General features: G+C 63.1%; 40 protein-coding genes and 1 pseudogene. 24 read left to right on the top strand and 17 right to left on the bottom strand.

Annotation, left to right across the window (positions count from 1 at the left end; genetic code table 11):
- Positions 1 to 30 precede the first annotated feature (30 nt).
- A complete protein-coding gene (locus KRX55_RS11375; RefSeq protein WP_218407844.1) occupies positions 31 to 948 on the top strand; it encodes a DUF5926 family protein in 918 nt (305 codons plus the stop codon).
- A gap of 82 nt (positions 949 to 1,030) precedes the next feature.
- On the opposite strand, the gene KRX55_RS11370 is transcribed toward KRX55_RS11375, so the two are convergent.
- The 3 genes from KRX55_RS11370 to KRX55_RS11360 are packed head-to-tail and all read right to left on the bottom strand — an operon-like array spanning position 1,031 to position 4,412.
- Positions 1,031 to 2,392, bottom strand: a complete 1,362-nt coding sequence (locus KRX55_RS11370; protein ID WP_218407843.1) for an LCP family protein — start codon at positions 2,390 to 2,392, stop codon at positions 1,031 to 1,033.
- Between the two features lie 20 nt (positions 2,393 to 2,412).
- Entirely contained in the window at positions 2,413 to 3,174 is a 762-nt protein-coding gene (locus KRX55_RS11365) for a CPBP family intramembrane glutamic endopeptidase (protein ID WP_255567801.1), read from the bottom strand.
- Positions 3,174 to 4,412 (bottom strand): amidase family protein, encoded by a 1,239-nt coding sequence (locus KRX55_RS11360; protein WP_218407842.1) that lies wholly within the window; start codon positions 4,410 to 4,412, stop codon positions 3,174 to 3,176. The genes KRX55_RS11365 and KRX55_RS11360 overlap by 1 nt, the downstream gene beginning before the upstream one ends.
- Before the next feature lie 59 nt (positions 4,413 to 4,471).
- Here KRX55_RS11360 and pheA point away from each other — a divergent pair, with 59 nt between their 5' ends.
- The 5 genes from pheA (at position 4,472) to KRX55_RS11335 (ending at position 13,895) form a co-directional block, all read left to right on the top strand.
- Positions 4,472 to 5,338 (top strand): prephenate dehydratase, encoded by an 867-nt coding sequence (gene pheA / locus KRX55_RS11355; RefSeq protein ID WP_218407841.1) that lies wholly within the window; start codon positions 4,472 to 4,474, stop codon positions 5,336 to 5,338.
- A gap of 221 nt (positions 5,339 to 5,559) precedes the next feature.
- Positions 5,560 to 6,714 carry a non-hydrolyzing UDP-N-acetylglucosamine 2-epimerase gene (wecB, locus tag KRX55_RS11350; protein ID WP_218407840.1) on the top strand — a complete coding sequence of 385 codons (1,155 nt, stop codon included), beginning with the start codon at positions 5,560 to 5,562 and terminating at the stop codon, positions 6,712 to 6,714.
- Positions 6,715 to 6,850: 136 nt separating this feature from the next.
- On the top strand, positions 6,851 to 9,736 hold the full coding sequence (locus KRX55_RS11345; protein WP_218407839.1) for a heparinase II/III domain-containing protein: 2,886 nt from the start codon (positions 6,851 to 6,853) through the stop codon (positions 9,734 to 9,736).
- Positions 9,733 to 11,862 carry a glycosyltransferase family 4 protein gene (locus KRX55_RS11340; RefSeq protein ID WP_218407838.1) on the top strand — a complete coding sequence of 710 codons (2,130 nt, stop codon included), beginning with the start codon at positions 9,733 to 9,735 and terminating at the stop codon, positions 11,860 to 11,862. The genes KRX55_RS11345 and KRX55_RS11340 overlap by 4 nt, the downstream gene beginning before the upstream one ends.
- Before the next feature lie 305 nt (positions 11,863 to 12,167).
- Positions 12,168 to 13,895, top strand: a complete 1,728-nt coding sequence (locus KRX55_RS11335; protein ID WP_218407837.1) for a glycosyltransferase family 4 protein — start codon at positions 12,168 to 12,170, stop codon at positions 13,893 to 13,895.
- Between the two features lie 1,572 nt (positions 13,896 to 15,467).
- Here KRX55_RS11335 and wecC read toward each other — a convergent pair.
- From wecC to KRX55_RS11290, 9 genes are all read right to left on the bottom strand, one after another.
- On the bottom strand, positions 15,468 to 16,739 hold the full coding sequence (gene wecC, locus KRX55_RS11330; protein WP_218407836.1) for a UDP-N-acetyl-D-mannosamine dehydrogenase: 1,272 nt from the start codon (positions 16,737 to 16,739) through the stop codon (positions 15,468 to 15,470).
- A gap of 196 nt (positions 16,740 to 16,935) precedes the next feature.
- On the bottom strand, positions 16,936 to 17,829 hold the full coding sequence (locus KRX55_RS11325) for an ABC transporter ATP-binding protein (protein WP_218407835.1): 894 nt from the start codon (positions 17,827 to 17,829) through the stop codon (positions 16,936 to 16,938).
- Positions 17,816 to 18,715 carry an ABC transporter permease gene (locus KRX55_RS11320; RefSeq protein ID WP_218407834.1) on the bottom strand — a complete coding sequence of 300 codons (900 nt, stop codon included), beginning with the start codon at positions 18,713 to 18,715 and terminating at the stop codon, positions 17,816 to 17,818. Before KRX55_RS11320 ends, KRX55_RS11325 begins: the two co-directional genes overlap by 14 nt.
- Before the next feature lie 152 nt (positions 18,716 to 18,867).
- Positions 18,868 to 20,154 (bottom strand): glycosyltransferase family 4 protein, encoded by a 1,287-nt coding sequence (locus KRX55_RS11315; protein ID WP_218407833.1) that lies wholly within the window; start codon positions 20,152 to 20,154, stop codon positions 18,868 to 18,870.
- Between the two features lie 305 nt (positions 20,155 to 20,459).
- Positions 20,460 to 22,991: an ABC transporter permease gene (locus tag KRX55_RS11310; RefSeq protein ID WP_218407832.1), complete on the bottom strand. Its 2,532-nt coding sequence runs from the start codon at positions 22,989 to 22,991 to the stop codon at positions 20,460 to 20,462.
- Positions 22,988 to 23,803: an ABC transporter ATP-binding protein gene (locus KRX55_RS11305; RefSeq protein ID WP_370625843.1), complete on the bottom strand. Its 816-nt coding sequence runs from the start codon at positions 23,801 to 23,803 to the stop codon at positions 22,988 to 22,990. Before KRX55_RS11305 ends, KRX55_RS11310 begins: the two co-directional genes overlap by 4 nt.
- Before the next feature lie 182 nt (positions 23,804 to 23,985).
- Positions 23,986 to 24,330 carry a metallopeptidase family protein gene (locus KRX55_RS11300; RefSeq protein ID WP_218407831.1) on the bottom strand — a complete coding sequence of 115 codons (345 nt, stop codon included), beginning with the start codon at positions 24,328 to 24,330 and terminating at the stop codon, positions 23,986 to 23,988.
- A gap of 28 nt (positions 24,331 to 24,358) precedes the next feature.
- Entirely contained in the window at positions 24,359 to 25,372 is a 1,014-nt protein-coding gene (locus KRX55_RS11295) for a septum formation family protein (RefSeq protein WP_218407830.1), read from the bottom strand.
- 79 nt (positions 25,373 to 25,451) lie between these two features.
- On the bottom strand, positions 25,452 to 26,219 hold the full coding sequence (locus KRX55_RS11290; RefSeq protein WP_218407829.1) for a GntR family transcriptional regulator: 768 nt from the start codon (positions 26,217 to 26,219) through the stop codon (positions 25,452 to 25,454).
- A 100-nt stretch (positions 26,220 to 26,319) separates the two neighbouring features.
- Here KRX55_RS11290 and serS point away from each other — a divergent pair, with 100 nt between their 5' ends.
- The 4 genes from serS (at position 26,320) to KRX55_RS11270 (ending at position 30,409) form a co-directional block, all read left to right on the top strand.
- Positions 26,320 to 27,579: a serine--tRNA ligase gene (gene serS / locus KRX55_RS11285; protein WP_218407828.1), complete on the top strand. Its 1,260-nt coding sequence runs from the start codon at positions 26,320 to 26,322 to the stop codon at positions 27,577 to 27,579.
- Positions 27,580 to 27,672: 93 nt separating this feature from the next.
- Positions 27,673 to 28,641: a lysophospholipid acyltransferase family protein gene (locus KRX55_RS11280; protein WP_218407827.1), complete on the top strand. Its 969-nt coding sequence runs from the start codon at positions 27,673 to 27,675 to the stop codon at positions 28,639 to 28,641.
- Entirely contained in the window at positions 28,638 to 29,462 is an 825-nt protein-coding gene (locus tag KRX55_RS11275; protein WP_218407826.1) for an HAD family hydrolase, read from the top strand. The genes KRX55_RS11280 and KRX55_RS11275 overlap by 4 nt, the downstream gene beginning before the upstream one ends.
- Before the next feature lie 302 nt (positions 29,463 to 29,764).
- Positions 29,765 to 30,409 (top strand): TetR/AcrR family transcriptional regulator, encoded by a 645-nt coding sequence (locus KRX55_RS11270; RefSeq protein WP_218407825.1) that lies wholly within the window; start codon positions 29,765 to 29,767, stop codon positions 30,407 to 30,409.
- A gap of 103 nt (positions 30,410 to 30,512) precedes the next feature.
- Here KRX55_RS11270 and KRX55_RS11265 read toward each other — a convergent pair whose 3' ends face one another.
- Complete coding sequence (locus KRX55_RS11265; protein ID WP_218407824.1) at positions 30,513 to 32,609, bottom strand: N-acetylmuramoyl-L-alanine amidase; 2,097 nt, start codon at positions 32,607 to 32,609, stop codon at positions 30,513 to 30,515.
- 384 nt (positions 32,610 to 32,993) lie between these two features.
- Here KRX55_RS11265 and glf point away from each other — a divergent pair, with 384 nt between their 5' ends.
- The gene (glf, locus tag KRX55_RS11260) at positions 32,994 to 34,196 is read left to right on the top strand and encodes a UDP-galactopyranose mutase (RefSeq protein WP_218407823.1); all 1,203 of its coding nucleotides are present in this window, start codon (positions 32,994 to 32,996) and stop codon (positions 34,194 to 34,196) included.
- 1 nt (position 34,197) lies between these two features.
- Here glf and KRX55_RS11255 read toward each other — a convergent pair whose 3' ends face one another.
- On the bottom strand, positions 34,198 to 35,604 hold the full coding sequence (locus KRX55_RS11255) for a DUF5129 domain-containing protein (RefSeq protein ID WP_218407822.1): 1,407 nt from the start codon (positions 35,602 to 35,604) through the stop codon (positions 34,198 to 34,200).
- Positions 35,605 to 35,788: 184 nt separating this feature from the next.
- On the opposite strand from KRX55_RS11255, the gene KRX55_RS11250 reads away from it, so the two are divergent.
- The 13 genes and pseudogenes from KRX55_RS11250 (at position 35,789) to KRX55_RS11940 (ending at position 54,598) form a co-directional block, all read left to right on the top strand.
- Positions 35,789 to 37,816, top strand: coding sequence for a glycosyltransferase (locus KRX55_RS11250; RefSeq protein WP_218407821.1), 2,028 nt, complete (start codon positions 35,789 to 35,791; stop codon positions 37,814 to 37,816).
- Entirely contained in the window at positions 37,809 to 38,321 is a 513-nt protein-coding gene (locus KRX55_RS11245) for a phosphatase PAP2 family protein (RefSeq protein WP_218407820.1), read from the top strand. The genes KRX55_RS11250 and KRX55_RS11245 overlap by 8 nt, the downstream gene beginning before the upstream one ends.
- A complete protein-coding gene (locus KRX55_RS11240) occupies positions 38,318 to 39,298 on the top strand; it encodes a decaprenyl-phosphate phosphoribosyltransferase (protein ID WP_218407819.1) in 981 nt (326 codons plus the stop codon). The genes KRX55_RS11245 and KRX55_RS11240 overlap by 4 nt, the downstream gene beginning before the upstream one ends.
- A gap of 156 nt (positions 39,299 to 39,454) precedes the next feature.
- Positions 39,455 to 40,483, top strand: coding sequence for an alpha/beta hydrolase (locus tag KRX55_RS11235; protein ID WP_218407818.1), 1,029 nt, complete (start codon positions 39,455 to 39,457; stop codon positions 40,481 to 40,483).
- Positions 40,484 to 40,951: 468 nt separating this feature from the next.
- Positions 40,952 to 42,940: an alpha/beta hydrolase-fold protein gene (locus KRX55_RS11230; RefSeq protein ID WP_218407817.1), complete on the top strand. Its 1,989-nt coding sequence runs from the start codon at positions 40,952 to 40,954 to the stop codon at positions 42,938 to 42,940.
- A complete protein-coding gene (locus tag KRX55_RS11225) occupies positions 42,940 to 43,494 on the top strand; it encodes a DUF732 domain-containing protein (RefSeq protein ID WP_218407816.1) in 555 nt (184 codons plus the stop codon). Before KRX55_RS11230 ends, KRX55_RS11225 begins: the two co-directional genes overlap by 1 nt.
- 5 nt (positions 43,495 to 43,499) lie before the next feature.
- Positions 43,500 to 44,480 (top strand): cutinase family protein, encoded by a 981-nt coding sequence (locus KRX55_RS11220; RefSeq protein ID WP_218407815.1) that lies wholly within the window; start codon positions 43,500 to 43,502, stop codon positions 44,478 to 44,480.
- Positions 44,481 to 44,589: 109 nt separating this feature from the next.
- Positions 44,590 to 46,434: a FadD32-like long-chain-fatty-acid--AMP ligase gene (locus KRX55_RS11215; protein ID WP_218407875.1), complete on the top strand. Its 1,845-nt coding sequence runs from the start codon at positions 44,590 to 44,592 to the stop codon at positions 46,432 to 46,434.
- A gap of 168 nt (positions 46,435 to 46,602) precedes the next feature.
- Entirely contained in the window at positions 46,603 to 51,435 is a 4,833-nt protein-coding gene (gene pks13, locus KRX55_RS11210) for a polyketide synthase Pks13 (RefSeq protein ID WP_255567800.1), read from the top strand.
- A 24-nt stretch (positions 51,436 to 51,459) separates the two neighbouring features.
- A complete protein-coding gene (locus tag KRX55_RS11205) occupies positions 51,460 to 53,010 on the top strand; it encodes an acyl-CoA carboxylase subunit beta (RefSeq protein WP_218407814.1) in 1,551 nt (516 codons plus the stop codon).
- A gap of 87 nt (positions 53,011 to 53,097) precedes the next feature.
- Positions 53,098 to 53,373 (top strand): hypothetical protein, encoded by a 276-nt coding sequence (locus tag KRX55_RS11200; RefSeq protein WP_218407813.1) that lies wholly within the window; start codon positions 53,098 to 53,100, stop codon positions 53,371 to 53,373.
- 539 nt (positions 53,374 to 53,912) lie between these two features.
- Positions 53,913 to 54,368, top strand: a complete 456-nt coding sequence (locus KRX55_RS11195) for a hypothetical protein (protein ID WP_218407812.1) — start codon at positions 53,913 to 53,915, stop codon at positions 54,366 to 54,368.
- 3 nt (positions 54,369 to 54,371) lie between these two features.
- Positions 54,372 to 54,598 (top strand): annotated as a pseudogene (locus KRX55_RS11940) (helix-turn-helix transcriptional regulator).
- 155 nt (positions 54,599 to 54,753) lie between these two features.
- Here KRX55_RS11940 and KRX55_RS11190 read toward each other — a convergent pair.
- The 3 genes from KRX55_RS11190 to KRX55_RS11180 form a co-directional block, all read right to left on the bottom strand.
- On the bottom strand, positions 54,754 to 55,242 hold the full coding sequence (locus KRX55_RS11190; RefSeq protein WP_218407811.1) for a DUF3054 domain-containing protein: 489 nt from the start codon (positions 55,240 to 55,242) through the stop codon (positions 54,754 to 54,756).
- Positions 55,243 to 55,331: 89 nt separating this feature from the next.
- Positions 55,332 to 56,498, bottom strand: coding sequence for an N-acetylglucosamine-6-phosphate deacetylase (gene nagA, locus KRX55_RS11185; RefSeq protein ID WP_218407810.1), 1,167 nt, complete (start codon positions 56,496 to 56,498; stop codon positions 55,332 to 55,334).
- Between the two features lie 101 nt (positions 56,499 to 56,599).
- Positions 56,600 to 57,436 carry a DeoR/GlpR family DNA-binding transcription regulator gene (locus KRX55_RS11180; protein ID WP_218407809.1) on the bottom strand — a complete coding sequence of 279 codons (837 nt, stop codon included), beginning with the start codon at positions 57,434 to 57,436 and terminating at the stop codon, positions 56,600 to 56,602.
- Positions 57,437 to 57,671: the final 235 nt, after the last annotated feature.

The following is a 57,671-nucleotide window of genomic DNA, read 5'->3' as shown; positions in this document are numbered from 1 at the left end:
GGAGCAGGTCCCTGCGGGTATCTTCAAGGCATGGCCAAAAAGAAGAAGAAGAATGAAAATCTGCCCGAGGGCATGAGCCGCCGCCAGGCGAAGCTCGCCGCCCGCGCCGCCGAACGCGCCGCACTCGACCGGGACCCCCGTCCCTACGACGGTCTCGCCATGGAAGCGGACCTGGTGGCCCTGCAGGAATTCGTTCCCTCCGCTACCGCTGAACTCACGGTGACCGGACTCGATGAGCCCGTCACCCTCTGCACCGTCCTGCCCGGCGCTGTCGCCGCCGTCGTCCGCGAGAACCCGGACGGCGGGACCGAGCGCCTCGTCGCGCTCCAGGTTCAGGCCCACAGTCACAACCCCGGGCGGGACCTCGCCTACGCGATCAACTGGGTGAAGGGCGCGGAGAGCGGACAGACCCTCGAGTCGACCGCCGCGGACGGCAACCAGCCCGACCTCAAGGAACTGATCGATTCCGCCGCCACCCTGACCCCGACCGCACACGACACCTTCGACTGGTGGCTCGCCGAGGGGAGTGCCCTCGATCCGCGCCTCAAGCAGGGCATCGAGCAGGCCAACGCCGCGGTCATGCCCTCCGAGGAGATCACCGCGGACATCGAGGGCACCGTCTGGTGGATCGACCCGGGCGAGAAGGCCCATGTCCGGTGGATCCGCACCGAGAACGAGGACAAGCTCATCTCCGCCCTCGCCCGCATCGCCGCCGCCGGCGAGCTGACCCTCGGCGAGGGAACCAGGTTCGCCGGCGTGTTCCGCACCCACGGTATCGCCGTGCCGGTGTTCGACCTCCCCCGGGAAACGGCCCCGGCCGAGTTCATCTCCCCGCTCGAGGCGCTGGACAAGAAGATCAACCGGGAGCTGGGCAACGACGCCGAGCTCACCGCCGACGAGCGCAAGCAGCTCGACAACATCAAGTCCCGCCAGGTCACCATCCGGTAGCGGTATCCGGGAGACATGAGAGAGGGCCCGGTCACCGTTTCACCGGTGACCGGGCCCTCTCTCCTTCGCTACCCCTGCCGATTCACCGCAGGGAATCGAACAGGGATCGGGCGGCGGCGTCATCCCACAGCACGACATTGCCCACCGCGGTGTCCTGGAAGCCCCCGACCGGGACGGTCTCTGTGACGACACCCGAGCGCATGGCCAGGGCCAGACGGGCCAGGTTCCAGATGTGGTCACCGGTGCCCACCGTGAACGTGCCGCTCGCGCGACCGATCAACGGGCCCAGACGGAACGGGTTGAGCAGCGTCGTCGGATCGGTGGCCTTCTCCATCAGCGCGGAGAGGAACTCCCGCTGGTGGGACACCCGGTCCAGGTCGCCCATCTCGAAGGCTCGGCTACGGACATACCCGAGAGCATCGGGACCATTCAGTTTCTGGCACCCCGCGGGCAGATCGATGTTCGCCAACGGATCGTTGATGGCCTCGGTCACGCACATCTCCACACCGCCCACCGCATCGACCAGACCGGCGAAACCACCGAAGCCGATCTCCGCGTAGTGGTCGATCCGGAGTCCGGTGGCCTGCTCGACGGTCTCCGTGAGCAGCTGCGGGCCACCGAACGTGAATGCCGAGTTGATCTTGTTCATCCCGTATCCCGGGACGTTGACATAGGAGTCACGGGGAATGGAGACGAGCGTCGGCTTCGATCCGCGGCCGTAGTGCAGCAGCATGATCGTGTCCGTGCGCCCCACCCCGATGTCCCCACCCGTGCCGAGGGTGTCGATCTCCTCCTGGGTGAGCCCCTGCCGCGAATCCGAGCCGACCAGCAGCCAGTTCGTGCCCGCGGTGTTCGCCACCTGTTGCGTGGGGGTCGCCTCGACGCGGTTCAGTTTCGCGTCGGCCCACAGGCCGATGACGACGGTCAGGGTGAGCACTATCCCGATAGCGAGCAGGAACGGCGTCATGCACCCCATGCCGCAGCCACGCCCGCGTCGGCGTCGCGGCCGGCGGGAACGCGGCTCCGGGGAGTAGTCCCGCCTGCCGCCTCCGCGCCGCTCCGGGTGCACCGGGGGCTGCTTCGGTGGTGGAACCGGGCTCTCACGACGATAGGCCGGGACCGGCCGGGCCTCCGGGCGGTATTGGATGGGACGCTCCGGGGGCGGCGTCGATCGCGAGTACGGGGGACGTTCCTGCGGTCGTGGCGTGTAGCGGGTCACCCCGGTGTCCCCACGGGGTGACCGGACCGGACGATCCTGAAGTCGTTCGCGGGGGGACCGCTCCCCGTGCGCGTGTCTTCCGGCCTCCGGTCGCGGGCGGGAAGAACCGCCGGGACCGCGTCGCCGGACGGGCCGCCCGAATCTGTCAAGGATGGGCCTGCCCCGACTGTCGCGGGCGATGTCGTCCGGGAGATCACCATGCTGGGACGGGCCTCGAGAATCCATGCAAACCACCCTAGCGGAGACTAGGAGCTGAACAGCCCCACCAACCCCAGTGGCTCAACAAGTGTGCTGTAGCCGACGAAGGCCACCGCATCAATGAGGAAATGCGCCACGATGAGCGGCCACACGCGCCGGGTCCGGGTGTACAACCAGGCGAACACGAGCCCCATCAGAATGTTCCCCAGGCCTGCGGAAAACCCCTGGTAGAGATGGTAACTTCCGCGCAGGAGCGCGGAAGAGGCGATGACCGCAGGTGTGGACCAGCCGAGCTGGCGGAGTCTGGTCATCAGCCAGAGCACCACAACGGTTTCCTCAGCGAATGCGTTGGCGAAGGACCACAGGAGCAGCACGGGAGCCTGCCACCACACCGAATCCAGCGTCGTGGGTATCACCTGCCTGCTGAGCCCCAGGTGCAACGCCGTCAGGTAGAAGACCAGTCCAGGAACGCCGATCAACGCAGCCAAGCCGGCACCCCGCAGCCAGTCACCACCCCGCAGTCCGGGCATCCGCACACCGGATCCGGACAGCAGGAAGATCACCAGCAGACCCCAACCTGTGAGGACGGACGCCGAGCACAGCTGCAGCGCCAGATCCAGCCAGTGCACACCGGCCTTCGGCGCATTCAGGGTGACCTTCTGTGCATTCAACGGTTCCGGTGCCAGGACCGCATCGATCAGCCGGAGCGCCGAGCGCACACCCGCCATGCCGAAGGTGACCAGCAGCACGACACCGATCTCCATGCGGATTCGGGGCGCCGTCATCCGGGCGTCAGGTGTTGGCGTCATCACGGATGCACCTGGGAGGCCACACCGAGCAATTCACCGAAGGACGCACGTACGGACCCGAGATGCATGCCCACGGGAGGGCGGCCGGCCACCGCAACCGGTACGCTCACCGCCGCGCCCCCGGTCATGTTGAACAATGTCGCCCACGGGGTCCAGCGGGTCTGCGCCGCGAAATCCTCCGGCGGTTCCAGCCGGGAGAAATGGCCGATCTCCGGAGGATCGTGAGCCAGCGTCGGCGTCAGGAGAACGTCGATGTCCCACGCGGACAGGATCGTCTGTAGAACGGCATCGAAATCGGCGACGGCCTCCGCGCGCCGGGCCTCGGGCAGTGCGGATCCACGTTCCCGCAGCCACTCGATGATGTCGCTCGCAGGCCCGGGAATGTGAATGGAGCGTGAGGCCAGCACGTCGCCGAAAGCCGCGAAGGGTCGCCCACCGTACGGGCGGGACACCTCCCGGATCCGGTGTCCCAGATCAGACAGACGATCAGCCACCGAGAACACGGACGACACCATCACCGGACTGACCGATCCGTCACCGTGCAGTGGTTCCACCAGCACACCGATCCGCAGGGAGCGTCTCACCGGAGAAACCCCGAACACGAATGCCGCGTCCGCGACCGAGCGGGTTATGAACCCTTGCGCGGTGGGGGAACCACCGGAACTGTTGTGCGGGGGTTTCACTCCCACGGTGCCCGTTGCGGCCGCGGGTACCCGGATCGAGCCTCCGCCGTCAGAGGCGTGGGCGACATCCACAAGACCGAGCGCCACTGCCGCGGCCGCGCCTCCCGAGGAACCGCCCGGTGTCCGCCCCGGCCACAGAGGATTCGCCACAGCAGGCATCCCCACCGGTTCGCAGTACGCTGTCATACCCATCTCGGAGGTCTGGGTCTTGCCCGGAATGATGATGCCCGACATGAGGAGCTGGGCGGCCCATGGGTCCGTTTCGGGGGACGGTTCCGTCCGTGTGACGGAACCGTAGGAACATGGCAACCCGGCGACGGGCATGAGATCCTTGATCGGAAGCATCAGACCATGGAGCCTTCCCCGTCGGTCTGTGGGAACCGAATCGAGGAAACGGGCACGCCGTAGAGCTAGATCAGGATCAACGGAGACGAATCCGTGGGTAGACGCAGCGCGCTCGGTGATGTCGGAGAGGCGCTTCTTCACGGTTTCCGGGAGATCCCCGGAAGCGGCGTGAAGCCGATCTGCGAGCGGGACTAGGGAGCCGTTGACCATGCAGAGCAGGTTACCCCGTGAGGGTGGGCGAATGAGGGTGGGCAGCTACAATGCGGTCTATGAGAACTGTCGTCGCCTATTTGGGGCCCGAGGGAACATTCACCGAGGCAGCGTTGCTGGAGTTTCAACGGCGGGGGAGTTTCGGGCCCGGCGACATCGGAAAACTCCCGGTGGAAAGCCCTCATGAAGCACTGAACGCTGTCCGTTCCGGAGCCGCCGAGTACGCGTGTGTAGCGATTGAAAACTCGGTCGACGGACCCGTCACACACACCTTCGATGCGCTGGCTGACGGCGAAGGTGTACGGATCTTCGCGGAGACCGAGATCGAAATCAGTTTCTCGATCATGGTCCGCCCTGGGACCTCGGCCAGTGACGTACATACCTTCACGACCCATCCGGTCGCTCGACAGCAGGTACGACACTGGACGGACCGTGCTTTTCCCGAAGCGGAATTCATTCCTGCCTCATCGAACGCTGCAGCGGCGAAGGCCGTAGCGGAAGGTCGCGCTGATGCCGCTATAGCGCCCCACCGAGCCGCCGAGATTTTTGGGTTGGACGCGATCGCAGAAAACGTCATCGACGTACCGGGGGCCCGAACGAGATTCGTTTCCGTGGGTCGAACCTCCCGATCTCCGAAATCCACGGGCAATGATCGAACCGCAATTCTGTTCACACTCCGAAATGAGCCGGGATCCTTAGTGAGGGCTCTACGACTATTTTCCTCGAGAAATATAGACTTGACTAGGATCGAGTCAAGACCAACCAGAACTCAACTGGGAGCCTATAGATTCCATGTGGATCTGAAGGGTCATATTGATGATGCCGCTGTAGCGGCGGCATTGAACGATCTTTCTTCCAGAACGACAGATATGAGGTATCTGGGTTCATGGCCCGTTTCGCCTGCTGCGGAATCGCCTGACATCTGATCTGTATATGCTGGCGAATCCCTCAGTGCGGAGCTTTCAAAGATGCTATGAAAAGCTTGGGGGATATTAGCGATCATCACGAGACGAAAGCGGTATCATGATAAATTAGAATCGTTGATTGCACACCCCTTGTGTAATTAACCTAGGCCACCGGGAATCGGGCGTACCCCGAGTCCGTTCCAAGCCCATCTGCCTCACCATTACTAGCTAGGAGTTTAGCTTTGACTATCCCGCAACGATTAAAAGTCGTAACTGTTTACGGAACCAGGCCAGAAGCGATCAAAGTAGCACCTTTGGTTAAGGCGCTCGGAGCCGACAAAGATATTGAGAGCATCACAGTCTCTACGGGCCAACACCGTGAAATGCTTGATCAGGTGAACGGAATGTTTGGGATCACTCCTGACTATGATCTCGGAATTATGCGCCCCGGTCAAGGCCTCAATCAAATTATCGCGAGGGCGATCGAAGGACTCGCACCGGTACTCGAAAAAGAGAAGCCGGATGCGGTTGTTGTCCAAGGGGATACATCGACTGCAATGGCAGCAGCCATTGCAGCTTTCAACGAAAAAATTAAGGTCGTTCACCTTGAAGCAGGCCTGAGAACCGGTAACCTCCACTCGCCCTTTCCCGAAGAGGGAAACCGAAAGATAATTGGGCAAATCTCATCGCTTCACCTGGCTCCAACAGAAACTTCAAAGCAGAATCTGATTGCGGAGAATTGTTGTGAAGATCGCATCATAGTTGTCGGCAATACGGTGATCGATGCTCTACTTGAGGCGGCAACCTGGAACACATCGTTTGAGGACGCTCGGTTAGAGGAGCTATCGAGTACGTCGAATCGCATCGTTATGGTCACAACGCACCGCCGTGAAAATCTAGGTGTTATGAATTCGATCGGTGCTGCCCTTAACGATCTGGCCACAAAATACCCGGATATCGTTTTTGTACTTCCGGCGCACCTCAATCCGAAAGTGAGGCGAGCAATCCTTCCTGAGATTGAAGGTCGGGACAACATTGTCATAACGGATCCACTTCCGTATGACCAATTCACTAAGCTCATGGCTCGGGCAGATATCGTTCTCACTGATTCCGGAGGTGTTCAAGAAGAAGCACCCAGTTTGGGTAAGCCCGTCCTGGTGATGCGTAAAGATACTGAACGACCCGAAGCGATCACCGCGGGTACGGTTAAACTCATTGGAACAGACGAACGAACCATATTTGCTGAAGCCTGCCACCTGATTGATGATTCAGCCGCCTACGAGGAAATGGCTAATGCGGTGAATCCCTATGGTGACGGTAGGGCTGCTCAAAGAAGCGTCGGAGCAATAAAGAACCTGTTTGGTTTTGGGGAAAAGCCGACTGAATTCCAGGCATAGAAACAGTTTTGTGATTCTTGGACACAATCCGAAAAAGCATGTGCCATTATGTTCGAACAGCATAAACTCGCTAGAGATATGAAACATCAGTATGTGAGGCGCGTGATTAAGCCACGATATTGGGAAAGGTGATCATATGGCAATGGTCGGAGTGGACGAAGGGGTTGCTTTCCGTCAACAGATCGGCAAGCATTTTAAAAAGACTAATTCGGATGAACGTCTTTGTAATGAACTCTTAATGGGTCAGTTGACACTGGACCCTCACCCGAGTTGGTCAATGCCTGAAGAACTAACATGGAACGAAGACCCATTTCGTCAACCCAACTGGAGATTTCAATTCCATGCTTTGCGTTGGATTGATCCGCTTCGAAGACGAGCGATTGAGGGTAGTTTCACTGCTGCACACACTTGGCTTAAGATATCCGAAAGTTGGATTGATAGTAAAATCCAAAGCGAAGATAAATATGCTTGGATGGACATGGCCGATGGGCTTCGAGTCATTGAACTTGTGCTTGGCTACCCAATAATACCCGAAGACAAGCGGCAGAAGTACGTGGATGCTATCCGGGTCCACGCTGATCACCTTAGCGATCCCAAATACCGTGCGGATGGAAATCACGCACTCCATCAACTGCAGGGATTGCTTGTCGCTGCTAGTTTTCTCCAAGATGACGCTCTTATCGAAGAATTCGCCGTCCAGATAAGAAACTTGTTCTGGGATGCTTACGATAAAGAAGGAGTAAATAAAGAAGCATCATTGTCCTATCAGGATCTGAATTATAGGTGGTGGCGCGAGGCTATCCAACGAGCAGAACGGGAGCATATTGATCTTTCAGATCTTAACAGCACCCTATTAAAGGGACGATCGATGCTTGTTCACGGGGTTAAGCCCAACGGCTATCTAGAGATGTTGGGTGACACTCCCGACCTCAAAACAATAACAAGAGATGGAAGTGCCGAAACCGATTATGTGCTCACTAAAGGTTCGGAAGGGGTCCCGCCGGCGGAACGTGCAGTAACTTTTGAGGAAGGCTATATCTTCGGGAGAAGCGGTTGGGGTGAATTCCAAAAAGGATTCGAAGACGAAACCTTCTACTCGTTAAGATTCGGCAGCGACCGCGCAATTCACGGCCACCAAGACTCAACTTCTTTTACTCTGTATGGCAGCGGAAAACCATGGCTTGTTGATCCGGGGTTGTATGGCTATATCCCTAGTCGAGAACGGAACTATATGAAATCCCGCCGGGCGCACAACGTCCTGATTGCGGAGGCTAAGGATTTTTTAGACACGAACCCACCTAGTTTAACTACGGACATCAAATCCATCGACTATGACTATTATGTTTTGGAACAGATGCCGTACCAAGGTTTTAAATCAACAAGACGTTTCCTTTATGACCGTAAACGGGACATTTTTGTTATAATTGATAACGTAGACCGGATCGACTCCTCAGAAAAGTTCCCTCGATTCCGGCAACTTTGGCATCTGCACCCGGAGGTCGTGATTGCGGACAGCCGACGTGGTCGAGTCGATTTGGTAAGCGGTGAGAAAACGGCGCATATTCGATGGCTCGACCGAATACAACCTGATGTATTTCAAGGAGACAACAGCATTGTTGAGGGATGGTTCTCCACGGGATACGGCAAGGCGGTCGATACTTCTGTAATAGGTGCGCGGCCTACTAAACGTGGGCTGCTGCAGTGGTGTGCAGTTGTTTCATTTGGTGATCGTGTTTGGGAACCGTTAGACTTTGCGAGTAAAGACGGCATAGACGAACTAAAGATTAGGTTAGGTGATGAGGTAGTCGGACTTGAGTTTTCTGCGCGGGGAGTTAGATCGGTTTCGCCGTACGACAACTCGCAGGGCCGACTCAATCGCGAAAGCGATTCGGAGAATCCAAGACGAGTGGACCCTGAATCAGACTCTGTTCCGCTCGAAGAAGCCGTAGGATACGCTCAACGATATTTTGAGAACCACGGCGAATCTTTGGATGCGGCGTCATACTGCAGTGACTACCTGGGTTCAATCCTTGAAGCTCGCGGTAGTGGCCTGTACCGCGATTTTGGAGTGTCAGCTGCGTACTTAGACTATCTTTCGCTCGTTGCGGGCCGCGCAACTCCGTCTTCGGAACTTGTATCTTCTCGTACGAGATTGCCTCTTGCTGTTTCTACGAATACAGATTTGGAATTAGTATCAAAGGGGGCAACTTCTACGAGATTCGAAAATCTACTCAACGCTCTGGATGATCCGTCTAAATGGAGTAATAATCGCATTATTGGAGTAGCTAGATCGGAAGGATTAGGTGTTCCGTTCTCCTATTTCCACGGGGACCGGGCGACGCTAGTAGTACTGTTTCAAGGCGCAGTCCGGCGAGAGTCTTCAGTGCTTCCATCTGTCTCCGGTGGAAATTTAGCTCGACGCTTGGGATGCCCACTAGTTTCTGTGTCGGATGCTACTTTGGATCTGGATTCAACTTTGACGTTAGGTTGGTATCTGGGTACTCAAAAACTAGATTTGGCGAAGTTTGTAGCAGAAGCGATCGATTCTCTAGCTTGTCGGCTAAGGGTGAAGAAGATCGTCTTCTGTGGTAGCTCCGGTGGGGGGTTCGCCGCGGTCGCTTCCGCAATCGAGAGTGACTTCAATTCGGTCGCGGCGCTCGCAGTTAATCCGCAAACCGATATTTTGAGTTACTATCCAAGGGTAGCTGCTCAGGCTGTTGAGGTGGTTTTCGGGAAGGAGCCTAAAGATCTAGACCCCTGCGAACGAGACCGCATGCGTCTTATCGGGAGAGCAGATAAATGGACAGGAAATTGTGCAATCACAATAGTTCAGAATCGCGGAGATCGGTTTCATGATTCTAACCATTGTCGGCCCTTCGTTCACGATTTGAAGGTTCGGAATCCCTTAATCCCGATTGACGTACACTATGTAGACCAAGGACCTGGCCACATCGCGGCGGATCCTGAGTTGATGGTGCGCCATATTAATCAATTAATCGGAATAGGAAATGAACTTCAATGAGTATTTTCAGTAAATTAAAAATAGTGCTACCCGCCAGTATATCCAAAATAATACCGTCTTTAGGCGTTGCAGAAGGTGATAGATTGCGTCGGACGGCGAACGAGCTTTGGATTGCCGGTGATAAAGATAAAGCGATGGATGTATTGAGTCAGGCGAAAACACGGTATCCCCAAGATTCGCTAATATCGCTGTCCTATGCTTCGAAGCTCCTTCAGACTGGTGATATGTCCGCTGCCCGCGATGCACTACTGGAATGCTTGGTATTGGAGCCTGGAAATACCCGTGCTTATGAACTACTTGAAGAGGCGCAAGCGGTAGAAAAGCTAAGTCAGAAGTTGAAGGATGATCTGACGTTAGGTTTGCTCAGGTCTTATTCGCCCGATGATGAGGATTCATTCCTTAAATTATTCTTCCTGGCACCCAAACGGACCAGCATGGCAGCGGTAAAAGACTTCTTCGACCGCGATGAAAATTTTGGATCAGGTCCAGATCTCGAAGTCGTCAGGTACATGAGGCTGAACTCGGAAGAGCGGCTTAGGGAAACTTCGCAGCTATTAGGTTCGCCAAATCTCATGCCGATGGCTGTCTGCCAGATTGTTCTAGGTGCTAATTCCGCCGCAATACCACTTCTCAAGGACTATGGCGTTGACGAGGTTCCGCCTGCGCTGCTGCGTGTTGCTGCACGCAGGGAGCTCCGACGCCGACGCAGCGGAATGGCAGCGGAGTACCTACGGTTATTTTTGAAGGAAGTTCCCAATGATAGGTGGGCGAAAACTAATTTGGCTCGGCTCGAGAGAAGCCGTGGGGATAGAACGGGATCGAACTATCACACTGGGCCATTCCCGTTCTCTGGACGGGCAGCGGAGAGAAGTTACCAACCTATATTGAATCGTGGATTTTATTTTCTTCACAATTCTCTTCCCTATGATTCCGGCGGATATGCGACGAGATCCCATGGCTTGCTAGCGGCGTTGAACCGATCTGGTTGGGATATTTCAGGGGTGACCCGGTACGGCTATCCGTATGATCGGGCTGGTTTTGATGTTCAAAAAACACCAGTAGTTGGCTGCCAAGTAGACAACGTTACCTACGAGCGGTTTTCGAAAGATGTCGTACTGCCGGTCCGAAAGACCCCGTTGCTGACATTTATCAGCCGCTATGCGGATGCCGCACAAGAGCTAGCGATTGAAAAGCGGCCTCTTATCCTTCATGGTGCTTCAAACCACTGGAATGGCTTGGCTGCAGCTGAGGTCGGCAGGAGGCTCGATATACCTGTGGTATACGAGGTTCGCGGGCTTTGGGAGGTAACGCGAGCTTCGAGGGAACCGGGTTACTCAGAAACCGAGCACTACAAGCAGAGGGCCGCCATCGAAGCTGAAGCCTGTAACGCAGCCGATAGGGTATTAACTATTACAAACGCTCTGAAGTTTGAAATGGTGAAACGTGGCGTCCCGGAAGAAAAGATTTCGGTAGTCCCGAATGGGGTCAACACCAAGCGGTTTAAACCTTTGATACGAGACGAGGAACTCGAAGAACAGATTGGGGTTAATGGAAGAACCGTTATTGGTTACGTAGGGTCTGTTGTAGACTACGAAGGGCTGGAGGACCTCCTCGACGTGGTAGTACGTCTCGCCAAGAAACGGAGTGATTTTATTCTGTTGATTGTTGGCGATGGTGCGGTTTGGCCCCGAATAAAAGCGCGTGTCGAAGCAGAGGGTCTTGAAGAGGTAGTGAAACTAACCGGAAGGGTTCCTCATGAAGATGTGGAGTCCTACTACTCGATCATAGATATTTGTCCCTTTCCTCGAAAACCACTTCCAGTTTGCGAGATGGTCTCGCCATTGAAGCCGTTTGAGGCATTGGCAATGGGTAAGTCGATCCTGTCATCAAATGTCGATGCGTTGAAAGAGATTGTCCAGGATGGTGAAACGGGCCTTTTGTTTGAAAAAGGTAATATCGACTCTTTTGAAGAAAAATTAACGATGGTTCTAGACGACGAAGCGCTAAGACGCCGTTTGAGTTGCAATGGCCTAGCCTGGGTACGGGCTAACCGTGATTGGTCTATCCTGGGTGAACGGGTTGGCGGGATCTATGAGTCTTTGGGAGCCCGGCGAAGCGGCGCTTAGTATTCTGGGCAGATATGTTTAGCGTTCAGGCGATAAGTTGAACTTGAAAAACCAGCCTTCGACTTGTGTTCACGGTAAAATCAAGAACGGAAATATTTAGCCGCGCGGGCTGGTTCGCTTTCCATTAGAAATTTCATGGCCAGCTTCTGGTTCGATCGATCTACGTCGTCTTGTCCATCTTAAATGCCGGTAATAACTGATTTTCGTATTATAAAGATTCGTTTGAAGGAGATTGCCCTGTTTCTAACCGCAGGCCGGGGACTACATTCCTTCTTCGGTATTCTCGGAATGGAAGCTGGGGAGCTATGAAGAAATCACTTTTCCGTCTTCGTTTTTTTATTGAAACTGCCCGGGAGGACCCGATTGGTTTTGGTATTCTAGTGTCGAGGAAGATACCCAATCCTTGGCGCAATAGAATTACAAACGTTGCAGCCCGAGTGTTTCCTTTCTCTGTGGTCCGCGTTATCATTTATATCATTGGTGACCGTCGTGACGATGCCGAGCGGCAATATGGTCGTCTGCGATCGGGTAAACTTCGAGATTTGCTCGGACTATACATTCATGGTGACTTGAGTAAATCCCAGCTGACGTACGTGAGGGCACGAAAAGCTTGGGACATCGGCGACATGGACAACGCGATTCGTCTAATACGCCCTAGTTCACTAACGGCGCGGCGTTGGCGTGCCGTAAAGAATGTTCTTGGTGGGGACTATCGCCCAGAAAACCTCTGTATCCGGACAACGGCAAAGGTCTCCCCTGATTTACTGCAGAGCGTTCGGGACCAAAAGAAATCTTCTACAGGATTACGTGTTCTTCACCTACTTACAAATTCTTTTCCTTACACGCTGTCCGGCTACTCTGTTCGATCGCACGCAGTTCTGAGAAGCCAACGTGAGCTCGGCATTAACTGCCTTGCGGTAACTCGACTTGGGTATCCAGAAAATATTGGCGTACAACCCAAAGATAACTTCGAGGAAGTTGATGGCGTACCGTACTGCCGATTGAGTGGTTTTGAGATACCTCCTTTTGTTGACGAGCGGCTGGCGCTGAATTACCAACTTATTTTAGCCATTGCTCGGGTTTATGAGCCGGATGTTATCCACGTAACTACTAATTACGAGAACGGATTAATTGGGAGATCCGTTGCCAATGCTCTCGGGGTCCCCTGGGTTTATGAAACTCGAGGAGAGATGGAAAAAACCTGGTTAGCACGGTGCTCAGATTCTGACTATGAGCGAGCTGTGGGATCCTCATTTTTTGTCCGGACTAGGAAGCTCGAAACGCAACTCATGTGTGATGCTAGTCGAGTAATAGCGTTGTCGAATGTGCAAAAACAATCGCATATTGAACGAAGTGTTGATTCATCCAAGATCGATGTTATTCATAATTCTGTCGAGAGAGAGACGCTGGCTAAACCCGGATTGACATCGTCGGATGCTAGAAAGCAACTTAACCTAACCGATCGATTTACTATTGGCACTATCACTTCTATCGTCGACTACGAAGGTCTAGAAGTACTGCTGCTTAGTTTGGACAAAATTCGGGATATGAAGCCGGATATGAAGATTCAGGCCGTAATTGTCGGAGATGGTGCAGCTTTGCCAAGTCTCATGGACCTAGCGGAGAAAAGGAATTTACTAGATTTGGTTTCATTTGTCGGTAAAGTTCCCCCTTCGGAAGTCTTGCGTTGGTACGACGCGATTGATGTTTTTTGTATTCCGCGTAAGGACGTAGATGTCGCTCGAGCCGTGACACCTCTAAAGCCGTTGCAAGCGATGGCTCGGTGTCGTCCTGTAGTAGTTTCGGATCTACCGGCATTGACAGAGATTACCACCGATAGGGGGGCTGGGATAGCAGTGAAAGCTGGGGACCCGCACGCATTGGCCGATGCCATTATACGGCTTTTTGAGAGTCCTGAGCTCTACGAATCGCTTGCGGAACGGGCATTTTCATTTGCCGAAGATACAACGTGGGAAAGCGCTGGCTCGGATTATAGTAAGATCTACCAGTTGCTTGTAAATCAATCTCGATAAAAGGCCATACATTCGAAACTAGAGATTTGACACCATAAGGATTGTCCGGTTTGAGAGAGCGTCTTGGGCGCGGAGCCCTGGTGGTCGCCGGGGTGAGATAGCCGGTTTCCGGGGGTGAAGATGTAGATTTCTTTACGCCTGTGCCCAACACCACGGGGACCTGCCGTGAACGCTACTGCCAGCCTGCTCGCTGAGACCATGTTCCGTACCGTGGAATTTCGGGTGACGATCGCCGTTGACGGGATCGAGGACACCGCACGCACCTGTTTCAGTGCCCGGTTCACCATTGGCCCGGCATACCCGGAGCACAAGGTCGCGGGCCGGTCGCTTGATCACCCCGGTTGCACGGTCATTGATTCGCTGATTGTCAGACACACTGATTGTCAGACACTCTATCGGGCCGCCCGTGCGGTTACCCCGGCCGACTTGGGGCAACTGCAGCTGCGGCACGGGGATGTTCCGATAACAGTCACCGCTTCCGGACGAACCCAGGGCCACGATTACCTACGGTGCACGGTTAGGGTCCTGCAAAGGTTCGGTGGTCGACCGCGTCAGCGTGTTCCGCGGTCGTCGCAGAATTCGGTATTGGTGGGGCCCTGGTCAACGCCGTGCGGGCACTGGCCTATGACGGTGTGTGTCACCTTGAAGGGGGGGCGGGTGCCTGGCGTCGATGAGCACACGTTCGCGGGGACGGGCGCAGTGTGTTTGTCACCGATTTGGTGGACCTTCATACCGGTGGTCGACGGGAAGGTGGCCGAGCTGTCTGCTGGAGAGATGGTCCAGGTCCACTGCGCGAAGTTCCCGTCCGACTGATTGGGTGCTCGTGACCGGCAGAAGCGGGACCGAGTCAAGGTCGTGGCCTAGGACGGGTCCGCCGGCTACCACCCTGCGGACATCGCGGGCGGTGCTAGTCGGCACGTTCGGTGATGGACCCATTCCAGGTCGTGAACCTCGCCGCCGAGAAACCGAAGCTGTGCCGCCCACGAATCCAGCACCACGCCTGCAGGCACCACAGCCGGACCGGGGATCTGCTGTACGGGATTTGACGCATGATTGTGACCGGTACTGGGTTGTGCACCGAGCGGCGATGAACCCGTCTCGACACTGTATTCACCGCTTATGACTCCCGTGTCGGGGTGGAGGTGATCTACCGCGTCTCCCACGACCTACCGACACCTAAGCCGGTCGTCGGCGCCGGGACGGCAGGATCGCCATGGACAAGGTGCTCCGCTCGATCCATCGCGGTGTGTCCGACGCTCTTGGCCGAACCTGCCCAACCAAGACGATCACTGTGGACACGACGCCGCGAGATCTCGGCCTGTTTCGATACTGGCGCCAGAAACAGCCCTCGTCGAAGCGGTCAACGCACGCCTCGAACACCTCCGTGGCATCGCCCTGGGCTTTCCTAAACCCAAATACATCCTGCGCTGATTCTCCGACTCCGGCTGATTCCCCAACCAGATCAACGCCATCGAAAAACCGGAAAGGCCCGCTATTAGTGGGATGCCGACGGAGTCGACTGGGGCACAACCCGTAACAATAAGGTGGTGCCCCAATCAGGGACACCTGCGGCTATTTCTTACGAAACAACCCGCGTGTGTCGACCACGGTTTTTCCGGCTAATGCAGTCGGAGAAATTTCTTTAAACTGAGTGTGATCGACGAGTACCGCAATGACGTCAGCGAGCTCAATTGCTGAGGCTTGTTCGGTCATGGTCACGTTTGGACGTTCTGCTAGACTATCTGGCAACTTATCGACGAATGGCTCCACGACAAGTAATTCATGGCTACCCAGTTCCTGGGACAAATTCGCCGTAATCTCTACAGCGGGCGATTCTCGCAGGTCGTCGATATCGGCCTTAAACGCTAAGCCTAGAATTGCCACCTTGGACTGGGGACCGGCTTCCTCTGCTGCGGACTTGAGTGATTCAACGACGTATGCCGGCTTTCCACTGTTTATCTCGCGGGCTGTACGAATCAGCTTTGCCTCTTCAGGTACGGCAGATACGATGAACCAAGGGTCTACCGCAATGCAGTGTCCACCCACGCCCGGGCCCGGGTTCAAGATATTCACGCGAGGATGATGGTTCGCAAGATCAATCAGTTCCCAAACGTCAATGCCCAGCCGGTCTGATATAAGTGATAACTCGTTCGCGAAGGCAATGTTAACATCTCGGAAAGAATTCTCGGTTAGCTTGGCCATTTCGGCGGTGGTAGCGTCTGTTAAGAGGAGCTCGCCGTTACAGAAAGAGCTGTAAACTTCTCGAGTCAGTTCGTTGGCTTCGCCATTCAGGCCGCCAATGACCCTATCATTCTCCGCCATCTCACGAACGATTTGTCCCGGTAGGACCCGTTCTGGACAATGTGCAAAGTACACGGAGTTCGGAAGGCCAGGCTTACTGGTTAGGTCGCTACGCAATTTCAGGATCTGGTCAGCCATGCGCTGTGTAGTTCCGGGGGGCGAAGTTGATTCGAGAATTACCAGGCCGCCTCCTTCAAGCTTCTCTGCGATTCCGGTCGCTGCTGCCATAATGAAGCTGTCATCGACCTCATAGTGTTCTTTGAATGGGGTAGGCACTGCCACGATGTATACATTCGCGGTTGGTGTAGTCGTTTGAGCTTTGAGGGAACCGTTCGAAACAACTTCTTTAAGAAGAGCCTCAAAGTCGGGTTCAAAGAACGGTACGTCACCGTTGTTTATCTTATTAACAAAGCTTTCTTTGATGTCAACGCCGACCACTTCGTATCCAGCCTTCGCGATGAATACCGCGGTCGGCAGCCCAATGTAGCCAAGCCCTACGACGCACACCCTCTTAGGGGAACCGGTTGAAGCTGAAGAAATCATAGCTGGCCTTTCGTGAAAACGGCGGGATTGTGTTGGGGCATGGAGATCGCCCCCGTGAAGGTCAACGTAATTCTACTGCTTTGGTGTAAGGATTTCAACATTTTTGCGAATTTACCCCAGATTGAGGCTACTAGAATATTGGTCCTTGTACTGTCTTCAGCAGCAGTAGTGTGGCCGCCGAGTTATGTAATGTAGATTAAGCAGAATGTTGTCCACTGCCCTCAGATTTCGTGTGGAATCTTGGTAGATCGGCACTTCTAATGGTGTGCCCTATAATTCGATCTGCTTCGCTCATCCTCCCTTGTGACATAGCTAAAGCCCACTTAGTGTACTGTTTCGACAAGTCGTCAGCTGTCGAATCCGCGATGAGTCGCCCTTCATGTAGCCAGATGGCACGGGAACACATGGCTTCGATGGTCTTCGGTTGATGTGAAACAAGGAACACTGTACCGGCCCTCGCTCTAAGCTGTGCCATTTTATCTTGCGTTCTTTTACGGAATGCCGCGTCGCCGGTCGCCAAGGCCTCATCGATCAGAAGAATATCCGGCTCGGCTGCTGTGGCAATGGCAAACCTAAGACGCGCTGCCATGCCTGATGAGTAGGTATTCATCGGCAGGTGTAACGAGTTGGAAATACCGGATAGCTCAACAACTTCGCGGATAGCTGAATCGAGTTGGTCGGGTTTCATGCCAATTGCAAGGCAGCCTAACTTTATATTTTCTAAACCCGATCGAGTAGGTTCCAACGCAGCTGAGACGCCGAGAAGCGTTGGCTGGCTCGAGGCTAGTACGCGCCCGGTGGTTGGAGTTTCGAGGCCAGCGAGTATTCGAAGAAGCGTTGATTTACCGGATCCGTTAAGTCCGAGGACGCCAATGGATTCTCCGGCGCGAGCAGTGAGATTGATGTTCTTTAGCGCGTGGACCTGTTCGGTGGCTGCTTTTCCGAGAAGCCTTCTTAGTGTAGCTGAAAGCCCTGTTTTGGGCATTGATGAAGGTACATCGTAAGTAACTGAGATCCCCTTGACATCAACTGAAATAAACTCCGGCAGCTTGGTGCCGTGCTTTGCGGAGGAATCTTCAGAATTTCGCATACTTTACCTCCCTTGTCCAAAATAGAATAAACCCAATTATTAATGTAGTGCAAGACCAAGCCGATACGAATATCCAAGAATCTAACGGCGGTAAGACATTGTAGATCAGCAGATCTCGAGACATAGATAGAATCTGGTAAGCAGGATTTCCTTGCATGATTTTTAGTAACTGCGGCTGTTCGACAAATCTGTCGATGCTAAAGAATACGCCGGATATGTAAAACCAAAACCGAGAAAAAAATTGGATGATCTTTGAAAGATCTGGAATAATGTGAGTCATCCATGCGGACAAAAAAGTTAGCCCAGTTCCAAATAGTTTAAGGAGGCAAAAAACCGGAAAAAAAAGGACCGCTGTCCAATTGGGATTTGGCCCGTTTGGGTAAAGGTAAATGAATAAAAGCAACACAATAATTGGCGGCAAGGAATCATAAATGCCGCGGAGCTTAAGCGAGAACACCAGGGCGGCGCGTGGAAATGGAAACGCCTTAATAATATTCCGATGTGACCGAATTAGATTGCTTCCGTCGTTCAGATCCTTGGCTAGCATACGGAAAAGGATCACGCCGACGACCAGATATGGCACGAATTGGTCGATCCCCCGAGAGGTCTTTAATATCATTCCAAAAATCAAACCATAAACAGCAACGTCCAGAAAAGGCCCGATAATCAACCAGAGATTTCCAAGGACCATGTTTCGTGTTCCGGAGAACGCTTTGGCCCTTGCTTCGGCTTTAATGAAGTGTCTTCTTTGCCAGAGTTGCGCTACGTATTCCGGTAACGGCGGGCGTCCCGTCACCGGTTTTAGAAACAGCTCTCTCCCGGATCGACTATGCTCAGTGCGTCGATGGTGTCCCTGATTTCCTGTACGAGGACGTCCGCTTATCATGATTATGTCTCCTTATTATGTTAGGCGCGCGATCGCGAGGATATAAAAAATCCTGATGGTGCGGGTTCTAGAAATGAGTTTTCGTCTCTCGCTGGACCGTTTGTAGAAGGCCATAATTGAGGTGTCGAGAACGCCATCCTGATAGGGGAGGCTTATCTTCTCTTTGGTTTACGACATGCGGTTTCAGCTGCGCGAAGCCAGAGCTTCTTAAGTTCATCCTCTCCGAGGTCTTGTTCAAACCAATCTGCGCCTCGTCCGTGAACATGCAGCTTTTGGCGGTTAGAGGCCAAGCTTATCCAAAGACGTGCCAATGCTTGTGGGTTCATTGGTTGAACTACGTCTCCAATTTGTGCTTGTTTTACGATATTTGCTGCTTCACCCGCTAGCGCCGCAGTAATATGCTTTTCCGCCCGCATCCCTTCAAATAGTTTGGAAGGTATTGTGTATTCCATTGGTTTCCATGATTGAAGATGTACCAAAACGGTATCGGCCCATTGATAGTGCTGGCCTACCTCAGAGAACGGAATTCTTCCGAGAAATTCGACGGGCAATTTCTCGGATTTGGCGATTTTTTGGACACGGTCTAGATGTGCGCCATCGCCGATTATTCTCATTTCGATTTCCGTGCCTTCATTGACGGCGATCTGTAAGGCCCGCATAGCATTTTCCATTCCCTGTGCTCTGCCGACGGTCCCCGCATACAGGATGCGAAGTGGTCCGTCCTTGCGGCAGTCTGTTGCCAGTGTAATTGGTTTCATGATATTTGGTCGATTTCGGACAGTAAAAACCGATCCGCGAACCTGTGTACGTTTCAAATCGGCGAGCGATTCGGTTGTTGTGATTATTGTATTGCTGTATTTCAGTATGAAATTCAGGATACGCCCGAATTGAACTAGTCCAAAATGAAGCGCAGAAACCTTTAGTTTCCTAGGTGTTGCTGTTTCTTGGGTGGGTCGGTCTTTCCATTCGTCGAGGTATTCTAAGATTTCTGGCCAGGCATCTCGGAGTTCTACAACGAGAGGTTTGCGTAGGATTCTAGATAACGTAAAAGCGACAATTGAGGACGGCAGGGCCGGTATCGTGCAGCAAACCAAGGAGAATGGTCGTCCCTCTTTTTTAGCGTCGCGAGCAGCTCGCCTCGCGATCCACATCTGAGACAGCATTATTCTCCCTTGGTCCAGGATTCGGCTCACCAATGATGTTCCGTGGCCAAGAAATGCTGTCCGGTACACCCGTATACCTTCGGATGTCTGATCTATTGACCCTGTCTGGTGGCGAGGCTCGGACGAAATAAGGTGCCCGGAGGGATAGTGTGGTGGTGGGCATACGACAGTAAGCTCATGGCCAGCCTCAATGAGTGCTTCGCTTATCCACTGCCAGCGGCGTTGAACGACTCCCTGTTCGGGTTCCCAGTATTGTGTGATGAGGAGGATATGCATCCGGTTTAGATTCCTCGGGGGTTGCTACGGCTATGGTCGCTATAGGCGAGGATTGAGCTATTGGGGTGTCTAGCTTCGGGGGAGATTTGAAACATGTGGGCCGGTCTTCCGAGAATGATGGGGGGTAATGGTTCTGGTTTTCGTGACGAGTTGGATCGATTCTACAACGTCTCCCATGATCGTCCCACGTTCTACCCGGTTCGACGAATCTGCTGTAGGGCTGGTCGGGGTGGAGAACTTCTCTATGTGGTTAGATTCTTGGATCGCTGTGATGTCGCCCGCAGATTTCCGATGGCTGTTTTAGGTTACGCTTGGCTTGTCGAGGGCATTTTGGTTGGGCAATGTTTCTTATCTTCACTAGCACGGTTGCGCCCTCCAGCGGCGAGTGTTACGAACCACGTTATGAGTAGCGCCCCGAGGGAGAGCCCAAAGGCTGCTACGGTGTCTGGGCGGGAAGGCATTCCGGTACCACTGCCGCCCGAAGTGACAGTTCCCCCCACCCATGTTCCGAGTACCCCTCCGGCGATGGCGGCTATGAGGGCGGCCGGGATCGCGAGGACCGTGACTTCAGTCAGCAGCATCAACAGTTGACCACCCCGGGACATGCCCAGCGCCCCGAGAAGCTCCGTGTCCCGTGCGCGCTCCCGGACCGCGAGGGTGACCGTGTTCGCGACACCGACACCAGCTATCAGTCCGGCGACGAGCGTCATCAGTGTTGACATGGTCAGTATCCGGTCTGCGGTTGCGGCGATCTCGGCCCTGGTGGAGAAGCTCTCCGCGACCGACACCCGGGACCCGTTCTGCGCGATGGTGGCATTGATGGCGGTGAGCGTAGGACTGTCCGCGGCCTGATCCGGGGGCCCGTCGGTGCGGATCAGGATCGCCGGGCGGGGGAGTGGCGGTGCCTTGTCCACCGGAACGCCCTTCGCCTCGAGTGAGCGGCTGCGGGCGCCGTCCACGAGATCCGGCGCGATGAAGCTCGTTCGGCCGGTCCCGTGGCGGACCGTGGCGGTGACCGGTTGGTCGAAGATGGTCAGTTCGACCTGGCGGCCTTCCTTCACACGATCGCGGATCGGTGAGTAGTCACCGACGATGATCTCCCCCGGTGCGGCACCCTCTCCACCGCGGAGCAGTTGCCCACCAGCGGCCTGATCCAGGGTGAGGGCGTTCTCCGAGCCACCCCACGGGTTGTCGACCCGGGCCGCACCCGGTGCGATCGCCCCGGCCACCCCGTCGGTGTTCCGGATCGCGGCGACCAGATCATCCGGGACCGAATCCTCGAGAGCGGTCACCGTGACATCGATGTCGCCGGATCCCCGGGCACCCGCGGTGAGATGGTCCCGGATTATGTCCTGCCCGTGGAGCACCGCGGAGACGAGCGTGACCCCGGCGAAGATGATCGCCACCAGCGCTCCCGAGCGTTGCACCTGGCGGCCGACGAAGGCTGCGCCGAGCTGCAGCGTGGGAACGGGGAGCAGCCCCATGACGCGGGAGAGTCGGTTGATCAGGGCAGGCAGGAGGACGGCGAGCATGACGAGAACGCCGAGTGCGATGAGGCTGGCGGCCCCCACCGAACCGACCACCGCCCGCTTCGCCGTCTGTCCGGCGACCAAGGTCGCGGCGGCGAGCCCGGCCGCGGTTGCAGCTGCGCCGAGGACGAATGTGAGTACGCGGCGCAGGGCGCTCTGTTGGCTCACCCCCTGTGAGGCGAGTGACTGCGTGATGGGGCGCCGAACGGCCGACCGTCCCGCCGGGAGCGCAGCGAGCACCGCCGTGATCACCCCGAGGAACACGATGACCGCCTGCCAGGTCCCGGGCAGTGTCACATCCGCGAGCGGGACCCGCACCCCGAGGGCACCGGCGTTTTCACCCGCGATACCCGCGAGCCACAGCCCGGCAGGTGCGCCGAGCATTCCCGCGAGGGCGCCGAGGATCGTGGCCTCCACGATGACGGAGGTGAGGATCTGAGTGGTGGACGCACCCGTGGAGCGCAGGAGTGCGAACTCGCGCTGGCGCTCCCCGGTGAGTACCGAGAACGCCGAGAGGATCACCAGGCCGGCGACCGCCGCGACGACCGCGATGAATACCGCGAGCAGCAGGAAGTAGCGGTCGCGTTTGGACAGGTACCGGTCGGAGAGTTCCGCGGTGTGTGCCGTGGCGGTGGTGACCGCGGTCGAGGTGCCCGGCGGCAGTGCGGCGCTGATAGCGCCGACCAGCGCCTCCGGCGTGGTTCCGGGTGCCGCGGCGACCCGGATCTCCCCGGTGTAGGAACCGCCGGACCAGGCTTCGACGGCTGCCGGTGTGGCGAGAACGGAGTCTGAGCCGATGAGCTGTTCCTGGGCGGATTTCTCCACCTGTCCCACGATCGTCACCCGGGCCGGGTCCGGGATCCCGGGTGCCTCGAGGGAGAGTTCCTGACCGATCGTGTGGTCGTCGTCGGTGGCGAGGACCTCATTGTCGGATGTCGGGAAACCGCCCTCGGTGAGGGAGCGCCACTGCAGGGGACCGTCGGTGATGGACTGGACGTAGGTGGAGCGGTACACGGCGCCGGTGTCGGCGACCGCGCCCCGGAAGGTCCGGTCGAACACCGCATCCGCGACGCCGGGAACGGATCGGATGACCGCCAACGGATCGGCCTCCCCGGCGGAGTGCCGGACGGTGACCACGACATCCGCATTCGCGTAGGGCCGGTCGAAGATCTCGCCCACCGTGCGCTGCAGCGTGGTCGTGATCGCGGCGGTTGCCACGGTGAGTGCGACGGCCGCGAAGATGGAGAAGAACAGTGAGAGATAACGCAGTCCACGTCGGCGGAGCTGCGCGAGGGCGAGCCGGATCACGCGGAGGCACCTCCGTCGGCTGCGTGCCGGGAGTGTCGTCCGGGGCGTGCCACCGGAGCCCTGAGTGCGTGACCGTCTGCGCCGGTGACGCGTCCGTCGCGCATGGCCACCAGATGATCACCGCGCTCGGCTGCGGCGGGGTCGTGGGTCACCACCGTCAGGGTCTGCCCGAATTCGTCGACCAGCCGCCGGAACAGGGTGAGCACCTCCGCGCCGGTCTCCGAGTCGAGGGAACCGGTGGGTTCGTCGGCGAAGATGATGTCCGGGCGGGCCAGCAGGGCCCGGGCGATGGCGACGCGTTGCCGTTGCCCGCCGGACAGCTGGTGCGGGAGGTGCTTCAGGCGCTGGCTGAGCCCGAGCCGTCCGGTGATCTCGTCGTACCAGGTCGGATCGATGCGGGAATGCGCGAGGCGCATCGGCAGCCGGATGTTGTCCCGCACGGTGAGCACGGGGACGAGGTTGAATTCCTGGAAGATCACACCGATCCGGGTGCGGCGGAGTTTCGCCCGTTGGTTCTCGGACAGCGAGCTCAGGACGGTGTTGCGCTCCCGTCGGTTTCCAGCACCCGTACCGTGCAGGGTCACGGTGCCGGAGTCGGGGACCGACAGTCCCGAGAGGCAGTGCAGCAGAGTGGTCTTGCCGGATCCGGACGGCCCCATGAGGGTCGTCCACCGGCCGCGGGGGATGGTCACCGACACGTCATCGAGCGCGGTGACCCGGGCGTCACCCGTGCCGAACACCTGGGTCAGGCGGCTCGCGGTGAGCACCGGGTCGTGGGCGGTGGGGCCGGTGGGGTCGGGCACGGAGGTCACTGGGTGGATCACGCCTTTGCTGACTGAGCTAGGTGAGGTGTCGGCCACAGTGCCGTGTGGTGTCTTCGGGCCGGTGCCCTGATCCGCCAGCGGTGGACAGCTGTGGTCGTACCCCTCGGGTACCGACTCATCTAATCACGGCAGGGGGTCCCGGGGGCTGAGCCGCCCACGGTCGGGATGCTCTACCCCCACCCCAGCTCGTGCAGCTCATCGTCGTCGAGCCCGAAGTGGTGGCCGATCTCGTGGCCGACGGTGATGCGGACCTGCTCGATCAGTTCCTCCTCGCTGGTGCAGTAGTCGAGCAGCGCCTCCTTGTAGATCGTGATCGAGGAGGGGAGCCCGGTGTGGTTGGCCAGGCGTTCCGGCAGCGGGACGCCGTGGTACAACCCCAGGATGGAGGGCGAGTCGGGGTTGTAGTCCTCTATGAGGATGGCGACGTTCCTGAGGTTGTCCAGGAACTTGTCCGGGATCCGCTCGAAGCCCATGTCCACGAGCTCGTTGAAGCGTTCGTCGGAGACGTCGATCATCGAAGGTCCTTGTGTTGCGGTGCGGGGGCTACTGGCGGAGGGGGTCGCGCTCGGGCTGCGGTGCCGGGGGCGCACCGTCGATCACGAACGGGCCGGTGGCGGTGCCCTCCAGGGTGGCGAAGCCGCCCCCGGCGTTCGCCTTGAACAGGGCACAGTTCACGGTGTTCGAACCGCCGGTCCAGGCGTTGGCGTCGATGGCCGTCCAGAAGGACTCGAGGGTCGAGTAGTAGAAGGGGTCATCACCGCCGAGGTGGTCCCGGGCGGCCTGGGTGCAGGCGTTCTTGAGGTAGGCGTCCTGGTCTTCGACGGTGGGGGTGCCCTCGGGGAACACGGGCTTGAGGTCGATGACCGCGGTGATCTCGAGCTGGTGCGGTTCGGCGCAGTCCACCGCCCGGGGGGAACCCGCGGGACCGATGGTGACGCACTCGCCGGGCTGGAAGATCCGGGACTGGTCCTGCTCGGCGGCCCGGCCACGGGTGGTCAGCGTCTGGCCGCCGTCATCGGTGACCTGGACACCGCAGAGCATGGTGCGGTCACCGGCCTCCCAGGCACTCGCCGGGGGGAGAATCGGGGCGATCGAGTACCGGCCGTGCGGCGTGTAGCGGCCGCCCAGGTAGTCGATGGTGGGGGTCTTGCAGAGTTCCTCGCGCAGTTGCGCCTGCCGGGTGAGGTTTGGCGCCGGGGCGGAGGGGCCGAACTCGCTCGAGGGGTAGGTCGCGAGATCCTCACGGGCGGAGATCTCGAACCGGTGGTCCGCCGCGCAGTCGGCCTTCTGGAAGTTCGAGACCGTGCCGTCCGCGCCGATGTCCCAGGTGAGGCAGTCTCCGACGTCGGCGGTGGTGAACGGGGCGGCCGTCGGCTTGGTGGTGGTCGTCTCGCTGCTGCCCGTGGGCGGCGTGCCCGTCACCGCCCCGGCTCCGGTGTCCGCGGCGGATTCTCCGGCTACGTAGCTGTAGGACCCGACGCCGACGGCGGCGACGAGCATCGCGATGAGTCCCGCCTGCACCGCGGTGGCTGAACGCCAGGATCTGGTTGCTGTCATGATTCCTCCATCATGCCGGGTGCGTCGGATGGGTGCACGTGGGCCCCCGGCGCCGGGGGCGGGGTGGTCGCCGCGGGCGTCAGTCGGCGGACTGCTCAGAGGCTCTCTCCACGTGAGTCTTCAGTGTGTACCGGTCCGTCCGGTAGAGGGAGGAGCACCACTCCACGGGGAGATCCCCGGAGAGCGAGAGCCGGACGATCTTGAGCAGTGCGGTACCGGGTTCCACGTCGAGGATCCCCGCGGTGGTCGCGTCGGCGTTGACCGCCGTCGCGATCTGCTCCGCCTCGGTGACCGGGAGATCGTACTCCTTGTCGAGGATGCCGTAGACGGAGGTGTGCACGTCCCTGTCGAGGAGATCCGCCACATGCGCGTTGTTGTACCAGCTGTCGTCGATGGCGTAGGGCCGACCGTCGCCGAGGCGCAGGCGTCGGAGGTGCGTGTGCGGCCGCTCGCCGGCGCGGAAGAACGCCTCGACCTCGGTGGGAGCACCGGTCACCTCCGCGAGCAGGATGTCTGAGGTTGCCCGGATTCCCTGGGAACTCATCTCGGAGGAGAAGGACGCGAGGTGCAGACGGGAGATGAGCGGCGCGGGGGCCACGAAGGTACCCTTGCCGCGGGCCCGTTTGAGGCGGCCGGAGGCGACGAGATCCCCGATGGCCCGTCGGACGGTGATCCGGGAGACGCCGAAGGTCTCCTCCAGGACCCGCTCGCCGGGCAGCATGTCCCCGGGTTCCAGTTCGGTGGTGCAGATCTCCTCGAGAATCTCCCGCAGCTGCGCGTGCTTCGGTTTCGGCCCGTCGGTGAGTTGGCGGGCCGGGAGCGCCGGAAACTTCGCGGAGGTGACCATGTGCTCAGTATACTCCGGTGGTCATAACCGGATGGCCGTCTTTGCCGTGATGATCCACCACCCGGGCCGCGGTGCTGCACGGTTCGGTAGGCTGGCACCCGTGATTGATCTCAAATTCCTCCGCGACAACCCCGACGTGGTCCGTGCCTCCCAGCGCACCCGCGGCGAGGATCCCGAGCTCGTCGATCAGCTGATCGCCGCCGACTCCGCCCGACGGGAGGCGATCGTTGCCGCCGACAGCCTGCGTTCCGAGCAGAAGGCCTTCGGCAGGAAGATCGGCCAGGCCGCCCCCGAGGACCGGCCCGCCCTGCTGGCCGGCTCCAACGAACTGAAGGCCAAGGTCAAGGAAGCCGAGGCCGCCCAGCGGCAGGCCGCCGAGGAGGTCGAACGGCTCCAGTCGCGTATCGGGAACATCGTCGAGGGTGCCCCCGCAGGCGGGGAGGACGACTTCATCGTGCTCGAGCACGTCGGCGAGCCCCCGAGTTTCGACTTCGAACCGAAGGATCATCTCGAACTGGGCGAGTCCCTCGGGCTGATCGACGTCGAACGCGGCACCAAGGTCTCCGGCTCCCGTTTCTACTTCCTCACCGGATTCGGTGCTCTCCTGCAGCTCGGCATGCTCACCCTCGCCGCGCAGCGTGCCACCGCAGCAGGCTTCACCCTCATGATCCCGCCGGTCCTCGTCCGGCCGGAGACCATGCAGGGGACCGGGTTCCTGGACAGTCACGCCGACGAGATCTACCACCTCGAGGAGGACGACCTCTACCTCGTGGGCACGAGTGAGGTCGCGCTCGCGGGTTTCCACTCCGACGAGATCATCGACCTCTCCGGCGGGCCCCTGCGCTACGCCGGCTGGTCCTCCTGCTTCCGCCGGGAGGCCGGTTCGTACGGCAAGGACACCCGCGGGATCCTCCGCGTCCACCAGTTCGACAAGGTCGAGATGTTCAGCTGGTGCAGGCCGGAGGACGCCGCCGCCGAGCACCGGAAGCTCCTCGGCATGGAACGTGACATGCTCGCCGCCGTCGAGGTCCCCTACCGCATCATCGATGTCGCCGGTGGTGATCTCGGCAGCTCCGCGGCGCGGAAGTTCGACACCGAGGCGTGGGTCCCGACGCAGGGCACCTACCGTGAGCTGACCTCCACGTCGAACTGCACGACCTTCCAGGCCCGCCGCCTGAAGGTCCGCTACCGCGATGACGACGGGCGCACCCAGCCCTGCGCCACCCTCAACGGGACACTGGCCACGACCCGCTGGCTCGTCGCCATCCTCGAGAACAACCAGCAGGCTGACGGATCCGTCCGGATCCCCGAGGCCCTGCAGCCCTTCGTGGGCCGCGAGGTTCTCGAACCGGTGAAGTAGACACCACCGCCCACCGGCCGCGGGAACCACACCCGCCCGTGACCGGAACGGATTTCGAGACGAGACGCCAGCCGAACACAGACAGGACCCCCAATGACCCAGCGTGAGTTCATCCGGGAAGGCATCTTCCGCTATCCGGCGGACCTCGCCCGCGTGCCCGACCACCCGACCGAGGCAACCGAGCCGTTCTACTCCCGCATCATCGCCGCGGTCCGTGCACTGATGGGGGCCCAGGACATCACCATCACCATCGAGGGCGTGGAGAACGTCCCCGCCGAGGGCGGCGCGCTCCTGGCCTACAACCACACCGGCTACTACGACTTCATCTTCGGCGGGGTCGCCGGCTACTTCCGGGGCCGCAGGCTGGTGCGCTTCATGGCGAAACGCGAGATCTACGACGTACCCGTCGTCGGCTGGTTCATGGGCCGGATGCGCCACATCCGCGTCGACCGCTCCGCCGGACGCGGTGCCCTCGACGAGGCGGTCGCCAGGCTGCGCGCCGGTGAGCTGGTCGGGATCTTCCCGGAGGGCACCATCTCCCGCAGCTTCGAGATGGACCGCTTCAAGACCGGTGCCGCCCGCATCGCCGCCGCCGCCGAGGTACCGCTCATTCCCGTCGCCATGTGGGGTTCGCAGCGCATCATCAGCAAGGGTGTGCCCCGCAACCTGGGGCGCAAGCACATACCCGTGTGGATCCGCATCGGCGAACCCATCTCCGCCGCAGGCGATCCGGTCGAGGTCACCGACACCCTGCGGAACGCCGTCGCCGAACTTCTCGACGGTGTGCGCGCCGACTACGCCGCGGAGTACGGCGATTTCGCTGGCGCACCCTGGATGCCGGCCTCCCTCGGCGGCAGTGCCCCCACCCTCGAGGAGGCCGCCGCGATCACCGCCGAGAAGAAGCGGGCCCGCGCAGACAAAAAGGCGGCCCGGGCCGCCGCCCGGGCGGACCGCCGGGCTGACTTCGCCCTCGAACGGATCACCGAGCACGGCCGGGCGCTCCCCGCCCGGATCCACCGCGCCTTCGCCCGGTTGGGTGCGTTCCTCCGGGGACTTCGGTGAAACGTCCCCTGCTCCTCGGAAGCGACATCGACGGCACCCTCATAACGGGTGCCGAGCGGGTCACCCCCCGGACGAGAGAGTGTCTGCGCCGCTTCATCGACGCCGGGGGGACCCTGGCTCTCGCCACCGGTCGGCCCCCGCGGTGGCTGCTCCCCGTCCTGGAACAGCTGCCCGTCCGGCCGATGGCTGTCTGCGCCAACGGCGCCGTCCTCTACGACAGTGCGTCCGACCGCATCGTCGACACCCACCCGCTGCTCCCCGATCAGCTGCGCACCATCGTCGACACCGCGCGGTCGATCCTCGCCGATGACGGAGGCGTGGGTGTCGCCGTCGAACGCGCCGGGAACAGTGCGTTCGATCCCCAGTCCGAGCTCTTCGTCATCGCCCCGGAATGGGCGCACGCCTGGCCCGCGATCGATTTCGGTGAGGCCGGGGAGGAGGATCTGCTGTCCGAACCGGCCATCAAACTGCTGCTCCGCAATGAGGCGCTGGACAGTGCGGACATGTACCGGAGGCTCGCGTCCGCCATCCCCCCGGAGATGGCGCACCTGACCTACTCCGTCAGCGAGGGACTCCTCGAGGTCGCCGCGCCGGGCATCACGAAGGCGGTCGGGCTCCGGAAGATCGCCGGAGCCCTGGGGATCCCCGCCGCGCGGACCATCTGCTTCGGTGACATGCCCAACGACACGGAGATGCTCCGCTGGGCGGGTACGGGTGTCGCCATGGGGAACGCGGCCCCGGAACTGAAGAGCGTCGCAGACGAGACGACCGTCACCAACGATGAAGATGGTCTGGCGGTCGTCCTGGAGCGCTGGTTCTGAGGACCTGCGGAAACACTCCCGATGTTGAAAGTCGTTGTACAGTAGGAGTACTGCTGTGAAACGAAATCGAGTTCTTCGGGGATAGTACCTCTGCCGGAACAGGGCCACACCCGCCCCCGGCCCGCGGCCGTCCCGACAATCGGCCGGAGGCTGAAGCGGGAGCGGGTGTGGCTTTCCGTTCCGACTGCCACCTGTACGAAGCTACGGTGTGGCGGCAGGTCCGGAATCAGTCTGCTCCGTGGCCCTCCGCCACCGGAAAATGGGGAACGGTGAATAACGCCAGGGACGCAAGGGGTAGAGCTGTGAGCGGCCGACGTGGTCGTCCCCTCACGGTATCCCGCGACAAGGTCATCGAGATCGCCGCGCGCCAGATTCGGGACAACGGTGCGGACGGATTCTCCATGCGTGGAGTGGCTGAGGAGGTCGGCGTCACCGCGATGGCGCTCTACCACCACTTCGACTGCAAGAACGCCCTCATAGCGGAAGCCTTCCTCCACACCCTGAAGGTCCGGGCCCCGGCGGAGCTCCCCGAGGACCCGGTGGACCGGATCGTCGCCGTCGCCCGGGAGATCATCAACCAGCTCGAGGATTTCCCCTTCGCCAAGGAGATGATGATCTCCGGTGAGGACATGTCCATCGTCTTCGGTGCGCTCTACCGCGACTTCGCCCTGACCGCCCACGACTCCGGGGTTCCGGACGATGTCATCGTCCGCAGCGTGCAGTCACTGCGCCGCATCATCGTCGGCGAGGTCATCGTGCGTCAGGTGGACAGGGCCACGTCCGCGGCGGGAAAGCCGCTCTGCTCCAGCGAATCGCTGCCCGACATGCTGCCCTGGGATCCCGAGTACGCGGCTCGGCTCCTCGAGGAGGGGGCGCGGTGCTACTCCGTCGATGAGCTCCTGCGCACCGTCGCCATGGACATGCTCGGCGAGCGCTCCCGCAGCTGACCCGGTGCCGTCGGCGGGCGGTCACCGGCGGACATGGGCGGACATGAATGGGCGGGGGCGGCCCCTGTGTTGGGGCCGCCCCCGCCTGTCAGTTCCCGGGAGATCAGGACTCGTGGATCTGAACGTCGCCTGTCGCCGGGTCGAAGGTGATCCATCCGCCCTGGAAATCGGTGCGGATCAGGTCGCCGTCGCGGTACTCCTCGTTGACGGGCATACCCAGCGGGCCGGCGTCGAAGCCCTGCGCCGCCCATGCGTCGCCGATCGCGCCCCAGATGGCGTGGGTACCGGTCTCGGGGGAGGACACGACCAGACCACCGTCGAACGGCGTGACCTCGATGCGCGAGTTCCTCTCACCGACGGGGGTCGCGATCTGGGTCCCACCGCGCGGGGACCCGAGAACCGGGCCGGCCACTGTGGTGGCCCGGTTCCAGGCGTCCTTCACCGTCGGGTTTCCGCTGGATGACACGGCCTTGTCGACGAGGGCCGGGACATCGGAGAGCTTCAGACCCGCGATGACCGGTGTCTGGCCGATCTGCGAGATGCTCTGCGGTACCCCGTCCCGGGACGTGAGGAAGGCGATCACGACGGACAACAGGGATCCGGCGACCCCCAGGATCGAGTTCAGTCGGCTACCGCTGCTCCCCGGGAGCGTCGCGGCCGGTGCGGGTTCGGCTGCGTCCTGATCGTCGGCGGGCGCGGGTTCCGTGGTTGTGGCGGCGGTCGTGGTCTTCTTCTCCGGCGGCGCCGTCGTGGTCGTCGGGGCATCCCCGGCGGGAGCCTGCCGGGTGGTGGTCTGTCCGGCGGTTGTCCGCTCGGTGGTGGTCGTTCCGCCGGTGGTGTCCCCGCCACGGAGCAGCGCCTTGTACTTCGCGTCGGCGAGTCCCCGGATCGTGTCCATCTGTGCGTAGCCCGCGTCACCGGGGCAGGAGGTGTTGCCCACATCCCGGTGCGCGAAGATGTTCGGCAGCGTCACCGCCTGGCCGTACGGGTACTTCGTGTAGGACGTGCCCTCGGAGTAGTGGGTGTCGGAGCCCAGGGGGTCGAATCCGGCGACCTTGGCCCGCCATCCGGCGAGCTCACCCACGGAGGCGAGGGTCTCCGGGGAAGGTGTGACCGTGGAGTAGTCGCCGATCATGGAGATGGCCCACGTGTTCTCGTTGAAACCGCCGGCGTGTGCGCCCTGCACCGCGCGGTTCATGCCGCCGTACCGTCCCTCGTAGATCCGGCCGTACTTGTCGACGAGCGACTGGTATCCGATGTCGCACCAGCCCAGGTTCTGGGCGTGGTACTGGTAGATTCCGCGGACGATGCCGGCGGCCTGGCTCGGGGTGTAGTCGTTCGAGCCCGCGGTGTGGTGGATCGTCAGTGCGCTGACCTGGTCGTCGATGGTGACGTCGCCGCAGCGCTTGGACTCGTCCGCGCCCCAGCCCTTGCGGGAGATGACCTTGGGCATGCCCCGGGCGTCCTCCTCGGCGTTCACGAGATCGACGGGTGTGCCTTCGGAGGCTCTGCCGTCGATGAATACCGCCTCGATCGCATCCGGGTCGATGACCTCCGCGACCGGCGCGATCTCACCGACACTGGTGGTGTACCCGGTCTCGCCCGCCGGTGTGCCGTCGATCTCCGGAACCCCCTCGAACGCCGCAGGCTGACCGGAGGGAGCGGCCGCGGGGCCGTCGGTCGTCTCCTCCGCGACCGGGACCGCTCCGGTGGGGGAGGCGCCTATGTCGATGTTGCCGGTGGACACCTGGATCGTGTGCGTCGGTTCGACGTAGATCAGTTCGGTTCCGTTCGGTCCCGTCGGATCCTGGATGTCGCCGGCGGGTTCCGCGTCGTACCAGGGGCTCCAGGAACCGTCCCCGCGCTTGGCGCGGAAGAACGCCGCGATGTCCTTCTCCCCGTGCCACGTCAGGGCGAACATGGAGAACTCCTCGTCGCGGGTGAACTCCTTGACCACCCGACTGCCGGTGGTTTCCTCGCCCTGGCTGATGATCGCCGCGTCCGGGACGACCACGTTCTCTCCGGCGGCGAAGTTCTCGGTGGAGACCGCAGCGGTGATCGGTTCCGTGCCGACGGTGTCGGTCCGGAGGATCGACCGGTCGCCCACCCCGACCACCGCCGAGGCGATCAGAGCCGCGGAGAGGATCACCGCGAGGGCCGGGCGTCTGGACTGTGTGGTGATGCGGCGTCGCTGCTTCACGTTCTTGGTTCTCCTTGATGGGACAGGTGGGACTGTCGGCCACTCCACTCCCGGTGGAGTTACCGGGACAGGCTCATGTGTCGAAAGATGCCATTGCTGAACAATGGGGCAAAAAAGCACGACAGACTACGTACGTGGCTGATGGTAACAGTGTTGTTGGTGTGATTGTAGGGGCGGGGGCGGCGTGTCGCCCGCGGATCCGCTCTTCCCGACCACTCGTCGGTCACGGCACGGGTGCCCTCGGTGGGCCCGGGACGGCCGGGCCCGACCCCCGGGCACCACAGTCACGGGGCTTCCCGGGGCCCCTCACGCCGTTCACCCCGCAGCTACGGGACACGGCGTGCCCCGCGCCCGGGCAGCTGCCGTGGCACTACTCTGGTCTGCATGACGAATCCCTCGACCAGCCCCGCCACGAACGCCGCCCCCTACGACCTCATCGTCGTCGGCTCAGGTCTGTTCGGGCTCACCGTCGCCGAGCGGGCCGCCAGCCAGCTGGGCAGGCGCGTGCTCATCATCGAACGTCGCAGCCACCTCGGCGGCAACGCGTACTCGGAGGCCGAGCCGACGACCGGGATCGAGATCCACAAGTACGGCGCGCACCTGTTCCACACCTCGAACAAGCGGGTCTGGGACTACGTCAACCAGTTCACCGAGTTCACCGGCTACCAGCACCGGGTCTTCGCCATGCACGACGGACAGGCCTACCAGTTCCCGATGGGACTCGGCCTGATCGCCCAGTTCTTCGGCCGCTACTACAGCCCCGACGAGGCACGCGCACTGATCGCGGAACAGGCCAGCGAGATCGACTCCGGGAACGCCTCCAACCTCGAGGAGAAGGCGATCTCCCTCATCGGCCGTCCGCTCTACGAGGCGTTCATCCGGGACTACACGGCGAAGCAGTGGCAGACCGACCCCACCGAGCTGCCGGCCGGCAACATCACCCGCCTGCCCGTGAGGTACACCTTCGACAACCGCTACTTCAACGACACCTACGAGGGCCTGCCGAAGGACGGCTACGCCGCGTGGCTCGAGCGTATGGCGGAGCATGAGCTCATCGACGTCCGGCTCGACACCGACTGGTTCGAGGTCCGCGACGAGATCCGCGGGGCGAACCCCGACGCGCCGGTCGTCTACACCGGGCCGCTCGACCGTTACTTCGACTACTCCGAGGGCAGGCTCGGCTGGCGCACCCTCGACTTCGAGACCGAGGTCCTCGACACCGGCGATTTCCAGGGCACTCCGGTGATGAACTACAACGACGCCGACGTCCCCTACACCCGGATCCACGAGTTCCGGCACTTCCACCCCGAGCGCAGCGGCACCTACCCGGACGACAAGACGGTCATCATGAAGGAGTACAGCCGCTTCGCCGGGGACGCCGACGAGCCGTACTACCCGATCAACACCCCCGATGACCGGCAGAAGCTCCTCGCCTACCGGAAGCGTGCCGACGAGGAGACAGCGGAGAACCGCGTGTTCTTCGGTGGACGCCTGGGCACCTACCAGTACCTGGACATGCACATGGCCATCGCGAGCGCCATGAACCTCTTCGACAACAAGCTCTCCCCGCTGCTCACGGGAGAGTAGCTCACCAGCTCCCGGAGGCGGCCCCGCCGGAGAATCCGCCCGAGGAGTACCCGGTGGTGGCGCCGGAGGAACCGGCACCGGTGCCCGTCGCCGATTCGTGCCACGAGTTCACCGTCACGAACGGCACGAACCCCGAGTACCCGTAGCCCGGGTGCCACGAAGCATCCCAGATCCGGGGCGCCGGATTGTCGTCGTCGGGTTCCACGTCGTCGAACTCGCGCTTCCGCACGGCCTCGATGATGATCCGGTAGTCGGTGATGATCCGGGCGTAGGCGTCCATGAAATCCGGAGCATCCGGTGTCTCCCGGAGTGCCACGACCCGGGCATCGATCCCGTCCAGGTCGTCCCGGAGGCCCTCATCGGAGACCGTGGCCCGCGCCTCCACCAGATCCTCGTGCAGCTCGGTCAGGTGCCGCCGGCGCACGGTGTCGTCGCCGTGCTCCATCCGGAAGAACTCATCGATGTTGTGCTCCGCGTTCTCCATCTGCCGCACCGTCTCGTACGCCTCCGTGATCTCCTTCCGGTGCCTGGCCAGCTCACGGTCGCCGACCTCGTCGCCGATTCCACTCAGGCGCTGCACCGTGCCGTCGACGGCCAGGAACCTGGAGCGCACGTCCTCCCAGTCGCGGCGTACGGTGTCATCGGCCAGCGGTGAGGACAGGGAATGCGCCCGGACGTTGATCGAGTCCAGCTGTGAGGCCACCCGTGCGTAGTTGTCGACGATGTGGTCGTAGCGCTCACGAAGCTGCCGTCGCCGGCGCCGTAGCCCCCATGCCGCGACTCCGAGTCCGGCCGCGGCGCCGACACCACCGACCCCGGCGGGGATCCACCACGGTGTCGGGTCCCCGCCCCCGTCCCCGGACACCACCGTCGTGTCCCCGGCCGCCCGGGCGCCGGCCAGCAGCGCCGCCGCGATGTTCGGGTCGCCCGACTGGCGCAGGGGGACCCGCATCTCGTCGAGGATCCCGTCCATGCGCCCCGAGCCGTAGAAGTTGATCGCGTTGCACACGTCATCGCCGCAGGCCACCCCCACGCGGCGTGGATCCATGCCCACGGCCACGATCAACGAACCCGGTGCGAACTTGTCCTCCGACCCGGACAGCAGAGAACGGTCGTCGCGCTCCGCGTAGTGACGCAGGGAGTCGTTCAGATTGGATTCATTCGACTCGAACACCAGGTACACGACCCGGTCGACCGTCGCGGGCAGCGACAGGGCCGGGGTCTCGTTCTCCAGGAGCCGGACGTCGTCGTCGGTCAGCCGGCCGCCGCGCAGCGGCACCTCCACAGATCGTGTCGCGGTGGTGGCCTGGGCGGTGGCCACCGCCATCGGCAGGAGCAGCACGACGAACAGCGCCATGAGGGCCGCCACCGGCCGGGCGTACCGGAACGGGGAATCGATGCGGTTCATGGCCGCCAGTCTAGGAAAGATCGGGGCAGGGCGCTTACAGTGTGAGCCTCCGGGGTTGGTCGTCGACGCGGCGGGTGGCGGTGGCCGGTTGACACCGCCACCGCGTGGGTAACGCAGTCCTCCCGCGCCAACGATTACATTGAGACGGGTACCAGACCACAGGCCGAAAGGACGTTGAAACGTCATGAGCGAATCTTCCGCGCCCACTCCCCGGCAAACGCCTGGCGCTCCGTTGGATCCCCGGGTGCCAGCCGATTCCGGGGCGGTGGAGCAGCTGCAGCGTGTTCTGCTGCCGAGGAGGGGCGAGCCGCACGACGTCCGTACGCTCTACCTGCTCGAGGCCGAGACGAACACCCAGCGGGTGACCTGGCCGGACCGTACGAGCTTCAGCGTCCGCGCAGGTCAGGAGGTCAGCTTCCAGACCTACTTCAACGCGTTCCCGGCGTCCTACTGGCGTCGGTGGTCACAGTTGTCCACCGTCATCCTCCGCGTCGAGGTCACCGGTGAGGCGCGCGTCGACGTCTACCGTTCGAAGATCGACGGTTCCCGGATCGCGGTCGCCGGCGAGCTCGTCGCAGACGACGCCGCCGAGTTCGAGCTGTCGCTGGATCCCTTCGAGGACGGCGGTTGGCTGTGGTTCGACGTGACCGCGGAGACGGACGCCACGATCACCCGGGCCGGCTGGTTCGCGCCCTGCGCGCCCGCGCCGCAGACCATGCCCGACGGCACGACCGTCGGACCGTTCGAACCGCGGGTCACCGTCGGCATCCCCACGTTCAACCGACCCGCGGACGCGGTTGCCGCGCTCGAGGCGCTCGCCGGCGACCCGCAGGTCGACGCGGTGATCGACACCGTGATCATGCCGGATCAGGGAACCCGGCATCCTTCGGACGAGCCCGGCTACGCGGCGGTGACCGAGCACTTCGGCGACCGCTTCTTCGAGTTCCGCCAGGGCAACCTCGGTGGGTCGGGCGGTTACTCACGCATCATGTTCGAGGCTCTCGGCGGTGTCGACGGCAGCGGGGAGGCCGGCGCGAGCGAATCCCCGTACATCCTCTACATGGACGATGACATCGCCATCGAACCGGACTCGGTGCTCCGTGCCCTCCAGGTCGCGCGCTACGCGAAGAGCCCCATGCTCGTCGGCGGTCAGATGCTCAACCTGCAGGAGCGCAGTCACCTGCACTCGATGGGTGAGGTCATCGACCGGTCGATCTTCATGTGGACGTCCGCACCGCACGTGCGCTACGACCATGACTTCTCCGAGTTCCCGCTGTCCCATCAGGGCAGGCCGGGCGACGGCCCGAACGACCGCAACTCCCGTGATCTGCACCGACGCATCGACGTCGACTACAACGGCTGGTGGATGTGCCTCATCCCGCGGGTCGTCGCGGAGCGGATCGGGCAGCCGCTGCCGCTGTTCATCAAGTGGGACGACGCCGAGTACGGGCTGCGGGCCGCGAAAGCGGGCTTCCCCACGGCCACGTGGCCGGGCGTCGCGATCTGGCACATGGCCTGGTCCGACAAGGATGACGCCATCGACTGGCAGGCGTACTTCCACCTGCGCAACCGGTTGATCGTCGCCGCCATGGACCACGACGGCGGGCCGGAGGGCATCGTGCGCAGCATGAAGAAGGCGACGCTGAAGCATCTGCTGTGCCTCGAGTACTCGACCGTCGCGATCCAGAACGAGGCGATGAAGGACTTCCTCGCCGGCCCGGACCATCTCTTCGACATTCTCGAGACCGCCCTGCCGCGCATCAACCGGCTGCGCCGCGGGTACCCTGACGCCGTGGTCCTGCCGACCGCGGCGGAACTGCCGAAACCGTCGGGTGCGCCGGGTGTGCCGGTGAAGGACATCGGCGGTCGCCTGGCCCCGGTGAAGAAGGCCGTCTGGCTGGCCAGGGGACTCCTGCACTCCGTACGACCCCACGACCCCGCGCACCACGAGGTGCCGCAGGCGAATTTCGCCCCGATCGAGGCCCGCTGGTTCTCCCTGTCCCGTGTCGACGGAGCAACCGTCACCACCGCGGACGGCCGTGGTGTCGTCTACCGCCAGCGGGACCGGGAGAAGGCGAGGAAGCTCCTCGCCGAATCCAACCGTCTGCAGCGTGAGGTCCTCGAACGCTTCGATGACCTGCGGACCGCCTATCGTGCCGCGCACGGGGAACTCACCAGCCGGAGCAGCTGGGGGAAGGTCTTCCATGCGTGAGTCCGATGTACTGGTCGGAATCCAGGACACCCTCTACGACGTCCCCGCGACGCTGCCCGTGGCGAGAGGCCTCAGCCATTTCGGTGAACACGCCCTCGGGTGGATGGCGCTCGGTGCCGCGGGTGCCGCCGTGGACGGTCGCAGGCGGTCCCGGTGGTTGGCCGTGAGCGGATCGGCGTTCCTCAGCCACGCGGCCTCCGTCGTGGTCAAGCGGGTCGTGCGCCGGAAGCGTCCACACGACCCCCGGATCAGGATCGGGGTGGCCACGCCGTCGAAGCTGAGTTTCCCTTCGTCGCACGCCACATCCACGACCGCGGCCCTCGTCGCGGTGAGCCGCATCACCCGCTCTCCCTGGCCGCTGGTCGGCGTGCCGGTGATGATGCTGTCGCGTATGGTGCTCGGAGTGCATTACCCGACCGACGTCGCAGCGGGAGCAACCCTCGGTGCCGCAACCGCCGACGTGGTCTGCAGGGCAGTCGAGAAGCGTGAAAGGAACAACTCATGAGCCAGCCGCATGACGGGCTGCTCGGGTCCGAACCCCACACCCGGGGAATCGAGGGCGACAGGAAACACCAGCCCCCGAGGAACCTCGCCGACGCCATGGTGAAGGCGCTCCGCCCCAAGCAGTGGGTGAAGAACGTCCTCGTCATCGCGGCACCCGCCGCGGCGGGATCCGCCGCGCTCCTCAGCGGCCGCACCATCGCCGACGTCGCGATCGCGTTCACCGTCTTCTGTCTCGCCGCGTCCTCGATCTACCTGATCAACGACGCCCGGGACGTCGACGCCGACCGGGCGCACCCCACCAAACGCTTCCGCCCCATCGCCGCAGGTGTGCTCCCCGTGCAGCTCGCCTATGCGATGGCCGTCGGGCTGATGGTCGCCTCGGTGCTGATCTCCCTGCTGGCCTCGGCGGGGGTGAACCTCGCGATCGTCGTCGCCGTGTACATCGCGCTCCAGCTCGGCTACTGCTTCGGCTGGAAGCACCAGCCCGTCATCGACATCGCGCTGGTCTCCTCCGGGTTCATGCTCCGTGCGATGGCCGGCGGCGTGGCCACGGGCATCGAGCTGTCCCAGTGGTTCCTCCTCGTCGCGGCCTTCGGTTCCCTGTTCATGGCCTCCGGCAAGAGGTACGCGGAGATCCTCCTCGTCGAATCCTCCGGTGCGAAGATCCGGAAGTCCCTCGAGGGCTACACCGACACCTATCTCCGGTTCGTCTGGACGCTGTCCGCGACCGCCGTGGTCATGAGCTACGCACTCTGGGGATTCGACGTCAGCCGCTCCCTCGACGGCGCGGGAGGCGTCTGGTACCAGATCTCTATGGTCCCGTTCACCGTCGCCATCCTCCGGTACGCCGCGGACATCGACCGCGGCGAGGGTGGGGCCCCCGACGAACTGGCGCTGTCGGACCGGGTGCTCCAGGCGCTCGCCGTGCTGTGGGTCGCCTGCATCGTGATCGCCGTCTACGTCATGCCGGCCCTGTAGATCCCCAACGACGCAGGTGCACCCTGGATAGCACGGCAGACACGTTGTCCGTGTACGGTGACTGTGTAACGAAACGATCAAGCCAGTGGATATTCCGACCGGTTGCAGTCACCGGCGACCGCCTGTTTTCGGAAATAGTGTCCCGCAAGGAGAACAATGTCAATCGCCTCCCGTCTGCACAACGCAGGGAAGAAGGTCACGTCCGTGGTGGCCGCCACCGCAGTGACCGCCACCCTCATGGTCTTCGGCGCCGGAACCGCCGAGGCCGCCAACCGGGACTGGCTCCGGCCGGATGCCACCGGAACGTGCGAATGGGACGCCTCGGGGCACTGGGTCCAGCGGTGCGATGTCTGGTCGCCCGCGATGGACCGCACCGTGCCCGTCCTGGTGCAGCCCGCCCAGCGCGGCGGCGATGCGGGCTTCTATCTGCTCGACGGTATGCGCGCGGACCCGCACCAGACCGGCTGGACGATGTTCTCCGATGCCCAGGTCACGTACGAGGACAGCAACATCAACCTCATCATGCCGATCGGCGGAGCGGGTACGTTCTACGCCGACTGGGTCGACCCCGGGAACACCTTCTCATCCTCCGATCCGCAGGTCATCAAGTGGGAGACCTTCCTCACCGCTGAGCTGCCGGGCTACCTGCAGCAGCACTTCGGGGTCAACCCCAACCGCAACTCCATCGCGGGTCTCTCCATGGGCGGAACCGCGGCACTGAACATCGCGGCGCGCCATCCCGAGATGTACCAGCAGGCGATGAGCTTCTCCGGGTACCTCACCACGACGGCCCCCGGCATGCAGACCATGATTCGTTTCGCGCTCCTGGAAACCGGGGGCCTGAACCTCAACTCCATGTACGGCGCGTTGATCAGCCCCCGCCAGTTCGAGAACGACCCCTACTGGAACATGGAGGGTCTGCGCGGCAAGGACATCTACGTCTCCGCGTCGACGGGCACGTGGACCGGCGGCGACTGGAATCTTCCCCTCTGGGACCGCATCGTCGGTTGGGGTCTCGAGGCGGTCTCCAGGAGCACCACGGTCTCCTGGGAACGCAAGGCCCGCGAGATCGGCCTGAACCCGACCGTCGACTACCCGCCGACGGGTATCCACCGGTGGGGTATCTGGACCGATCAGATGCACAAGACCAAGGGCCGTGTCCTGGACGTCATGAACGCCTGGTGATTCAAGTCTGACCGAAGAGTCCCCGCCGGAACCTGAACGAGGGTTCCGGCGGGGATTTTCCGTGTCCGTGGCCGTGGTGCGGGGACGGGAGGACGGGACGGACGGGATGATCCGGTTCGGTGGCGGGGGGCTGCCGGCCCGTGGGTCACGGGTCGTCGTGCCGTGTCACGTGTCTTCGTGCGGGGTGTCGTCGGCGTGTCGCGCCGTCAATGTCGACGAACAGCGGCGAGCTACCTAAACTTAAAGTCGATCTTTAGGGTCTGGCCGGGCACCGGTACAGCGGTAAGTAACGGTCCGACCCCCGAGCAACGACATAACCGAAGAAGAGCCGGTGGCGGTGTCGCCGTTCGTTCCGGGGGAGGGGAACTCCCGGAGCGGGACGGTAGGCTGTTACGTGCCACCGGATCCACCGGTCGGCCGGTTCTCCGGCGACCATTGATCTCAAGAACCGATACAAAGGACACCTTCATGCGCGACACCGCATCCAACAGCAGCCGGCGCTTTCACCGGATCGCACTCGCTGCAGTTCCCACCGCCCTCGCTCTGGGCGTCGGCCTCCTCTCCCCGGTCGCCTCGGCCGAGCAGTCGACGATCCTGGCACAGAGTTCCCAGCTCGGGGGTCTGCCCGGTGCGATCGGTCCCACCGGTGGAATCTCCGACTACCTCAAGGAAAACAATGTCCCGGAGCGCACCCCGGTAAAGACGGAGTACCCCGACATCCAGGGTCTCCCGGAGGGGGTCGACGTGGTCCGCCAGGAATGGCTGGGCACGCACCGTATCGCTCTGTTCATCAAGTCGGCGGCGATGCCGGAACAGCTGATGCAGGTCCAGATCCTGCTCGCCCGTGACTGGTACTCGCAGCCGAACGCCACCTTCCCGAGCGTGTGGCTGCTCGACGGCCTGCGTGCCGTGGACGAGGAGTCCGGCTGGACGCTGCACACGAACGCGGAGCAGTTCTTCGCCGACAAGAACGTCAACGTGATCATGCCGATCGGCGGCGAGGCATCCTTCTACACCGACTGGAACCGCCCCGACAACGGCAAGAACTACCAGTGGGAGACCTTCCTCACGCAGGAACTCCCGGCCGTGCTGAACCAGGGCTACCGCGCCAACGGTGAGCGCGCCCTCGTCGGCCTCTCGATGGGCGGCACCGCCGCCGTCAACATCGCGGAACACCGTCCCGACCTCTTCAAGTTCGTCGGCTCGTTCTCGGGCTACCTGGACACCACGTCCACGGGTATGCCCCTGATGATCTCCGGCGCGCTCCGGGAGGGCGGCGGCTACAACGCCGACGCCATGTGGGGCCCGGCGGGTTCCCAGCGCTGGATCGACAACGACCCGAAGCTCGGCATCGAGGCGCTGAAGGGCAAGACCGTCTACGTCTCCGCCGGTTCGGGCCGCGACGACTTCGGTGAGCCCGGTTCCGTCGCCACCGGACCATCCAACCAGGCGGGCAAGGGACTCGAGGTCATCGCGCGTATGACATCGGAGACCTTCGTCGCGGCGGCGAAGGAGGCTGACGTCCCCGTCATCGCCATGTTCCGCCCGTCCGGGGTCCACAACTGGCCCTACTGGCAGTTCGAACTGACCCAGGCGTGGCCGTACATCGCCGACACCCTCGCCCTCAAGGAAGAGGACCGCGGTGCGGACTGTGTCGCGATCGGTGCGATCGCGCAGGCGACCGCCTCCGGCGCGTGGGGCAACTGCGTGAACAACGAGTACGACGTCGTCGCCGGAGACGGCGACGCAGGCAAGGCGCAGGACTTCCGCGGCGGCCAGGCGTACTGGTCCCCGGACACCGGGGCACACGTGGTCATCGGCCGTATCGCCGCACGCTACGCGGAGCTCGGCGGGCCGGGTTCGTTCCTCGGCTTCCCGAAGACCAACGAGCTGAGCACGCCGGACGGCAAGGGACGTTTCGTGCACTTCGAGAACGGGTCCATCTACTGGACCCCGGAGACCGGCGCGCGCGAGATCCCGGGCGACATGTTCGAGGCCTGGGGCGATCAGGGCTGGGAGACCGGCGTACTCGGATATCCGGTGGACGTGGCCAAGGAGCTCGAGGGCAGCTGGATCCAGCAGTTCCAGGGTGGCTACGTCATCCGAACCCCGAAGAACGGGACGTTCTGGTCCCGTGGCCTCATCGCCCGCAAGTACGGCGAGATGAAGGCGACCGCGTCGAAGCTCGGCGCACCGACCTCCAACGAGATCCTCATCCCGGGGGGTGCGCTCCAGAACTTCGACAACGGCACGATCTACTGGTCCGCCTCCACCGGTGCACACGCCGTGTACAACGGCGACATCCGTGACCACTGGGGCAGGAACGATTGGGAGCGGGGCAAGTTCGGCTGGCCGACCGGTGACCTCCAGGAGATCCCGGCCGGAGGACTCCAGCAGTCCTTCCAGCACGGAACGATCAAGCAGGTCAACGGCAGAATCGTCGAGGAAATGAACTGATGCGCAGGTTTTCCCTTCCCCTGCTGACCGTCGCGGTACTCGCGCTCGCCGGATGCGGCGGAGCCACCTCGGAGAGCGACGACGTCTCCGCGACCACCGCAACCACCTCCGCACTGCCCAAGGCGGATACGCGGACCTCCGGGGCCGGTGACTCCGACGGGGAGAAGTCCACCCGGGAATCGGGGGAGGCGGAGCTCTCCACCTCCAGTCCGGAACGCCGGGAGGCGGCACCGGCGCCGGTCGTGCCCGCGGTTCCCGAGCCCCGGGACGGCGCGGCGAAGGAGATCGACGAGATCCCCGGCCTCGCCCAGGAACGGAGCCCCGCCGATCTGGACTACCTGAAGGCCCTCAGGGACGGCGGAATCTCCGTCGACGGCGTCGAGGACCAGATGATCGGTGCCGCAGCCGAGGTGTGCCGCTCGGCGGCCAGCGGTGTGGAGAACTACACGCTGGAGGCTGTCGCCGGCCAGCTCGTCGAACAGGAGCGTGCATCCGCACCGGTCCCGGAGATCGCTGATCGGATTGCCTCCGCCGCTAAGTCGGCGTACTGCTAGACGGTATGAAAAAAACGCTGACAGTCCTGGCCGTCATTGTCGTCGTCGGCCTCATCGCGGTGGGTACATGGCGGTGGGCCAACGACGAGGGGGGCATTCCCGGCCAGGACTCGGGCGAGCCCGGCGGGCCCGCCGCCACCGGTCCGGTGCAGCCGGACTGGTGCCCGGACGTCGAGGTCATCGCCGCGCCGGGAACCTGGGAGTCATCGCCCGCGGACGATCCGGTGAACCCGTCGTTCAACCCCAACTCCTTCCTGCTGACGGTCACCCGACCGCTGCAGAACACCTATCCCGCGGACCGGGTGAAGGTGTGGACGCTGCCGTACACCGCGCAGTTCCGCAACATCAACGCCGACCGTGAGATGACGTACGACGAGTCCCGCAACGAAGGCACGTCCACGCTGGAGAACGAGCTCCGGATCACCCACGGCGACTGTCCCCTCACCGACTTCATCATGACGGGTTTCTCCCAGGGCGCGGTCATCGTCGGTGACGTCGCGAGTGAGATCGGCAACGGCCACGGGGCCGTGCCGGCCGAACGGGTCAGGGGTGTCGCCCTGGTCGCGGACGGCCGCCGCGAGCCCGGTGTCGGGCAGGCCGTGGGTAACCCGGTGTCCGGTGTCGGTGCCGAGATCTCGCTCGAACTGCTGAACCCGGCGGTGCAGATCATCACCCCGGGTGCCACGATGCGGGGTCCCCGGGACAGCGGCTTCGGTGTCCTGGACGGCCGGACCTTCCAGGTCTGCGCCCCGAACGACCACATCTGCGATGCCCCGCTGGGCGTGGGCAATGCTGTGGAGCGTGCCCAGGGCCTGATCGAGAACAACGGGGTGCACGCCCAGTACGCGACGAATCCGAACGTCTTCCCGGGGTCGACCACCACGCAGTGGCTGATCGGCTGGATCTCCGGTCTCATCGACGGGGCTCCGGCCCCTGTGCAGGCGCCCGAATCAGGGGCGGTCAATTCAGTGCCTCCGGTGCCCTGACACCGCGCGTCGGCGTGGGTTTCGTCGGCAAAGTAATACACTGGACCAAACTTACGATGCAGATTTCGGTGCCGGACAGCACGCACCTCACCGACGAACGAGGAGAATGATGGATCTCAAGGCGGCAATGGGCCAGTTCTTTGATGACAAGGGCCAGATCAACCTTCCCGAGCAGCTGACGCTGGCCGGACTGTGCGAGACCCTCTACATGGTGGAGGCCGCCTCCGGTGGCGCGGACCGTGAGTGCCTCCGGTTCTGGGACTACTCCGCGAACCGAGAGGGGGACCGCACGGACTACTCGCGGAAGCAGATCAACACCCGAATCAAGGCCGTCGCCGCCCGACTCCAGCAGATCGGGACCCTCGGGGACCGGGTCGCGGTGCTCGCCGGCAACAGCCCGGAGTACATGTTCGGCTTCCTCGGCGCGATGTACGCAGGCATGGCCCCGATCCCGCTGTACGATCCGACGGAACCCGGTCACGGTGACCACCTGACGGCGGTGCTCGCGGACTGCGAGCCGAAGTTCATCCTGACGAACTCCGCGTCCGCGGCGGCCGTCCGCAAGCTGTTCGCGTCGCGCCCCGCCGCCGAACGCCCGCGCATCCTCACGATCGACGCGCTGCCGGACTCCCTCGCCGAGAGCTTCGTCAATCCCCTGGAGACCGAGGCGGGAAAGCAGCTCGCCGCATCCTCGACCTCTTCCCCGCTCGACCTCGTGGCCTTCCTGCAGTACACCTCCGGGTCGACGCGCACGCCCGCCGGCGTGGTGCTCACCAACCGGAACATCATGACCAACGTGCTGCAGATCTTCACCGCCGCGAACTTCAAGCTTCCGCTGCGGGTCGTCTCCTGGCTGCCGCTGCACCACGACATGGGCATCATCCTCGCCGCATTCTGCATCATCCTCGGACTGAAGATCGAGATGATGAATCCCCGCGACTTCATCCAGCAGCCCAGCCGCTGGCTGGAGCAGATCTCCGCCGGTGACGAGGGTGAGCACACCTACACCATCGTCCCGAACTTCGCCCTCGAGCTCGCCGTCCGCTACGGCCGTCCCGCCGAGGGGCAGGCCCTGGACCTCAGCCGGGTCGACGGACTGATCATCGGCTCCGAGCCGGTAACCCCGAAGGCCATCAACCAGTTCATCGAGACTTTCGGTGGCTACGGGCTGGACACCACCGCCATCCGGCCCTCCTACGGCCTCGCCGAGGCCTCGCTCATCGTCTCCACCCCGATGACCGAGAACCGACCCGTCATCACGTGGGTCGACCGGGAGCGTCTCAACGAGGGCACCGCCGTCGTCGTCGACGGCCCCGCCGACAACGCGGCCGCCCTGGTGTCCAACGGCCAGGTCGCCCGGCCCCAGCAGCTCGTCATCGTCGACCCCGAGACCCGTTGCGAGGTGCCCGACGGCACCGTCGGCGAGATATGGACCCACGGCGACAACACCGCCGCCGGATACCTCGACCGCCCCGAGGACACCGCGGAGACGTTCCGCAACACCCTCGCCGGGCGTCTGCCGGAGAACTCCCGCGCCGAGGGAGCCCCGGACGACGACCGCTGGATGGCCACCGGCGACCTCGGGCTCATCGTGGACAACGAGCTCTACATCACGGGCCGTCGCAAGGACCTCATCATCATCGCGGGCCGCAACCACTACCCGCAGGACATCGAGTACACCGTCGACCACGCCTCGGACCACATCCGGCCGGCCGCCATCGCCGCGTTCGCCGTTCCCGGCGATGATGTGGAGAAACTCGTCATCATCGCGGAGCGTGACCTGGGACGCGACGCGGACGGGGACGCCGCCGCCGTCGAAGCGATCCGTACCGCCGTGTCCAGCTCGCACGGTGTGGTGCCCGCGGACATCGTGATCGTCGGGCCCGACGAGATCAAACGCAGCTCCAGCGGTAAGATTGCGCGGAGGGTCTGCAGCCGCGACTATCTCGCATAGGGATCATCCGCCACCACCGTAGAGGCCCTCCATGGAATCCCCCCCGTGACACCCACGGGAGGGGAATCACGGGGGGTCGATGCGTTGTCGGAGGTGAAACATTCATCACGGCGGCAGAGATAGTTCATGAAGACCGAAATCACCACACGAAAAGAGTGAAGCCACCGTATGGATCACAGTCAGCAGTCCTCGTCGATGACCACCGCAGAACTACGTACGTGGTTGCGCGACTGGGTCGTGAGGACAACGGGTCTGCCTGAGGAGGAGATCACCGACGACAAGCCGATGGAGACCTTCGGGTTGTCCTCGCGTGACGTCGTGGTCCTCTCCGGTGAACTGGAGAACCTCGTCGGTACCCAGCTCGACGCGACGGTGGCGTACGAGTTCCCGACGATCGCGGCACTCGCCCGTCGCGTCATCGAGGGGCCCGTGGCGGTTCAGCGCAGTCCCCGGGCGCAGGCCGGGGTGCGCACCACATCGGCGGGCCGGACACCCGGCAGCCACGACATCGCGATCGTCGGAATGTCCGCCCGCTATCCGGGCGCGGGCAACCTCGACGAGATGTGGGATCTGCTGGTCAGCGGCCGCGACGGGGTGGGTGACCTGCCCATCGGCCGCTGGTCCGAGTACTCGGGCGATGACGTCATGGCGCGCAAACTGGCCGAGGTCAACACCACGGGCGGCTATCTCGAGGACATCGCGACCTTCGACGCAGAGTTCTTCGGGTTCTCACCCGTCGAGGCCGCCAACATGGACCCGCAGCAGCGTATCGTCCTCGAACTCGCCTGGGAGGCCCTCGAGAACGCGCACATCCCCGTGTCCTCGTTGCGCGGTGAGCCCGTGGGCGTCTACATAGGTTCGACGAACAACGACTACGGGATGCTCATCTCCGCAGATCCGGCGGAGGCGCACCCCTACGCGCTGACCGGAACGGCGAGCTCCATCATCCCGAACCGCATCTCCTACGCCTTCGACTTCCGGGGACCCTCGGTGTCCGTCGACACCGCATGCTCGTCGTCACTCGTCGCGATCCACCACGCCGTCCGGGCGCTGCGCGACGGCGACGCCACCGTCGCGCTCGCCGGTGGCGTCAACATCCTCTCATCACCGTTCATCTCCACGGCCTTCGGGGAACTAGGGGTGATCAGCCCGACCGGCAAGATCCACGCCTTCTCCGAGGACGCCGACGGTTTCATCCGCTCCGACGGAGCCGGCCTCGTCGTGCTCAAGCGCGTCAACGACGCCATAGCCGACGGTGATGAGATCCTCGCCGTGATCAAGGGAACGGCCGTCAACTCCGACGGCCGTTCCAACGGGCTGACCGCTCCGAACCCGGAGGCGCAGATCGACGTCCTCGAGCGTGCCTACGCGGACGCGGGCATCGATCCGGCCGTGGTCGACTACGTCGAGGCCCACGGCACCGGCACGATCCTCGGCGATCCGATCGAGGCCACCGCCCTGGGGGCGGTGCTCGGAGCGGACCGCGACGCCGCGGACCCGATGCTGCTCGGCAGCGCGAAGACGAACTTCGGGCACACCGAGTCGGCGGCGGGGGCCGCGGGCCTGATCAAGGTCGTCCTCGGCATGCGTAACGGCGTGATCCCCCCGTCGCTGAATTTCACAGGACCGAACCCCTACATCGACTTCGACGCCGAACACATCGAGGTCGTCGAGGACCCGCGCGAATGGCCCTGCTACTCGGGACGCCCCACCGCGGGCGTATCCGGTTTCGGCTTCGGCGGCACGAACGCGCACGCTGTGGTGCAGAACTTCGATCCGATGGACTACGACATCGAGCGCCCCGACGTCGAGGCGCAGCTCGATGACGGCCGGGCCGTCCTGCTGCCGGTCTCCGGCCTGCTGCCGTCCCGCCGCGCACGGGCCGCAGGCGTACTCGCCGAATTCCTCGAGGGCCGTCCGGACTCCGATCTGCCGAAGGTCGCGCGTTCCCTCGCGCGGCAGAACCACGGCCGTTCCGCGGCCGTGGTCACCGCGTCGACCGTCGCCGAGGCCGTCAAACGCCTGGGCATCGTCGCCGAACGCAGGAAGGGAGCCGGTATCGCGGTCGCTGATTCCCCCGCCCAGCCCGGCCCCGTGTTCGTCTACTCGGGATTCGGCTCACAGCACCGCAAGATGGCCAAGGACCTCTACGAGCTGTCGCCGCTGTTCCGCGAGCGGCTCGATGAACTCAACGAGATCATCGGCTTCGAGTCCGGATGGTCGCTGACCGACATCATCACCGACGACGAACAGACCTACGACACCGAGACGGCCCAGGTCGGCATCACCGCGATCCAGATCGCACTGACCGACCTGCTCGCACATCTGGGGGCGGTACCCGCCGCCGTCGCGGGTATGTCCATGGGAGAGATCGCCGCAGCCTACGCCGCCGGTGGACTCACCGCCGAGGACGCCATGCGGGTGGCCTGCCACCGTTCACGTCTGATGGGTGAGGGAGAGAAGTCGCTGCCCGAGGACCAGCTCGGTGCGATGGCCGTGGTGGAGTTCTCCGTCGACGAGCTGGACACCTTCATCGCCGCGAACCCCGACTTCGCGGGCATCGAGCCCGCCGTCTACGCCGGTCCGGGGATGACCACCGTCGGTGGACCCCGGGACGCCGTCGTCCGTTTCGTCGAACTGCTGGAGAAGCAGGAGAAGTTCGCCCGGCTGCTCAACGTCCGGGGCGCCGGGCACACCAGCGCCGTTGAACCGCTGCTCGGCGAACTCGCCGCGGAGACCTCCGACATCGAGCCCCGTCCGCTGAAGATCCCGCTCTACAGCTCCGTCGACCGTGGCGTGGTCTACCCGGCGGGTTCCGTCGTCCACGACACCGACTACTGGGTGCGCTGCACCCGGGGACAGGTCTGGTTCCTGGACGCGATCTCCCGCGTGTTCGCCGACGGTCACGAGATTCTCGTCGAGGTCTGCCCGAACCCCGTCGCCCTGATGGGGATGATGAACACCGCATTCTCGGTGGGTAAGCCCGACGCTCAGCTGCTGCACACCCTCAAGCGCAAGGTACCCCCGGCAGAGACCCTGCGGGAGCTCCTGTCCCGGCTCTACGTCGCGGGCCAGTCGATCGACCTCGGTCTGCTCCTCGGCGACGGCGAGCGCGTCGACGCACCCGGCGTGCGCTGGAAGCACCAGCGCTACTGGACCGCCGCCCGTCCGTCCTCGACATCGGTGTCCGGCATCCCCGGTAACCGGGTGGCCCTGCCGGACGGATCGGTGGCTTTCTCCATCCTCGCGGAGACCGTTCCGTCGACCCTCGCTCTCGTCGAGGCCGCCGCCGAGTCGCTGAACCCGGAGGTCACGGTCGTCGCCTTCGAAGAACGCGGTACCCTGCCGCCCTCGGGTGAGATCACGACGGTAGCCCGCCGCCATCTCGGCGGAGTGGACGTCACCGTCCACCGTATGCTCGGTGGCACCGCGACCCTCCTCGCGGAGGGCTTCGCCGCGGCGCACACCGGTGCCGGACCGGTGCCCGGTGGCGCGGGTGTGGGCAGCTACGACTCCGATTCCGAGGCCGCGGACCCGTCTGAGACGGGGCTGCCGGAGATCATCGTCGACGCCGTGCGTTGGGACCCCGCGAGCGGTGAGAGCGTCGAGGACCGGCTGCGGACCATCGTCAGTGAGTCCATGGGCTATGACGTCGATGATCTTCCGGGCGAACTCCCGCTGATCGATCTCGGCCTCGACTCCCTGATGGGCATGCGCATCAAGAACCGCATCGAGAACGACTTCCAGATCCCGCCGCTGCAGGTCCAGGCTTTGCGTGACGCGTCCGTCGCCGATGTCGTCGTCCTGGTCGAGCAGCTCGTCGCGGACCGCCACTCCGCACCCGGGGAACCGGAGTCGGCACCCGCACCGGTGGTTCCGGCCGCGCAGTCGACGACCGACACCCGGAACCCGGGCGTCGGTGTCGCACCCCGCGACGCGTCCGAACGACTGGTCTTCGCGACCTGGGCGACCCTGACGGGTAGCGCCGCGGCCGGCGTGACCAGCCAACTCCCCGAGATCGACGAGGAGACCGCCACCGCTATCGCGGAGCGACTCAGCGAACGCGCCGGCACCGGGATAACCGCAGAGCAGGTCCGTGGGGCACGGACCCTCGAACCGCTGGCGGATGCAGTGCGCGAGGGGCTCGAGACCGAGGTGGAGGGAAACATCCGCGTCCTGCGGCCCCGTGCCGAGGGCTCCGACAAGCCCGCCGTATTCATGTTCCACCCGGCCGGTGGTTCCTCGGTGGTGTACCAGCCACTGATGCGGCGGCTGCCGGAGGACGTCCCCGTCTACGGCGTCGAGCGCCTCGAGGGCTCCCTGGAGGAACGCGCCGCCGCGTACATCGACGAGGTCCGGACCTACTCCGACGGTCTGCCCGTGATCCTCGGCGGCTGGAGCTTCGGTGGTGCGCTGGCCTACGAGGTCGCGCACCAGCTCGTCGGCTCCGACATTGACGTCGAGCAGATCGTGCTGCTCGACACCGTGCAGCCCTCCGAACCGGTCCCGGACACGATGGAGGAGACCAAGGCGCGGTGGAAGCGTTACCAGGCCTTCGCGAAGAAGACCTACGGTCTCGACTTCCCGGTTCCCTTCGATCTCCTCGAGAGCGCCGGAGAGGAGGCGCTGCTGGCGATGATGGGTGATTTCCTCGCCAACACCGACCCCACCGAACACGGACTGTCCGCGGGTGTCCTCGAGCACCAGCGCGCCAGCTTCGTCGACAACCGGATCCTCGACAGGGTCGATCTGGGGCGCTGGGCGGATGTTCAGGCGCCGGTCCTGCTGTTCCGCGCGGAACGCATGCACGACGGCGCGATCGAGCTGGAACCACGGCTCGCGCGGATTGACCCGGACGGCGGATGGTCCGCTATCGTTAATGAGTTGGAGATCGTTCAATTGAGCGGCGACCATCTCGCCATCGTGGACGAGCCGGTCATCGGGACCGTCGGCGCACATCTCACCCGGCGCATCGAAGAGCTCGCCCGCGACGACAACTAGGACCAGAAGAGGTAAAGGGGCGACGTGACCGGCCACACCACCGCTGAAAAGCTCGCGGATCTGCACGCCAAACTCGCACGGGCGCAGGATCCGGGGAGTGAGAAAGCGCGCGCCAAGCGCGATGCCGCCGGCCTGACGACGCCCCGACACCGTATCTCCAGGCTTCTCGACGAGGGATCCTTCGTCGAGATCGGAGCCCTAGGGCGTACACCCGACACCCCGGACGCCCCCTACGGTGACGGTGTCGTAGCCGGATACGGCCGGATCGACGGGCGAACCGTCGCGGTCTACGCCCACGACAAGACCGTGTTCGGTGGTTCAGTCGGCGTGACCTTCGGCAAGAAGGTCTGCGAGGTGATGGACATGGCCATCAAGATCGGGTGCCCCGTCATCGGCATCAACGACTCGGGCGGCGCCCGCATCCAGGACGCCGTCACCTCTCTCGCCATGTACTCGGAGATCGCCCGTCGCCAGTTGCCCCTGTCGGGGCGCAGCCCGCAGATCTCGATCATGCTGGGCAAGTGCGCGGGCGGTGCGGTGTACGCGCCCGTCACCACCGACTTCGTCGTCGCCGTGGCGGACCGGTCCGAGATGTACGTCACCGGCCCCGAGGTGATCAAGAGCGTCACCGGCGAGGTCATCTCCTCGGCCGAACTCGGTGGTGCCGACGAGCAGATGCTGAACGGCAACGTCTCCTACGTCGCCACCGACGAGGAGGACGCGTACGACTACGTCCACGAACTCCTCGACCACCTGCCGAGTTCCTGCTTCGAGTCGGCGCCGGTGTACGACGCCGCGGACGACACTCCGACTGAACGGGACCTGGCGCTCGACTCGTTCATGCCGGATGACACCAATGCCGGGTACGACATGCACGATCTCCTCGACCAGATCTTCGACGATGAGGGTCTGCTGGAGATCCAGGCGGAGTACGCCCCGAACATGATCACCGGTTTCGCGCGCATCGACGGAAACAGCGTCGGGGTCGTGGCGAACCAGCCCATGTTCTACGCCGGTTGCATCGACGCGGACGCCGCCGACAAGTCCTCGCGTTTCATCCGGATCTGCGACGCGTACAACATCCCGCTGGTGTTCGTCGTCGACACCCCGGGCTATCTGCCCGGCGTCGAGCAGGAGAAGCTCGGTCTGATCCACCGTGGTGCGAAGCTCGGGTTCTCCGTCGTGGAGGCCACGGTGCCGAAGATCTCGCTCATCGTCCGCAAGGCCTACGGTGGTGCCTACGCCGTGATGGGCTCGAAGTCCCTCTCCGGTGACATCAACCTCGCGTGGCCGACCGCCCAGGTAGCCGTCATGGGGGCCGCCGCGGCCGTCGTGATGATCCAGGGTCGGCAGATCGCCGCCGCCCCGCCGGAGCAGCGCGAGTACATGAAGAAACTGTTCATGGACTTCTACGACGAGAACATGACCAGCCCCTACGTCGCGGCTGAACGCGGCTACATCGACGCAATGATCGAACCCAACCAGACGCGTGTGGCACTCCGGCAGGCCCTGCGGCAGCTGTCCACCAAGCGCGTTCCCGTGGAGCGGAAGAAGCACTCGATCATGCCGATGTGACCGGGACTTCCGGGAGGGGTGGCGGGCGCCGGTCCTGTGAACGGCAGGAACCACCGCTTGGTAGCCTGCGGGCGACCTTTTCCCGGGGTGAGCAGGCACAGTGCCGCGCAGACCAGAGCCGTCGTGGGCGTGGACTCCGCCCGTTCCACGGAACTGGCGGCGGTCGCCGTGAGAATCGCGAGTACGAGGGCGCTGAGCCATACCGTCGGGCTGTCCATCGCCGCACCGTACCCGGAGAAGGACAGTGGGCCGTGGACGGTACTCGGAGCGGTCGCGGGGGGAACGGGGTTTATTCCCGACGGCGGTGACCACCGGGGGCCGGGGCGGTGGATCGGATGTGGTGGACTGTGTTTCAGAGCGTGAACTGCACGGTACATCGAGGCGTCACGCAGTCCGTCGGTCCGATTGGCTCCGCCTGCTTTTCGCCCCGGGCGGTACCCCGCCAGCTTGATCCGTCGACTTCGGTGGGCAACCGCACGGGGTTTAGTTGACGATCACGGTGGCGGGGCGGGATTTTCCTCGGCCGGGTGTCCGGTCCGCGCAGGATGCGTACTTCCACGGCGCGGCTCAATCGGCGGCGTCCCGGTTGCACGCACTCCCCGGTGCACCACGTGTGAGCCCACGCACCGCACGCTGGAAGGGGGTGGCTGCACGGATACCGTCACATCGAGCTGGCTGGCCCGTCGACCGGACCGGCTTCCGGCCGGGTCGGGGCTTCGGCCCGCGGTTCCATCCGTACACAGCGGTGCTTTCTCGCGGGCGATGCTCGATCCGATGGCGGGGCACCCACCTCGCCCGCGGGCGGGGGTGTCCCGGTGGATGTCAAGGAACCTCGACCACGATGCTGGCCCGGCCGAGTCTCGGTCATGCCACGGAAACTTAAACCCGAGGAGCTGAAAAACATGAACGGGACCCGCACCCGATTCGGCCGGGCGAAGTTCGGCGGAACCCCGAAAACCCTGATCGCGCTCTCCCCGGTGAGCGGCATCATCGTCGCGGTCGGCTTCGGGAGCGTTGTGGCGCTGACGCGATTCACCGGGAACCCTCTGCTCGCGGTCACGGTGTTCAGCGTGTGCATCACCCCCGTGGCCACCGCCGGGACATGGGCGTTGATGGTTGACCGCGGGTCCATCGCGGGTGCCGTGGGGAGGCCCGGGGAATCGATCGAGAACCACTGGTACGCGCGAGCCGTGCAGGACACCTTTCATACGGCGCTGATCTCGGTTGGAGTGCTCGGTGTCGCATCGGTGTTCTGGGACTTCTCCGTGTCAGGATCCCTGATGGCGATATACGTCGGTTCTTTCCTGACGGGGGTGTTCGCCGTCGCCTTCGGTCTCCGCAAGCTGCGGGAAAGCTAGATCGTGGACAACAGGCTCAGGCAGCTACGTGAGCAGCACGGGCTGTCGCAACAGAAGTTGGCTGACGCCCTGGGGTGTCACGGCAGACCGTCATCAGCATCGAGAAGGGTCGCTACCACCCATCCCCGCCCCTGGCGTTCCAGCTGGCCGAACGCTCATCCTGCCGCATCGAGGACATATTCATCCCACATCCCGGGAGGGAGGCGGACCCGGGAGCCGTCCACGCGTGAACTCTCTCACGGCCGGATCGGTCGGCAGTGACCGGCACCCGCCCTTTCGACGGCCGTCGATCTCCTGACCGATATTCCGGGGGCGCTCGCCTTCGCGTACCGCGCGTGCGTTGAGCCGCTCCTGCGGCGCTAGAGGCACTGCGCGGGATGGGGCGCTACCTCAACCGGCGTTTCTCGTTTCGGGCACGGCGCCTGCGCAGCTCGCGGTCAGCCGCGCCGAAGCGGTTTCCCGTGCGAACCCACCCCATGCGGCGAGCCACTTTTCCGAAGACCCTCCACCCGAGCAGGAGCAGCCCGGACATGAGGCCCGCGACGATCATGAACGACCAGTGCGGGATCGCCGCGTGTGACATTCCCCATGCAGCCAGACCGGTCACCAGGGTGATCAGCCACACGGTGATTCCCCCGGGGTTCACCGGCAGGGGTCGACGGTGTTTCACCGAGAGGATCCCATATGCGACCAGGACCCCGACGAGAAACGGCCATGCCGTGGCCAGCCATCCGGAGATCGAGAATTCGAGCCCGTCACCGCGGTGTGCGAGCCGAGCCAGGAGAGCGAACAGGAGAATCGCGGTCAGGTCCGTCCGTAGTACCCGACGGTGGTCAACGAAGAAGGCGACAGGGGATTTCGGGGTTCTGCTCACGGGGGCTCCTCACTGCTGGCCTCTCGGCGGAAGGCCCCGACGCCGGTGTACGGCGTCGGGTATCTCACCCCTGACTCTACCCCTCCGGGTCAGGCCGGTTCGACAGCTTCGCCGGCTGCCCAGATGTGGGTGGGGAGCAGACTCTCCGGGTCGAGGATGAGGACGTCTCCGGGGTAGCCCTTGGCGATACGGCCGTAGCGGTCGTTCATTCCGATGCAGCGTGCGGCGTGTCCGGTGGCGGCGGCGACGGCGACATCGAGGGGAACGCCGACCTCGTGCACTGCGTTTGCCACCGCACGATCCATGGTGAGGGTGGATCCGGCGAGGGAATCACCTTCGGCGAGGCGGGCGACACCGTCGCGGACGTTCACCTTGAGCTGGCCGAGCATGTAGTCGCCGTCCGGGTTGCAGGTGGCGGACATCGCGTCGGTGACGAGTACGACGCGTTCCGGAGCCTCGAGGAACAGGGACCGGACGACCTGCGGGTGCACGTGGATCCCGTCGTTGATGACCTCGACCCACACCCGCTCGTCGCGGAGGGCGGCGATGACCGGGCCGGGGGCGCGGTGGTGGATGCCGTTCATTCCGTTGAATGCGTGGGTGAGCTGGGTGGCGCCGTTGTTGAAGGCCTCGCGGGAGGTCTCGTAGCTCGCGTTGGTGTGTCCGACCGCCGCGACCACGCCGTTCTCGACGAGCAGCTTCACCGCTTCGGTGCCGTTGGTGCGCTCCGGAGCGATGGTCATCTGGACGATGGTGCCCTCACCGGCGTCGAGGATCCGCCGGACGTTCTCGTCGGTGGGGTCCTTGAGCTCGTGTTCGGGGTGCGCACCCTTGTGCCCCGGATCCAGGAAGGGGCCTTCGGGGTGCAGGCCGATGACCCGCGGGTTGGTGCGGACGATCTCCGCACCCTCGCGGATGCGCTTCTCCATCAGATCCAGCGAGTCGGTGACGTAGGAGAGTACCGCGCGGGTGGTTCCGTGCGCCGCGTGCTTCGCCAGGGCTGTGGCGGTGGCCTCGGGGCCGTCGTCGTATGCGACGCCGCCGCCGCCGTGGTGGTGGACGTCGACGTAGCCGGGGACCACGGGTGCGCCCTGGGCGTCGATGACCTCGGCTCCGTCTGCGGGCCAGCCTCGGGAATCGGCGGTGGTTCCGACGTGGGTTATTACTCCGTCCTCGATACGCAGGGCGCCGTCGGGGGCGGTTCCGCCGATGGTGCCGTCGTAGAGGGCGGCTGAGTGAATGATCAGGGTGGACATGATTCAACGGTCCTTTTCGGGTTGTTGCGCGAGGTGGGTCGGGAAGATGCCCCGGCCCGGAGCTGAACTGTGGAGAACTGTCTTGATGGCATCACCGCCTGTCAGACCGCGGAACGCTGCGCGGAGGGGGTGCCGGCGTCCTGGTGGGCGATGATCACGTTGTATCCGAGCTGCGTCAGTCGCTGCGTCCACGCCGGATCGACATCGGAGTCGGTGACGATGGTGTTCACGGTGTCGATGCCGCCGAGTGAGGAGAACGAACGACGCCCGAACTTCGCGTGATCCGCGACGACGACCGGGGTGATGGCCCTGGTGGCCATCATCCGGTTCGTCTGGGCCTCGAACTCGTCGACGGTGCCGGGTCCGTTCTCGTCGATGCCGTTGGCACCGATGAATGCGACGTCCATGCTCAGCTGCCCCAGTACGGTCGCGCCGAGGGGGCCCGTCAACTCGTAGGAGTTGCCGTTGAGGACCCCTCCGATGAGCACGATCTTCATGTTCGTGCTGCCCGCCAGCAGATAGGCGATGTCGATGGCGTTGGTGACGACGGTGACGACCGGGTAGTTCGTCGGAACGTCGTTCGGAGACTGCTCCGCCGCCCATTCGACGAGCTGCTGGGCGATGGTTCCCACCGTGGAACCGCCCGACATGCCGACCACGCAACCGGGCTCGAGGTAGTTGAGGCAGTAGCGGGCGATGGTGGTCTTCTCCGTCAACTGCTGCATCCGTTTCTGGCGGACGGGCGTGTCGAAGGCGACGATGTTGCTCCGTGCGCCACCACGGGTCCGGCGCAGGAGGCCGCGCTCCGCGAGTGCATCGAGGTCACGGCGGGCGGTCGCCGGGGAGATGTCGAGATCATCGACGAGCTGCTCGACGGTGACCGTGCCGGTGTCGGCGATGGTGTCGAGAATCGTGGTGAGTCGCTCGCTGCGGATCATCGCGGTTCCTCCTGCACTGAAGTGCGTGAATCCTGCGCAACCGGGGGTGCGCATCGCAGGGACAGGGAAAAGTGGGGGCGTCCGGGCGCCCCGCCCGGGCCGGGTGGGGCGGCCGGGAGACTGGCCGGGGAGGGGGTTAGATACAGGTGGGGAGCGCGCGGGGGGTGGGGCGGGGTGGGGGCGCAGTGGCGCCCGGCCCGCCAGGGGGGACGTGGGGGGAGCCGGGGACCGAGGG

It is taken from the genome of Corynebacterium sp. TAE3-ERU16, from assembly GCF_019209935.1.
Taxonomy (GTDB): domain Bacteria; phylum Actinomycetota; class Actinomycetes; order Mycobacteriales; family Mycobacteriaceae; genus Corynebacterium; species Corynebacterium antarcticum.
The sequence above is the reverse complement of the archived record's forward strand: the minus strand, read 5'-3'. Positions and strand labels throughout refer to the sequence as shown.

Excerpts from the sequence above, each read along its gene's own strand:
- KRX55_RS11375 (WP_218407844.1), top strand. The coding sequence starts at position 31 with ATGGCCAAAAAGAAGAAGAAGAATGAAAATCTGCCCGAGGGCATGAGC.
- KRX55_RS11370 (WP_218407843.1), bottom strand. The coding sequence starts at position 2,392 with ATGGATTCTCGAGGCCCGTCCCAGCATGGTGATCTCCCGGACGACATC.
- KRX55_RS11365 (WP_255567801.1), bottom strand. The coding sequence starts at position 3,174 with ATGACGCCAACACCTGACGCCCGGATGACGGCGCCCCGAATCCGCATG.
- KRX55_RS11360 (WP_218407842.1), bottom strand. The coding sequence starts at position 4,412 with ATGGTCAACGGCTCCCTAGTCCCGCTCGCAGATCGGCTTCACGCCGCT.
- pheA (WP_218407841.1), top strand. The coding sequence starts at position 4,472 with ATGAGAACTGTCGTCGCCTATTTGGGGCCCGAGGGAACATTCACCGAG.
- KRX55_RS11345 (WP_218407839.1), top strand. The coding sequence starts at position 6,851 with ATGGCAATGGTCGGAGTGGACGAAGGGGTTGCTTTCCGTCAACAGATC.
- KRX55_RS11340 (WP_218407838.1), top strand. The coding sequence starts at position 9,733 with ATGAGTATTTTCAGTAAATTAAAAATAGTGCTACCCGCCAGTATATCC.
- KRX55_RS11335 (WP_218407837.1), top strand. The coding sequence starts at position 12,168 with ATGAAGAAATCACTTTTCCGTCTTCGTTTTTTTATTGAAACTGCCCGG.
- wecC (WP_218407836.1), bottom strand. The coding sequence starts at position 16,739 with ATGATTTCTTCAGCTTCAACCGGTTCCCCTAAGAGGGTGTGCGTCGTA.
- KRX55_RS11325 (WP_218407835.1), bottom strand. The coding sequence starts at position 17,829 with ATGCGAAATTCTGAAGATTCCTCCGCAAAGCACGGCACCAAGCTGCCG.
- KRX55_RS11320 (WP_218407834.1), bottom strand. The coding sequence starts at position 18,715 with ATGATAAGCGGACGTCCTCGTACAGGAAATCAGGGACACCATCGACGC.
- KRX55_RS11315 (WP_218407833.1), bottom strand. The coding sequence starts at position 20,154 with ATGCATATCCTCCTCATCACACAATACTGGGAACCCGAACAGGGAGTC.
- KRX55_RS11300 (WP_218407831.1), bottom strand. The coding sequence starts at position 24,330 with ATGATCGACGTCTCCGACGAACGCTTCAACGAGCTCGTGGACATGGGC.
- KRX55_RS11295 (WP_218407830.1), bottom strand. The coding sequence starts at position 25,372 with ATGACAGCAACCAGATCCTGGCGTTCAGCCACCGCGGTGCAGGCGGGA.
- KRX55_RS11290 (WP_218407829.1), bottom strand. The coding sequence starts at position 26,219 with ATGGTCACCTCCGCGAAGTTTCCGGCGCTCCCGGCCCGCCAACTCACC.
- KRX55_RS11280 (WP_218407827.1), top strand. The coding sequence starts at position 27,673 with ATGACCCAGCGTGAGTTCATCCGGGAAGGCATCTTCCGCTATCCGGCG.
- glf (WP_218407823.1), top strand. The coding sequence starts at position 32,994 with ATGACGAATCCCTCGACCAGCCCCGCCACGAACGCCGCCCCCTACGAC.
- KRX55_RS11255 (WP_218407822.1), bottom strand. The coding sequence starts at position 35,604 with ATGAACCGCATCGATTCCCCGTTCCGGTACGCCCGGCCGGTGGCGGCC.
- KRX55_RS11250 (WP_218407821.1), top strand. The coding sequence starts at position 35,789 with ATGAGCGAATCTTCCGCGCCCACTCCCCGGCAAACGCCTGGCGCTCCG.
- KRX55_RS11245 (WP_218407820.1), top strand. The coding sequence starts at position 37,809 with ATGCGTGAGTCCGATGTACTGGTCGGAATCCAGGACACCCTCTACGAC.
- KRX55_RS11240 (WP_218407819.1), top strand. The coding sequence starts at position 38,318 with ATGAGCCAGCCGCATGACGGGCTGCTCGGGTCCGAACCCCACACCCGG.
- KRX55_RS11235 (WP_218407818.1), top strand. The coding sequence starts at position 39,455 with ATGTCAATCGCCTCCCGTCTGCACAACGCAGGGAAGAAGGTCACGTCC.
- KRX55_RS11230 (WP_218407817.1), top strand. The coding sequence starts at position 40,952 with ATGCGCGACACCGCATCCAACAGCAGCCGGCGCTTTCACCGGATCGCA.
- KRX55_RS11225 (WP_218407816.1), top strand. The coding sequence starts at position 42,940 with ATGCGCAGGTTTTCCCTTCCCCTGCTGACCGTCGCGGTACTCGCGCTC.
- KRX55_RS11220 (WP_218407815.1), top strand. The coding sequence starts at position 43,500 with ATGAAAAAAACGCTGACAGTCCTGGCCGTCATTGTCGTCGTCGGCCTC.
- KRX55_RS11215 (WP_218407875.1), top strand. The coding sequence starts at position 44,590 with ATGGATCTCAAGGCGGCAATGGGCCAGTTCTTTGATGACAAGGGCCAG.
- pks13 (WP_255567800.1), top strand. The coding sequence starts at position 46,603 with ATGGATCACAGTCAGCAGTCCTCGTCGATGACCACCGCAGAACTACGT.
- KRX55_RS11195 (WP_218407812.1), top strand. The coding sequence starts at position 53,913 with ATGAACGGGACCCGCACCCGATTCGGCCGGGCGAAGTTCGGCGGAACC.
- nagA (WP_218407810.1), bottom strand. The coding sequence starts at position 56,498 with ATGTCCACCCTGATCATTCACTCAGCCGCCCTCTACGACGGCACCATC.
- KRX55_RS11180 (WP_218407809.1), bottom strand. The coding sequence starts at position 57,436 with ATGATCCGCAGCGAGCGACTCACCACGATTCTCGACACCATCGCCGAC.